27 protein-coding genes and 1 pseudogene (2 of these 28 cut by a window edge) are annotated in these 57671 nt (G+C 66.1%); 15 read left to right on the top strand and 13 right to left on the bottom strand.

What is annotated here, in order from left to right:
* Positions 1-12339: the 5' portion of a non-ribosomal peptide synthase/polyketide synthase gene (locus tag LZC94_21400; GenBank protein WXB19768.1), read on the bottom strand. Its footprint begins 2532 nt before the window's first position; 12339 of the gene's 14871 nt are visible here — the first part of the coding sequence; it begins with the start codon at positions 12337-12339; its stop codon lies beyond the left edge, outside the window.
* A gap of 263 nt (positions 12340-12602) precedes the next feature.
* Here LZC94_21400 and LZC94_21405 point away from each other — a divergent pair, with 263 nt between their 5' ends.
* Genes LZC94_21405 through sbnB form a run of 6 tightly spaced genes read left to right on the top strand, consistent with a single transcriptional unit; the run spans position 12603 to position 25067 of the window.
* Entirely contained in the window at positions 12603-13538 is a 936-nt protein-coding gene (locus LZC94_21405; GenBank protein WXB19769.1) for a chlorinating enzyme, read from the top strand.
* Between the two features lie 13 nt (positions 13539-13551).
* On the top strand, positions 13552-14319 hold the full coding sequence (locus LZC94_21410) for a 2OG-Fe(II) oxygenase (protein ID WXB19770.1): 768 nt from the start codon (positions 13552-13554) through the stop codon (positions 14317-14319).
* Between the two features lie 59 nt (positions 14320-14378).
* The gene (locus tag LZC94_21415; GenBank protein ID WXB19771.1) at positions 14379-15461 is read left to right on the top strand and encodes an alpha-hydroxy-acid oxidizing protein; all 1083 of its coding nucleotides are present in this window, start codon (positions 14379-14381) and stop codon (positions 15459-15461) included.
* Between the two features lie 12 nt (positions 15462-15473).
* Positions 15474-23534, top strand: coding sequence for an amino acid adenylation domain-containing protein (locus tag LZC94_21420; GenBank protein WXB19772.1), 8061 nt, complete (start codon positions 15474-15476; stop codon positions 23532-23534).
* Positions 23531-24037 (top strand): VOC family protein, encoded by a 507-nt coding sequence (locus tag LZC94_21425; protein WXB19773.1) that lies wholly within the window; start codon positions 23531-23533, stop codon positions 24035-24037. The genes LZC94_21420 and LZC94_21425 overlap by 4 nt, the downstream gene beginning before the upstream one ends.
* Before the next feature lie 4 nt (positions 24038-24041).
* Positions 24042-25067 (top strand): 2,3-diaminopropionate biosynthesis protein SbnB, encoded by a 1026-nt coding sequence (sbnB, locus tag LZC94_21430; GenBank protein ID WXB19774.1) that lies wholly within the window; start codon positions 24042-24044, stop codon positions 25065-25067.
* A 134-nt stretch (positions 25068-25201) separates the two neighbouring features.
* Here sbnB and LZC94_21435 read toward each other — a convergent pair.
* Positions 25202-27238 (bottom strand): annotated as a pseudogene (locus LZC94_21435) (catalase).
* Between the two features lie 910 nt (positions 27239-28148).
* On the opposite strand from LZC94_21435, the gene LZC94_21440 reads away from it, so the two are divergent.
* Positions 28149-29351, top strand: a complete 1203-nt coding sequence (locus tag LZC94_21440) for an AI-2E family transporter (GenBank protein WXB19775.1) — start codon at positions 28149-28151, stop codon at positions 29349-29351.
* A gap of 132 nt (positions 29352-29483) precedes the next feature.
* Here the strand turns inward: LZC94_21440 and LZC94_21445 are convergent, their stop codons facing one another.
* The gene (locus tag LZC94_21445) at positions 29484-30092 is read right to left on the bottom strand and encodes a hypothetical protein (protein WXB19776.1); all 609 of its coding nucleotides are present in this window, start codon (positions 30090-30092) and stop codon (positions 29484-29486) included.
* 432 nt (positions 30093-30524) lie between these two features.
* On the opposite strand from LZC94_21445, the gene LZC94_21450 reads away from it, so the two are divergent.
* The 3 genes from LZC94_21450 to LZC94_21460 all read left to right on the top strand — a co-directional run bounded on the left by LZC94_21450 (position 30525) and on the right by LZC94_21460 (position 34816).
* Positions 30525-32609, top strand: coding sequence for a RecQ family ATP-dependent DNA helicase (locus LZC94_21450; GenBank protein WXB19777.1), 2085 nt, complete (start codon positions 30525-30527; stop codon positions 32607-32609).
* Positions 32610-33701: 1092 nt separating this feature from the next.
* The gene (locus LZC94_21455) at positions 33702-34280 is read left to right on the top strand and encodes a chromate transporter (protein ID WXB19778.1); all 579 of its coding nucleotides are present in this window, start codon (positions 33702-33704) and stop codon (positions 34278-34280) included.
* A complete protein-coding gene (locus tag LZC94_21460) occupies positions 34277-34816 on the top strand; it encodes a chromate transporter (protein ID WXB19779.1) in 540 nt (179 codons plus the stop codon). The genes LZC94_21455 and LZC94_21460 overlap by 4 nt, the downstream gene beginning before the upstream one ends.
* An 84-nt stretch (positions 34817-34900) precedes the next feature.
* Here the strand turns inward: LZC94_21460 and LZC94_21465 are convergent, their stop codons facing one another.
* From LZC94_21465 to LZC94_21475, 3 genes are all read right to left on the bottom strand, one after another.
* Positions 34901-35626 (bottom strand): hypothetical protein, encoded by a 726-nt coding sequence (locus tag LZC94_21465; GenBank protein WXB19780.1) that lies wholly within the window; start codon positions 35624-35626, stop codon positions 34901-34903.
* Between the two features lie 491 nt (positions 35627-36117).
* A complete protein-coding gene (locus LZC94_21470; protein WXB19781.1) occupies positions 36118-39378 on the bottom strand; it encodes a type 2 lantipeptide synthetase LanM family protein in 3261 nt (1086 codons plus the stop codon).
* Positions 39379-39465: 87 nt separating this feature from the next.
* On the bottom strand, positions 39466-39750 hold the full coding sequence (locus LZC94_21475) for a hypothetical protein (protein ID WXB19782.1): 285 nt from the start codon (positions 39748-39750) through the stop codon (positions 39466-39468).
* Positions 39751-40272: 522 nt separating this feature from the next.
* Here LZC94_21475 and LZC94_21480 point away from each other — a divergent pair.
* Positions 40273-41064 (top strand): nucleotidyltransferase domain-containing protein, encoded by a 792-nt coding sequence (locus LZC94_21480; GenBank protein ID WXB19783.1) that lies wholly within the window; start codon positions 40273-40275, stop codon positions 41062-41064.
* Positions 41065-41099: 35 nt separating this feature from the next.
* On the opposite strand, the gene LZC94_21485 is transcribed toward LZC94_21480, so the two are convergent.
* Positions 41100-41567: a class I SAM-dependent methyltransferase gene (locus tag LZC94_21485; protein ID WXB19784.1), complete on the bottom strand. Its 468-nt coding sequence runs from the start codon at positions 41565-41567 to the stop codon at positions 41100-41102.
* A 592-nt stretch (positions 41568-42159) separates the two neighbouring features.
* Between LZC94_21485 and LZC94_21490 the strand changes: the two genes are divergently transcribed.
* Entirely contained in the window at positions 42160-42528 is a 369-nt protein-coding gene (locus LZC94_21490; GenBank protein WXB19785.1) for a response regulator, read from the top strand.
* A 217-nt stretch (positions 42529-42745) separates the two neighbouring features.
* Here LZC94_21490 and LZC94_21495 read toward each other — a convergent pair whose 3' ends face one another.
* Positions 42746-43666, bottom strand: a complete 921-nt coding sequence (locus tag LZC94_21495; protein ID WXB19786.1) for an N-acyl homoserine lactonase family protein — start codon at positions 43664-43666, stop codon at positions 42746-42748.
* 270 nt (positions 43667-43936) lie between these two features.
* Between LZC94_21495 and LZC94_21500 the strand changes: the two genes are divergently transcribed.
* On the top strand, positions 43937-44743 hold the full coding sequence (locus LZC94_21500) for an undecaprenyl-diphosphate phosphatase (GenBank protein ID WXB19787.1): 807 nt from the start codon (positions 43937-43939) through the stop codon (positions 44741-44743).
* 94 nt (positions 44744-44837) lie between these two features.
* Here the strand turns inward: LZC94_21500 and LZC94_21505 are convergent, their stop codons facing one another.
* From LZC94_21505 to LZC94_21520, 4 genes are all read right to left on the bottom strand, one after another.
* A complete protein-coding gene (locus LZC94_21505) occupies positions 44838-48728 on the bottom strand; it encodes a hypothetical protein (GenBank protein WXB19788.1) in 3891 nt (1296 codons plus the stop codon).
* Positions 48729-48954: 226 nt separating this feature from the next.
* Entirely contained in the window at positions 48955-50421 is a 1467-nt protein-coding gene (locus LZC94_21510) for an HINT domain-containing protein (GenBank protein WXB19789.1), read from the bottom strand.
* A 370-nt stretch (positions 50422-50791) separates the two neighbouring features.
* Positions 50792-54091: a serine/threonine protein kinase gene (locus LZC94_21515; GenBank protein WXB19790.1), complete on the bottom strand. Its 3300-nt coding sequence runs from the start codon at positions 54089-54091 to the stop codon at positions 50792-50794.
* 628 nt (positions 54092-54719) lie between these two features.
* Positions 54720-55790 (bottom strand): matrixin family metalloprotease, encoded by a 1071-nt coding sequence (locus LZC94_21520; GenBank protein WXB20224.1) that lies wholly within the window; start codon positions 55788-55790, stop codon positions 54720-54722.
* 430 nt (positions 55791-56220) lie between these two features.
* Here LZC94_21520 and LZC94_21525 point away from each other — a divergent pair, with 430 nt between their 5' ends.
* Complete coding sequence (locus tag LZC94_21525) at positions 56221-56781, top strand: EF-hand domain-containing protein (GenBank protein ID WXB19791.1); 561 nt, start codon at positions 56221-56223, stop codon at positions 56779-56781.
* Between the two features lie 132 nt (positions 56782-56913).
* Here the strand turns inward: LZC94_21525 and LZC94_21530 are convergent, their stop codons facing one another.
* Entirely contained in the window at positions 56914-57132 is a 219-nt protein-coding gene (locus tag LZC94_21530; protein WXB19792.1) for a hypothetical protein, read from the bottom strand.
* Between LZC94_21530 and LZC94_21535 the strand changes: the two genes are divergently transcribed.
* Positions 57131-57671: the start of an aminopeptidase gene (locus LZC94_21535; protein ID WXB19793.1), read on the top strand. It continues 2078 nt past the right edge of the window; the window shows 541 of its 2619 coding nt (coding positions 1-541); the start codon lies at positions 57131-57133; its stop codon lies off the right edge, out of view. The genes LZC94_21530 and LZC94_21535 overlap by 2 nt on opposite strands.

Consider the following 57671-nt stretch of genomic DNA (forward strand, 5'->3'; position numbering starts at 1 on the left):
CGATGCTCCGCCGTGGCTCCGAATCGCCGGACGAGGGCGATCCGTCGGTAGCTCCAGCGCCGGCGGGGCGCCGGCCAGTTGCTTTCGCCAATAGGCCATCTGCGTCTCGAGCACGGGGCCCGAGAGCCAGCGCCGCTGCCACGCGGCGTAATCGCCATACTGAATCGGCAAATCCGCGAGCGGCGACCGGGTGCCCCGAACCGCCGCGGGATAGAGCGCGCCGAATTCGCGCACCAGCACGCCCATCGACCAGCCGTCCGATACGATGTGATGCATCGTGAGCAGCAAAACGTGCTCGTCGGGCGCGCATCGCAAGAGCGTCACGCGCAGCAGCGGCCCCGATGCGAGCGCGAACGGCCGCCCTGCCTCTTCGGCGGCGCGTCGCTGGATCTCCGGTTCGCGCGCGCCGGCTTCGAGCGATTCGAGCGAGATGACGGAGAGGGCGACCGTGATCTCGTCCGCGATCGCCTGACGGGGCTCCCCCGCGTGGGCGACGAATCGCGTGCGGAGCACCTCGTGCCGCTGCACGATCTGGTCGAAGGCGCGCCCGACGGCCGCGATGTCGAGGCGTCCGCGCACGCGCAGCGCAAAGGGCATATTGTACGCCACGTTGTCGGGCTCGAGTTGATCGAGGAACCAGAGACGCTCCTGCGCGTACGAGAGTGGCAACGCTTCATCGCGCGACACGACGACGAGCGGCGACTCGGCCATCGGCGCCGCGACCGCCCGCTGCGCCCGTTCGACGTGGTCGCTGAGGGCGGCCACCGTTCGCGCCTCGAACAAAGCCGCCAGCGGCAGCTGAACTTGGAATGCCTTGCGGACGCGCGCCATGACCTGCGTGGCCAAGAGCGAGTGGCCGCCCAAATCGAAGAAGAAGTCGTCGTGCACCCCGACGCGGGTCCGCCCCAAAACCTCCGCGAAGATCCCGGCCACCAGCTCATGGGTCGGGTTCCGCGCGAACGGGGCTTCCTCGACGCTTCGGGCGTGCGCCTGCTCGGGCGGCGGCAGCGCCTTGCGTTCGACCTTGCCGTTGGGGGTCAGCGGCAGCGCGTCGAGCACGACGAACGCCGCCGGCACCATGTACTCGGGCAAGTAGTCGCGCACGTGCTCGCGCAGCCCCTTGGCCGAGAGGGTGTCGTCGCCCACCACATAGGCCACCAGGAGCTTGTCGCCGGGCACGTCCTCGCGCACGACCACGAGCGCCTGCCGAATCGCGGGATGGTCCCGGAGCACGGCGTCGATCTCGCCGAGCTCGATGCGGTAGCCGCGGAGCTTCACTTGCTCGTCGGCCCGCCCCAGGTATTCGAGGTTTCCATCCGGAAGCCACCGGCAACGATCGCCCGTGCGAAACATCCGGGCGCCGGCGTCGCCCGCGAATGGATCCTGAACGAACCTCTCGGCCGTGAGGTCCGGGCGGTGGTGATAGCCGAGAGCGACCCCCACGCCGCCTACGTACAGTTCGCCGGCGACCCCCGCGGGGACCAACTCCCGCCGCGCATCCAGCACATAGGTCCGCACGTTCGAGATCGGACGTCCGATGGGAACGTGATTCCACATTTTGCCCGGCGGCGGAACGAAGCACGTCGCATCCGCGGCCGCCTCCGAACAACCGTAGAGATTGAGGAGCACGCGGTCGGGGAACACCTCGAAGAAACGTTCGCAGAGCTCCGATGCGAGCGCCTCGCCGCTCGACGTCCAGTAGCGCAACACCGGAAGCCGGCGCGCGAGATCCGCCTGGAGCCCCAGCATGGCGCGCAGCAAGGATGGCACCAAGACCAGGCGCGTGACCCGCCTCTCCGCGAGGACGTCCACGAAGAGGCCCGGATCCTTCACGACTTCGTCGGGAACGATGACGAGAGGGACGCCGCGAAGGAGGGGACCGAAGATCTCCCAGATGGCGTCGCCGAACGCGAGGTTCGTCTTTTGCGCGCACACCTCTCCCGGCTCGAAGGGATACGTTCGCCACATCCAAGCAAACCGGTTGACCGCCCCGCGATGCGTGCCGAGAGCCCCTTTGGGCCTCCCCGTCGATCCCGACGTGTAAAGCACGTACGCGACGTCGGACGGACTCGCTGTGTGGACCGGATTGTCCATGCCGTCGGAGCCTCCGTCCGGCTCGTCGATCCGCACGATCGGCACGCCGTGCTCTGCGAGCTCGTCCGCGCTCCTCCCATGGGAGACGAGCAGTGTGGCGCCCGAGTCCTGGAGCATGAAGGCCAATCGATCCCTCGGGTAGGACGGGTCGAGCGGCACGTACGCTCCCCCGGCTTTGAGGATGCCGAGGAGCCCGACCACCATTTCGATCGACCGCTGCACACAAATGGCGACGCGCGAGCCGGGACGGACGCCGTGTGCGCGCAGACGACGCGCGAGCCGGTTCGCTTGCTGATTCAGCTCGCGGTACGTCCGCTGCTCCCCGTGGAAGAGCAGCGCAACCGCGTCGGGCGACGTTTCGGCTTGCGCCTCGAACAGCTCGTGAATGCATCGCGACGGAAACTCCGCGCGCGTACCGTTCCAGGTGACGAGCAGCTGCTCGCGCTCGGCGGCCGTCAGCAGCGGCAGCTCCGCGACGCGCAGGTCGGGATCGGCGACGATGCCTCTCAGCAACGTCTCGTAATGCGACATCAGGCGCGCGACCGTCTCCGCATCGAACAGGTCGGTGCTGTAATCGACATTGCCTTCGATGCCATGCTCGGTTTCGCTCAAATACAAAGAAAGATCGAGCTTGGCCGTCGTTCTATCGGTCGGAATCGTATCCACGCGAAGACCCGGCAAGGTCAACTCCGGCATGGGTACGTTTTGAAGCGCCAGCTCGACTTGGACGATCGGTGAGCGGGCCAAATGCCGCTCGGGCGACAACACCTCCACCAGCTTCTCGAACGGCACGTCCTGGTGCGCGTAGCCGTCGAGGGTCACCTGGCGCACGCGCGCCAGGTGCTGCCGAAAGCTGGTCTCCGGTGAGACCTCGGCCCTCAGGGGCAACATATTGACGAAGAAGCCGATCAGCCCCTCCACCTCGGTGCGCGTGCGATTCGCGATGGGCGATCCCACGACGATATCGGTTTGCCCCGTCACGCGCGACAGGAGGATCTGGAACGCCGCCAGCAAGGTCATGAACAGTGTCGCGTTCTCGCGCCGGCCGAGCGAAACGAGCGCCGCGGCCAGATCGGCGGGCAAGGTCACCGGGTGCGACGCACCACGATAACTTTGCACGGTCGGGCGTGGTCGGTCCGCCGGCAGCTCGAGGACGGGCGGGGCGCCGGTGAGCTGCTCTTTCCAATAGGCCAATTGGCCGTCGAGCACCGCGCCCGACAACCATCGGCGCTGCCACGCGGCATAATCGACGTATTGAATCGGGAGCGCGGGGAGCGGGGACGCCTGGCCGGAGGCGAAGGCGCCGTAGAGCGCACCGAGCTCGCGCACCAGTACGCCCAACGACCATCCATCCGAGATGATATGGTGCGTGGTGAACAGCAAGACGTGATCGTCTTCGGCGCGCCGCAGCAAGGTCGTACGAAGAAGTGGTCCTCGGGTCAGATCGAACGGGCGATGCGCCTCTTCGCGGGTAAGCCGTGCGACCTCCGCGTCTCGGTCGTCTCCCGCGATGGGGATGGTCTCGATCGGGATCGTGATCGCGTCGGCGATCTCCTGCCTGGGCTCCCCGTCGTGCGAAACGAACCGCGTCCGCAAGGTCTCGTGACGCCGCACGATCGCGGCGAGGCTGCGCTCCAGCAAGGCCCGATCGAGCCGGCCGCGGAGACGCAAGGCTCCGGCGATGTTGTAGAATGGACTGTTCGGCTCGAGCTGATTGAGGAACCACAGCCTCTGCTGGGCAAAGGACAGATGCAGCTCTCGGTCGCGGGGGACGGTGGCGATTTGCAGCTCCGACGCCCCCTCGGGGCGCCTCTCTTCCTCGATCCGCTTGCTCAGCGCGGCGAGGGTTGGCACCTCGAACAGCGTCACCAACGGGAACTTGACATTGAAAATCGCTTGAAGTCGCGAGTGCACTTGCGTGGCCAAGAGCGAGTGCCCGCCCAAATCGAAGAAGTCCTCGTGTTTTCCAATCGTATCGAGATCGAGGAGCTCCGACCAAATCCCTGCCACGACCTCCTCGACCGGCGTGCGCGCCTCGGGGTCCACCTGCACGGCGGCCGGCGCTTTCGGCGCGGGCAGCGCGCGGCGATCCAGCTTGCCGCTCGAGGTCCGAGGGAGCTCGCCCAGGACGACGAACGCGGAGGGGATCATGTAGTCCGGCAGCTTTTCGCCGAGGGCACGACGGACGTCCTCCAGCGTTTCGCCCGCGTCGCCCGCGTCGCTCGCGTCACTCGCGTGGTGATGCGCGGCCATGGGAGCGGGCGTGCTTTTGAGCACGATATAGCCGACGAGGCGTTTGCTGCCCCGTTCGTCCTCGAGGGCCACCACCGCGGCGTCACCTACGATCGGTTGCGCGCGCAAGACGCTCTCGATCTCCCCGAGCTCGATACGCTGGCCGCGGATCTTGACCTGATGGCCCTTTCGGCCCAGGTATTCCAAGGTGCCGTCACGTCGCCAGCGGCATATGTCGCCCGTTTTGTACATGCGCTCGCCGGGGGCGAAACCGAATGGAACGGGCACGAACAGCTCGGCGGTGAGATCGGGTCGCTCGAGGTATCCGCGCGCGAGCTGCGCGCCACCCAAATACAATTCTCCCGCCACGCCCACCGGGGCCGGCGTCAGCCACTCGTCCAGCACGTACAATTGCGCGTTCCACGGTGGCTCCGCGACGGGGACCACGGGCTCGCCCTCGGCTCGCGGGGAGCGCCAAGCGGTGGCCGCCGCCTCGGTTGGACCGTACAGATTCACGAGCTCGGCGTCCCACGTATCGTGAAAACGGCGGGTCAACGCGTACGGGAGCGCCTCGCCTGCGCTGATGATGCGTTTCACGCTCGTGCATCGATCGCGCCCCATTTCGGCGAGGAAGACCTCCAGAACCGAGGGCACGAAGTGCACGAGTGTCACCCGCTCGCGCTCGATGACGTCCATCACGTAGACGAGGTCCTTGTGACCCTCGGGCCTGGCAACCACCAGCTTCGCGCCGACCATCAACGCGTAGAAGAACTCCCAAAGGGAAACGTCGAAGCTATAGGGGGTCTTTTGGAGCACGACATCCGACGCGTCGAGTGGAAGGAATTCCTGCGTCCAGAGGAGCCGGTTGAGCAATCCCTCGTGCGTGTTCACCACGCCTTTGGGCGTCCCCGTGCTGCCCGACGTATACAGGATATACGCCGCCGATAGCGCATGCGGCCTCGGTGGCGGGAAGGTCGCCTTCGGTGCCTCGCCCCACGCGCCGGCTTCGTCCAGAAGCCACACGGCGTGGTCGGGGCCCGCGGCCAGCTGCACCTTCTCCTTCAAAGCTCGCTGCGTGAGGACCACCGTCGGCCGCGCGTCTTGGATCATCCATCGAAGTCGGTCGATCGGATGACTCGGCTCCAACGCGACATAGGCGCCGCCGGCCTTCAAGATCCCGAGCAGGCCCACGACCATCTCCAGCGAGCGCTCCACGCAGATCGCCACGTGCGCGTCCGGCCCAACGCCGCGCGCGCGAAGGTGGGCGGCCAGGTGCTCGGCGCGACGATTGAGCTCATCGTAGGTGAGCCGCTCATTTTCGAAGACGACGGCGACGGCCTCCGGCCTCCTCGCCGCTTGCTCCGCGATCCGCTCGTGCATGAGCGGGCGCGCCGGGTACGCGGTGCGGGTCTCGTTCCACCCGCGCAGGAGCTGCTCGCGCTCTCGAGGGCTCGACACCGGCAGTTCCCAAATGCGCTGCTCCGCGTTCGCCACGATGCCGTGCAGCAAGTTTCGATAGTGCTCCACCAGCCGCTCGATCGTCACGCGATCGAACAAGCTGGTGTCGTAGACGAGGTTGCCTCGGATCCCATCGTCCGTCTCCGTCAACATCATGTTCAAATCGAACTTGGCGATGGCGTTGTCCGTCTCGATGACCGAGAGGGAGACGTTCTCCAGCTTCAATTCGCCCATCGGCACGTTTTGGAGCGCGAGCATGACCTGGTACACGGGCGGCCGGCTCGGATCCCTCTGGGGCGACAGCTCCTCCACCAGCTTCTCGAACGGGATGTCTTGGTGCGCATAGGCCCCCAACGTGATCTCGCGCACGCGCTCGAGCAGCTGCGTGAAGCGCAGATCGGCGGTCACGTGCGTCCGCAGGGCCAAGGAGTTGATGAACAGGCCAACGACCCCCTCCCATTCGCGGCGCGTTCGATTCGCGATCGGCGAGCCAACCACGATGTCGTTCTGCCCCGTGTAGCGGAAAAGCAAAGCTTGGAACGCCGCGAGCAACGTCATGTACAAGGTCGCGTGTTCCCTGCGGCTCACGCGGAGCAAGTCCCCCGCGAGCTCCTTCGAGAGGACGACGGGAACGACCGCTCCACGGAAGCTCTGGAGCGCGGGGCGCGGCCGATCCAGGGGCAGGTCGAGGAAGGGGGCTACCCCCTGGAGTCGATGCTTCCAGTAATCGAGCTGCCTCCCCAGCACATCGCCCGTGAGCCACGTGCGCTGCCAGGACGCATAATCCGCATACTGGAGGCGGAGCGCCTCGAGAGGTGACGCGTGGCCATGGCAGAAGGCGTCATACAGCACACCCAACTCGCGAACCAAGATCCCCATCGACCACCCATCGGTGACCAGGTGATGCATGGTCCAGAGCAACACCCCATCGTCCGGGGCGAATTGCAAGAGCGTCACCCGGATGAGGGGAGCTCCGCCGGTCAGGTCGAAGGGCCGCTTCGCCTCCTCGATGACCCGGGCGGCAATTTCGGTATCGCGGTCGTCCGTTCGAAGCTCGATCACCTCGAGAGGGACGTCGAGCTCTCGGGCGATCTCTTGACGCACCCCTTGGGCGGCATCCTCCGTGAACCGAGTCCGTAGCGATTCATGCCTCCGGACCAACTCGCCGAGCGCGCGTGCGAACGGTCCGGTCTGGAGCCGCCCGTTCACCCGCAATGCAAACGGCATGTTGTACATCGCCGTATTCGGATTGAGCTGCTCCAAAAACCACATCCTGTGCTGCGCAAACGACGGTGGGAGCGCGCCTCCTCGCTCCACGCGCCGCGGGGGCAACGGCGAGCTCCCCTCGCCTTCCTCGCGCGCCTGGTCCACGCGCTTCGCCAGCGCGTGCACGGTGGGTGCTTCGAAGAGCGCCCGGAGGGGTAGCTCGACCCCCAGGCTGCTGCGCACCGCGGCCACCACCTGCGTCGCGAGGAGCGAGTGTCCTCCCAGCGCGAAGAAGTCGTCGTGGGCCCCGACGTTCCCGACCCCGAGCGTCTCCTCGTAAATACCACACAAAAGCTGCTCGGTGACGCCTTGGGGCGCGACGAACGCGTCGTCCGATTTTTCCTCCAGCTCTCGGTTCGAGAGCGCCTTCCGGTCCACCTTTCCATTGGGCGTCAGGGGCAGCGACGGGAGCACCACCCAGGCCGATGGCATCATGAACGCGGGCAACTTCTCGCTCAGATACGGGCGCAGCGCGGCGGCCGAAGTGGCCCCGTCCAGGACGACATAGGCGACGAGCTGCTTCTCCCCTTCCCGCTTCCGCACGGTCCGAACGACCACGGCGGCTTGGCGCACCTGGGGATGCGTGAGGAGGGCGCTCTCGACTTCGCCGAGCTCGATGCGATGTCCCCGAATCTTGACTTGGTCGTCCAATCGACCCAAAAATTCAATCGCCCCATCGGCGCGATAGCGACAGAGATCCCCCGTTCGATAGACGCGAGCCCCCACCGCGCTCGAGAACGGATCGTCGATGAACCGCTCGTGCGTGGCCGCGGGCTGGCCAAAATAGCCGCGGGCCAGGCCGTCGCCGCCGATCAGCAGCTCCCCGGGCACGCCGATGGGGACCGGTTCGAGATGCCGATCCACGATGTACACCCGGGTGTTGGCGATCGGACGGCCAATGAGGACCGCTCCCTGGGCGCGCAGCGGGTGCATGGTGGACCAGATCGTCGTCTCGGTCGGTCCGTACATGTTCCATACGCGCCCGCCGCATGCCGTCAGACGCTGCGCGAGGTCGTCCGAGAGCGCCTCGCCGCCGACCAGGATCGTGAGCGCGGAGGAGCCCTGCCAGCCCGCGTCGAAGAGCATCCTGAAGGTCGAAGGGGTCGCCTGAATCACCGTCGCCCGGCGCTCCTCGAGCTGGCGACGAAGCATCGCGCCGTCGCCGGCGGTCTCGCGGGCCGCGATCTCCACGGAGGCCCCGTGGGCGAGCGGGAGCCAAAGCTCGAGACCTGCGATGTCGAACGAGAGGCTCGTCACGGCGAGCAGTCGATCGGACGCACCAAACCCCGTGGAGCGCGCCACGGACGTCAGGACGTTCACGAGGCTACCGTGCTCGATGGCCACCCCCTTGGGCTTTCCGGTCGAACCCGACGTATAGATGACGTACGCGAGGTGCCATGGCCCGGCCGTCGGGGGCGGATTGTCGTGCGGGGCGCCATCCATCTCCGCGAGGTCGATCCGAAGCACGCGGCCGCGATCGAGCGCGAGCGCTTCGTCCAATGAGCCGTCGGTCACGATCACCGACGGGGCGGCATCCTCGAGCATGAACGCGAGCCGGTCCTTGGGGTACGTGGGGTCGAGCGGCACGTAGGCGCCGCCCGCCTTCAGAATACCCAGGAGACCGACGAGCATATCCATCGAGCGCTCGACGCAAATTCCGACGCGCACGTCGGGGCCGACCCCGCGCGAACGCAATCGATGCGCGAGGCGGTTCGCGCGACGATTCAGCGCGGCGTACGAGAGCTCGCTCCCGTCGAAGACCGCAGCGAGCGCGTCGGGCGTCTTCTCCGCCTGCTCTTCGAACAGCCGATGGACGCATCGGTGCCCGAGGTATGGCGCGGCCGTCTGGTTCCAGAGCGTCACCAGCTCGTGGCGCTGCGTGGAGGGCAGCACCGGCAATTGGCTGACCCGGCGCTCGGGCGCCGCCAAGATACTTTGCAGGAGAACACGGAGTTGTTCTTCCAGCCTCTGAATGCGCAGCCCATCGAAGATATCGGTGCGGTAGCGCAGCGAGCCGACGAGCTCCTCGTCGGTGTCGACCAGGGTGAGGGCGAGATCGAGCTGCGCGGAGCGCACGGGAAGCGCGATCGATTCGATCTCCAGGTCACCGAGCTGCACGCGGCTCCCGCTCCGACCCGCGATGAACCCGGCGAGCTCTCTCTGGCGCGGCTTCTCGAGCTGGAAGGTCACGTCGAAGAAGGGCAAACGGCTGGGGTGCCGCGGCGGCGCGAGCTTCTCGACCAAGAGCGAGAATGGATAGTCCTGGTGCTCCATGCCACCGCGGACGGAGCGGTGCATGCGCGCGAGCGTCTCGACGAAGGTGGGATCGTCGTCGAAGCGCCCTCGAACGACGAAGGGATTGATCAAGGAGCCGACGGATCGCGAAAAGCTCGCGTGCCGGCGCCCGGCGGCCGGTGAACCCACGAGGATATCCGCCTGCCCGCTCAGCCGATGCAACAGGACTTCGAACGCGCTCAGGACGAGCGTGTACAAGGTCACCCCCGAGGCGCGCGCAAACGCCTTGAGCCTTTGCGTGAGCTCGCGATCGACGACGATGTCGCGCGCGGCGCCCGCGTGGCTCTGCACCATCGGACGAGGTCGATCGACGGGGAGATCGAGCCATGGAAGCTCCCCACCCAGCTCGTCGCTCCAGTAGGCCAGCGCGCCCGCGCCTTCCACGTCCGTCGCCCGATCGCGCTGCCATCGCGCGTGGCTCGCCCCCGGCACGGGCGGCAGGTCCGCGCCGATGCCCGCGCGCATCGCCGTGTAGAGCGCGCCGAGCTCCTCGGCCAGGATCTGGAGCGACCATAGATCGACGGCGATGTGATGGGCCGTGACGACCAGGACGAAATCATTCGATGCCAAACGAAATAACCGCGCGCGGAAGACGGGCCCATTCGCCAGATCGAAGGGGCGATGAATCTCCTCTGCGACAGCGTCCGCGAGCTCGCCCGCGGAGCGCGCGTTCGTCTCCGTGACGGCAAAGGCATTTGCCGCGGGCTCGCCGGCGCGGCGGCGCAGCTCACCCTCGATCGCGACATACGTGCTGCGCAACCCCGGGTGGCGCTCGAGCAGACGTCGAAACGCGCCCTCCATGGCGGCCGTGTCCAACGATGCCCCGATGGTGCCCGCGAACGCGACGTGATAGGCGGAGCTCTCGGGCGCGGATTGATGGAGCAGCCACATCGCGCGTTGCCCGTACGACGGATCCTCGAGCTCGCCCGGGGCGACGTCCGGCGGCGGGGGCGCCGCAAGCTCCCCCGTGGCGTTGGCGATCCGAGCGGCCAATTCACCGATGGTCTGTCCATCGAACCAGAGCTCGAGGGGCAGCTGGACCCCCATATCGCGCTCGAGCCGATGCTGAAGGTCCACCACCGACAAAGAATCGAGCCCGATCTCCGACAGCCGTCGATCGCGCGCGATCGACGAAATGTCGCTTCGCAGCGCGGAGGCGATGCCCATGGATAGATACGATTCGATCGCCGCGGCCGAAGGAGCTTCCCAGCGCCCGAGCACCGGTAGTTGCTCGTTCCACAGCGCCTCGCGTGTGGCCCGGCGCTGCACCTTGCCGCTGGAGGTCTTTGGCAGCGCGTTGGCCCGGATCAAGGCGATGCGGCCAACGGCCACGCCGTGCTCTCGCCCGACGGCGTCGCGGATCGCGCGCAGGAGCTCGTCGAGCGCCTGCCGCCGCCGCTCGCCTCGGTCGGCCGGAACCGCGCGGGGCTCCACCTCCGCCACCAGCGCCAAGGCTTCCCCTTCGTCATGCTCGACCGCGAACGCGGCGACGCCGCCGGGGCGAAGGCTCGGGTGGCATCGCTCGACGGTCTCCTCGATATCCTGCGGGTAGATATTTTGACCGCGAAGGATCACGAGATCCTTGCGTCGACCCACCACATGGATCTCGCCTTCGTACACGAACCCGAGATCCCCGGTGCGCAGAAAGCGCGCTTCGTCGCTCGATTCAGCCAGCTGCGCGTCGAAGGGCTGCGCGTCCGATGACGTGCTTCGATATCCATCGGCGACATTGGGCCCGGCGATCCAAATTTCACCGACGGAGGCCGCACCGCACTCCTTGCGCGACTCCGGGTCGACGATCACCACCCGCTGATTCGCGAGCGGCCGGCCCGCGCTCACCAGCTTACGCGCGCGCGGCGCGTCGCTGAGCGCCACCCGGTTCGACGCCAGCGCCTTCTCGTCGAAGGCCCGAACGCGCGCCGAGGTCCCGAGGCTGCCGGTGGATACGGCGAGCACGGCCTCTGCGAGGCCGTAGCTGGGCTGCAGCGCGCGCGAATCGAGGCCATAGGGGCCGAACGTCTCCGCAAAGCGCCCGAGGGAATCCGGGCGAACCGGCTCCGCCCCGACGATCGCGAGCTTCAGCGCGCGCAAGTCGAGCCCTTCGAGCCGGCCTCGTGCCGCGTGACGCACGCAGAGGTCGAGCGCAAAGTTCGGGCACGCCGTGTAGTCGGCGTTGTAGTGCGCCAGCAACTGGAGCCAACGAAGCGGCCTTCGCAAGAAGGAGAGCGGCGACATGAGCACGGTGTGGCTCCCCAGGAAGGGGCCCATCAGGATCCCGCCGATCAAGCCCATGTCGTGATGAAAGGGCAGCCACATCACCGTGGTGTGCTGCGCCCCGGGCGGGCCCGAGTCGTGCAAATCATGCAAGTCATGCAAATCGTGCAAATCATGCAAGTCATGCAAGTCGTGCAAAATGGGCCGGTACGAGCTCCACATCATCTCCAGGTTCGCGAGCACGTGGTGATGCCGGAGCACGACCCCCTTCGGCGACGACGTCGACCCGGACGTGAATTGGAGCAGCGCGACCGCCGACGCATCGAAGCTCTCCGGTAAAGAAAGGGCGTGGTCGTGTTGCTCGGCGAGAACGTCGCTCGTCAACCACCGCCGCGCGCGCAGCCCCGCGTCCTCGAGCAGCCATGCATTCGCTGCAAGGACGGCGCTCGTGGTCGAGACGAGGACCGGATCGGACGCCTCCAGAATGGATTTCAGGCGAGGCAGCGAGCGCGCTCGTCGCGACGCCTCGGGCGGATACGCCGGCACGGCGATGGCTCCTGCATACAGGCACCCATAGAGCGCGACGATGAAATCGATACCGGGCGTGTAGAGCAACAGAACCCGTTGGCCGGATGCGCCCTCGGCTCGGAGCGCCGCTCCGAAGGCCCGGGCTCGGCGATCGAGCTCGGCATAGGTCAGGCTCACGGCGTCTCCGTCGCCGTCGTGGACGAAAGTGAACGCCTTCGCCTCGGGCCGTTCCTCTGCCCGTCGTCGAACCATGTCCGCGAGATTCTCGAACCGTGCAACCATCGTATGCGCCTCTCGGGTGGGGTGATGCCGCCTCGGGAAACACCGCGTGTTTCGAGCCGCGAGCGTGAAGCACCTCCGTCATTATGGGAGGCGTCCGCCGCATGTTGCGGTTAATCCGCGTTAAATGGCCACGGACGACTTCAGGGCAGGTCGACCGCCGCCGCGACCGTTGCTACGGTGGGTCACCGGCAAGCGGATCGCCGAGGAGTCTCTCCCCTGGAGGAGGCAAACGGATGTTGTCGCGTGAAGATAGAGAATTTTTCGTTACCAATGGTTTTTTGGGCCCCTTCCGAGTCTACGAACCGGCAGAAGTCAAGGAGATGTGGAGACAGGTCCGGCTCCAGGTCCACGACAAGTCTAGGGCCTGTTATCCCACTACCGACATCAATTACGACCGGCATATGGATATATCCATCCTGAGCCGCCACATATCGCACCCTGCCCTGGTGGAGCGGCTTCAAGGCCTCATAGGCCCTGATGTTTTCTGCTGGAGGTCGGAGTTTTTTCCCAAGTATCCCGGCGATGCGGGGACCGAGTGGCACCAAGTGGAGACTTACGCTTATGGCTCCGGGATCCCTTCCCTGGTCCCCACCGTACGACGCGAAAAGACCCCGACCGAGCTCACCATTTGGACGGCGTTCACCGATGTTCCCCGGGAGAGCGGGCCGCTCAAATTCATGCCGGGCTCGCACCGAAAATGGCTCTTCGACGAGAAGCGAAAGCTCGAGAGGTTCGACGGATTGAGCTCCAACGGCGGATTCTTCGGCTATCACTTCGACGAGCTCAAGCTCGACCCGAACCTGGAGCTCGATGAGTCGCAGGCCGCCGTCATGGAGATGGAAGCCGGTCAAGCCGTCATCTTCACCGCGCGCTGCATGCACGGATCGCTCCCCAATACGTCGCGGCGGGCGATGCGCCTCGGTATCGCCACGCGCTATGTGCCCACGGACGTAAAAATTTTCCCCGATCAAACCCGCTTCTCCGAGCATGGGAACGAGTTCGATCTCCGCGATTGGGGCGCCGTGCTCGTCGCGGGCCGAGACGACTACGAATACAACCGGGTCCGCACCCACAACGCGCGCGAAGAGCCGTTCATCACGCAACCGCGCGTCGAAAATGTGGTGACCGCCAGGATCTGCGCGGGCGGTGACCAGTGGGCCGCGGGGTGAGAGGAGCCTTCCGATGCGACAAGTAGTCGAGAATCAGCAATTCGCGATTTACGATGACTTTCTGCCACCCGAAGAGCAGAAAGTATTCTGGGAGTACCTGGAGAACGCCGACTTCCGGCAGGTCCACGTGCCGACTGTGAAGGGCGCCTATCGAATCGAGGACGGGGACATTTTACTTGGACCTCAGCTCATCTGGCCGTTGGTTCCGGTCGAGGCGTATCTCCCGAATTGGAAACAGCTCAAGATGCCGCCGGGGTATCACATCTGCCCGACGGATACGCCCGCCGACGACCTGCTCGCTCGGATCCGCGCGGTCGCTGGAGAGCACCCGAGCTTGATCGGCGCCGAGATGGAGCAATGGATCGGGATCATCGGGCAGCCGCAGATCAACCCCGCCGGGTCGGGCATATCGTGGCACCGCGATCGACGAACCTATGCGGGGGCGTTCGTCTATTATGCGCATCCGGAGTGGAACTCCCAGTGGGGCGGAGAGCTCTTGATCGCCGAGCCCGGGACGGCGGACGGCTTCCATGACGTGCCGAGGGCGCACACGTTCGACAATAGCCTGGAGTCGAAATCACTCCTGCACACGGGAATGGGAACGTATATCGCGCCCAAGCCGAACCGGCTCGTCCTTCTGGCGGGAAAAGATCCTCACAGCGTAGCCAAAGTCACCCAATCGGCTGGACATCGCGTGCGGGTCGGCTTTGCAGGCTTCTTCATCCATCCAACGTACGTCGGCGACCTGCTCAAACGTTTTCAACGGCACAACGACTTGTAATCGACGCCTCGCGACGACCTTTCGAATCGGCAGCATCGGTGCCCCGATGCGTTGAGCCCATGCACGCAATTTTGAATCTCCACGAGTATGAAGCGGCCGCGCGCGCATGCCTCGGCGCAGGCGCTTGGGACTATTTCCAAGGCGGCAGCGAGGACGAGCTCACGCTCGCGGAGAATCGTGCCGCCTTCGGACGCATGAAGCTTCGGCCGCGTGTGCTCGTGGACGTGACCGCGTGTGACACGAGCACCCGCGTGCTGGACGTGCCCGTTGCTTCGCCGATCCTGGTCGCGCCCATGGGATTTCAGCGCCTCGCGCACGCAGACGGCGAGCTCGCCACGACCCGCGCGGCGAGCGGTGCGGGCACGGTCATGGTCGCGAGCACCATGGCCAGCGTGCGCCTCGAAGATCTCGCGGCCGTGCCAGGGTCAACTCTTTGGTTTCAGCTCTATCTCTTTCGTGATCGGGCGATCACGATGGATCTGGTGCGCCGCGCGGAGGCCGCAGGATGCCGCGCGCTCGTCATCACGGTCGACGCACCTCGGTTGGGGCGCCGCGAGCGCGATCTGCGTCGCGGCTTCGCGCTGCCGGACGATTTGCGCGCGGCGAATCTTCCGCCATCCTCGGCCGGGCGGCTCCATGAGGCCGGCGCGAGCGGATCGGCCATCGCGCGGCACGCGCAAAGCAACTTCGATGCGGGAGCGACGTGGGAGACCGTCGCGTGGATCCGATCCATCTCCACCCTTCCCGTGGTGGTGAAGGGCATCCTGACCGCCGAGGACGCGAAGCTCGCGCGGGCCAGCGGTGTGGCCGCGATCGTCGTCTCCAACCACGGAGGGCGGCAGCTCGACGGCGTGCTCGCGGCCATCGAAGCGCTCCCGGAGGTGGTCGAAGCCGTCGCGGGCGGCTGCGAAGTGTACCTCGACGGGGGTGTTCGCCGCGGCACCGATGTTCTCAAGGCGCTCGCGCTCGGGGCGCGCGCCGTGCTCGTCGGCCGTCCGTTGTTGTGGGGGCTCGCGGTCGACGGCGAGGCCGGCGTTCGCCGGGTCCTCGAGCTCCTGCGCGACGAGCTGGCCCTCGCCATGGCCCTCTCGGGAAGGCCGCAGGTGGCGCGGGTGGATCGCTCGCTCGTCAAGTTTCCGTAGAGGGTCGGAGTCATGAGCGCCAGAAGCTGGGGCGACGAAGATGGAAGGGCGGCGAGCCGTCGCCCGGCAACGAGTGCAGGGAGAGAGATGGGCGCGTTCGAATTGATGGGGCAGTTGGCGTCACTCGGCGTGAACCTTTGGGTCGACGGGGGCGCGTTGAAGTTCCGTGCTCCTGCGGGCGTGCTCTCGGCCTCGCTCAAGGAGCAACTGCGCCTCCATAAACAGGTCATCGTCGAGGCATTGGGGCAAGCTGCGACGGGCGACCTGGGCTCCTCGCCCATCCCACGCGCGGCGCGCGGCGACGGAGGGCTGCCCTTATCGTTTGCACAACAGCGTCTGTGGTTCCTGCACGCGCTGGAGCCGCTCAGCCCAGTCTACAACGTGCCCGCCGTCCTCCGCGTGATCGGGCAGCTGGACGTCCGCGCATTGGAGCGAAGTCTCTCGGCCATCGTCGCGCGCCACGAGGTGCTCCGGACGCGGTTCGTCGAGGTCGCGGGCGAGCCGCGGCAACGGGCGTTCGAAGGAACGGCGGTGCCCTTGGCGCGGGTGGAGCTCGAGGCCGAGGATGAAGAGGGCAAACGCGCCGAAACCGCGCGGCGCGCGAGGGAGGAGGCGGAGCGGCCGTTCGATCTCGCGAACGAGCCTCCCCTTCGAGCGACCATCCTGCGCCACTCCGAGCGCGAGCACGTCTTGCTCTTCACGATGCACCATATCGCGTCGGACGGATGGTCGATGGGGGTGCTGGTACGCGAGCTGGCCGCGCTGTACGAAGCGTACCGCCACGAGCGGCCGGATCCGTTGCCGGCCCTGCCGCTTCAATATGCCGATTACGCCGTATGGCAACGCCAATGGCTTTCGGGCGATGTCCTCGAGAGGCAGTTGGGCTATTGGCGAAAGCAGCTCGAAGGCGCGCCTCCATTTTTGGAGTTGCCAACGGATCGGCCACGACCCGCGGTGCGGAGCGCGCGCGGCGCCGTGCAGCCGATCGCGTGGTCCAAATCGCTGGCGTCGGAGCTCGCGGCCATGAGCCGGCGCGAGAACGTGACCTTGTTTACGACGCTGCTGGCGGCGTTCCAGGTCCTCTTGTCGCGGTACACGGGGCAGACGGACATCGTCGTCGGGTCCCCCATCGCCAATCGGATGCGCCCCGAGCTCGAAGGGCTGATGGGTCTCTTCGTCAACATGCTGGCGTTGCGAACCGAGGTGTCCCCGAGGAGCACGTTCCGCGAGTTGCTGGCGCGGGTAAAGGACGTGACATTGGGCGCGTATGCCCATCAGGACTTGCCGTTCCAGAGGCTGGTCGAAGAGATCGCGCCGGAGCGCGGTCGGGCCCACGCCCCCATCTTTCAAGTGGTCTTCGCGTGGCAGAACGCGCCGGCCTCCGCGCTCGCGTTGCCGGAGCTCGTGTTGAAGCCGGAGCCCGTGGAGACGGCGACCGCGCGCTTCGATTTATCGCTTACGCTCGGAGAGACGGACGAAGGGATCGAAGGCTCGGTCGAGTACAGCTCGGATTTGTTCGACGCGTCGACCATCGCGCGACTCATGACGCACTACGAGACGTTGCTGCGCAGCATCCTCGCGCGCCCCGATCAGAGCGTCACGGCATTGCCGCTCCTGACGGCCCCCGAACGCGAGCAGATGATCCGCACGTACGACGGCCCGCGCCCCGGGCGCCCGGCCGAACCGTGCATCCACCAGCTGTTCGAGGCGCAGGTCGCGCGAACGCCGGAGGCCGTGGCGGTGATCTTCGGCAAGGAGCAGCTCACGTATCGCGCGTTGAACCAGCGGGCCAATCGGCTCGCGCGCCGGCTGCGGAGCATGGGGGTCGGCCCCGACGTGCGCGTCGGTATCTGCGTCGAACGATCCATCGATATGGTCGTGGGCCTCTTGGGAATCCTCAAGGCGGGCGGGGCCTACGCGCCGCTCGATCCGACCTATCCACGCGAGCGCCTGGCGTTCATGCTCGAAGACATGGAAGCCGCGGCCGTGGTCACCCAGGCGCACCTGGTGAGCACGGCGCTGCAGTCCGTATCCCAATCCGGGAAAATAAAGAACTTCGTTCATCTCGACGGCGATCCGCCCGAGGTCTGGGGGGATGATGGCGAGAATCCGGCGAATCAGACGCGAGCCGACAACCTCGCGTATGTGATTTACACGTCGGGCTCCACCGGCAAACCCAAGGGGGTCGAAAATCACCATCGCGGTCTGGTCAACTTGCTCACCTGGTTCGTCGGGGAATATGCCCTCGGGCCGGGGGATCGCGTCGCGCAACAAGCCGTCATGGGGTTCGACGCTTGTGGGCTCGAGCTCTGGCCCGCCCTGGTGGCCGGCGCCACGGTCTACATTTTGGACGAAGAGACCCGATTGTCCGTCCCGCTCTTGGCGGAGTGCTTTGCGCGCGAGCGGATCACCGTCGCCCATTTGTCGCCGGTCCTCGCCGAACCGCTGGTGGAATCTTCGCCGCCGGACCTCGCCTTGCGCGCGCTCCTGACCGGCTCCGACAAAGTGCAGCGCCCTCCCCGCCGCTCGCCGCTGTTTCGATTCACGAACCACTACGGGCCGACCGAGACGTCCATTCTGGCGACGTGGGGGCCGATCCTCGCCTCGGAGGGCGCGGAGCCGCCGCCGATCGGGCGCCCGCTCGCGGGGATGTGCGTCTACGTGCTCGATCGCTGCTTCGACTTGGTTCCAATCGGGGTCGTGGGCGAACTGTACATTGGTGGGATTGGCGTCGGGAGAGGCTACGCGGGCCGGCCGGATCTCACGGCCGAGCGCTTCATCCCCGATCCCTTCGCCCGGTCCGGCGCGCGCCTCTATCGGACGGGCGATCTGGCGCGCCGTCGCGCGGACGGCGTGATCGAGTTCGTCGGTCGCAGCGATCAGCAGGTGAAGATCCGTGGCTTCCGGATCGAGGTCGCGGAGGTCGAGCGCTCGCTCCTGGAGCACCCCGCCGTGCGCGAGGCGGCCGTCGTCGTGCGTGAAGGCGGCGCGGGCGGCAAGCGGCTGGTTGCCTATGTCGCGCTCGACCGGGCGAGCGACGTCCCCGTGGCCGCGCTGCGCGCGCACCTGCAGGAGCGGTTGCCGGTGTTCATGGTGCCCGCGCAAATCGCGCGGATCGAGCGAATGCCCATTTCGCCCAACGGGAAAGTCGACCGAAAGGCGCTCCCGGAGCCGGACGCCTCGTCGGCGGCGATGGCCACGTATGTCGCGCCAGCGACCCGCGTCGAGATCGCGCTCGCGGCGATCTGGGCGGAGTTGATCGGCGTCGCGCGCGCCGGCCGTGATGATCATTTTTTTGCGCTCGGCGGGCACTCCTTGCTGGCGACGCAGCTCGTGGCGCGCGTGCGCCTCACGCTCGGCGTCGAGCTCCCGCTGCGTGAGGTGTTCGATGCGCCGGCCCTCGCGGAGATGGCCGAGCGCATCGAGGCGGCGACCTTGGAGCGTACCGGCCGCGCGCCGCTGCCGCCGATCATGCGCCGCCCCGAGGGCGATGCTCCGGAGGCGGCCCTCTCGTTCGGCCAAGAGCGCATGTGGCTGCTCGATCAGCTCGGCGCGGGCGCCGCGTACCACGTCTCGGGTGCCGTGCGGCTCGATGGTGCGCTCCAAGTCGATCGCTTGGCGAACGCGCTCGCCGCCGTCGTGCGCCGTCACGAGGTGCTACGTTCCGTGTTCGAGCACCGAGACGAGCGGGTGCAGGTGCGCGTCCTTCCCTTCGCCGGTATCGAGCTCCCATCGCTGGACCTGCGGGACCTGCCCGCGGACGCGCGCCAAGGCGCCGCGCGCGAGCACATCGCACGCGAGGCGGCGCGGCCGTTCGATCTGACGAAGGGTCCTCTCGTTCGCGCCCGGGTGCTCCGTCTCGACGATCGGGCCTATGTGCTCGTCTTCGCCATGCACCACGCCGTAGCGGATGCGTGGTCGGTGGGGGTGCTCGTGCGCGAGCTCGCGGAGCTCTATCGTTCGCAGCCGCGCGCCGATGGAGCGGCGGGATTGCCCGCCCTGCCCATCCAATATGCCGACTATGCCGCGTGGCAGAGGCGAGCCCTCCAAGGCGGCACGCTCGAGGGCCTGCTCGCGTATTGGACGCGCCGGCTCGACGGCGCTCCGCAGGTCCTCGAGCTGCCCACCGATAAACCGCGCCCGACGGTTCGAAGCTTTCGCGGAGCGCGCCGCGCGCTCGCCATCCCCGGCGCGACGGCGGCGGCGCTGGAGGCATGTTGCCGCCGGGAGGGCGTGACCCTCTTCATGGTATCGCTCGCGGCGTGGGTCACCTTGCTCGCGCGGTATGCTGGCCAGCGCGATATCCTGGTCGGCGTACCGATCGCGGGCCGCTCCCATGTGGAGCTCGAGGCGCTCATCGGATTTTTCGTCAACACGCTCGTGATCCGGGTCGATCTCGCGGGCCGGCCAACGGTGCGCGAGGTCCTCGCCCATACCCGCGCTGCGACCTTGGGCGCGTATGCGCACCAGGATCTGCCCTTCGAGACGCTCGCCACGGCGCTCGCCCCCGTTCGCGATCCGAGCCGCGCACCGCTCGTGCAGGTCATGTTCGCGTTGCAGAACGCGCCGATGGCGCCGCTGCTGCTCGGCGACGACATCGCGCTCGAACCGCTCCCGAGCGAGAGCGCCACGGCGCAATTCGATCTGACCATGAGCGTCGCGGCGAGCCATGGCAAGCTCGTGGCGACATTGGAGTACAGCACGGATCTGTTCGACGAGCCCACCATCGAACGCCACCTGGATCACTACGTGGAGCTGCTCGCGGCGTTCCCCGTATCGCTCGAGCGGCCCGTCGCCGAGCTGCCCCTGCTCGGCGCGCCCGAGCGGGAGCAAACATGGGTCGGATGGAACGATACGGCGCGCGCGGTCGCACCGGAGGCCGTTCACGCGTTCATCCGAGCGCAGGCGACCCGAACGCCGGAGGCCATCGCCGTGGTGGCCGGGGCAGAGCACCTCACGTACGCGGCGCTCGAGCGCCGTGCGAATCAGCTCGCGCACACCTTGCGTGCTCTCGGTGTCGGCCCCGAGTCGCGCGTGGGGGTGTGCCTCCCGCGCTCGATCGACCTGGTCGTCGCGCTGCTCGGCGTCATGAAGGCCGGCGCGGCATATCTCCCGCTCGACCCGGCATATCCGGACGCGCGCTTGGCGTTCATGGTTCGTGACGCGGAGCTCTCGGCGGTCGTCGCGCCCGCGGCGTGGATCGATCGGCTCGGGATGCCGCGAGCGCGGACGGTGTGCCCCGACGCCGACCGCGAGCGCCTCGCCCTCGCTCCCCATCACGATCCCGCGATAGCCGTGACCGGGGCGCACGCGGCCTATGTGATTTACACGTCGGGCTCGACCGGTGTCCCCAAGGGCACGGTCAATACGCACGCCGGATTGACGAATCGCCTGCAGTGGATGCAGCAGCAATACGGTCTGACTCCGCAGGATCGGGTGCTCCAGAAGACGCCATTCACCTTCGATGTTTCGGTGTGGGAATTTTTCTGGCCGCTCATGGTTGGCGCACGCCTGGTGCTCGCGCGACCCGACGGTCACCGCGACAGCCGCTATCTCCTCGAGCTCATCGGTCGCGAGCAGATCACGACCGTCCACTTCGTGCCCACCATGCTGCAGACGTTTCTCGAGGAGCCGGACCATTCGGCTTGCGCGGGATTGGCTCGCGTCTTCTGCAGCGGTGAGGCGCTCCCCGCGGCAGCGGCGTCGCGGTTCTTCGAGCGCTTGCCGAACGCGGCGCTGCACAATTTGTACGGTCCGACCGAGGCGGCCATCGATGTCACCGCGTGGGAGTGCCGCCCCGGCGACGAGCCGATTTCGGTGCCCATCGGCCGTCCCGTTTGGAATACGCAGCTCTATGTGCTCGACCGGGAGCTCATGCCGGTTCCCATCGGGCTGCCCGGTGAGCTTTATCTCGCAGGGATCCAATTGGCGCGCGGGTATCTGGCGCGGCCCGATCTCACGGCCGACAGGTTCATTCCGAATCCATTTGGCGCGGAGCCGGGGGCCCGCATGTACCGTACCGGCGATCGGGTTCGCTACCGGCCCGACGGCGCCGTGGAGTTCCTCGGCCGGCTCGATCAGCAGGTGAAGCTCCGCGGATTTCGCATCGAGCTCGGTGAGATCGAGGCCGTGCTGCTCGAGCACCCGGCGGTATCCAGCGCATTGGTGACCATGGACGCGTCGCCTGACGGGGCGCGCGCGCCGCGGCTGATCGCCTATGTGGTATTGCATGACGCGACGGGAGAGGACGCCGCGCGCTTGGGAGAGTTCGCTGCGACTCGGCTCGCCGATTACATGGTCCCCGCGGCGTTCGTGGTCCTCGATGCCTTTCCGCTCTCGCCGAGCGGCAAGATCGATCGCAAGGCGCTCCCCGTACCGGGCGCGGTGGCGAAGGCCGATGGAACGCCACCGCGTACGGAGACGGAGGCATCTCTACTGGAGATCTTTCGCACCGTCCTGCACGCGCCGCGCGCCGGCATTCACGACTCGTTCTTTGCGCTCGGAGGCGATTCGATCCGCGCCATTCAAGCGGCACAGGCCGCGCAGCGAGACGGACGACTCGCCTTCCGCCCGCGCGATCTGTTCGAGGCGCCGACCGTCGCACGGCTCGCGGCGCGAATCGCCGAAGGCCCGCATCCGACCGACGAAGAAGCGGCGGGGCCGCTCACCCCCGCCGAGGTCGATGCGCGGGTGCATGTCGAGACGGCGGTGTACGGGCAGGAGCGGTTACCGGACGACGTCGAGGACGTCCTTCCGTTGACCGGGGTTCAGGCGATGGTGGTGCGGGCTTACGATTCCGCGCCGCCCGGTAGTGGCGTATTCCACCTGCAGCAGATGTACGAGGTGCGCGCGCGCGATCTTTCGCTCGCGGGTATCGCAGAGGCCATCGAGCTCACGGTGCGGCGCCACCCGATGCTCCGCACCCGTCTCCTCGGGCCCGCAGGCGCGGACGGTGAGGTCGTTCAGATCGTGCATCGCCCAGGGCCCGTCGAGGTGCCCCTGGAGGACCTCACGGCTTTGGATCCGAGCATGCAGCGCGCTCGGCTCGAAGCCGCGCTCGCGCACGATCGCGCGACGCGCTTTGCGCGCGATGGCGCGCGAGGGCGTCTCTTGCGATTCCATCTGTTCGCATTGGCGCCGGATCGCGCGATCGTGTTCGTATCCGCGCACCACGCCGTCCTCGACGGTTGGTCGAACGCCGAGCTCCTCGGCGAGCTCGCCGCGACCTACGCCGCCGTGCGGCAGGGTACGCGACCCATGGTGCCTGCAAAAACCAACGTCTACCGCGAGCTCATCGCGCTCGAGCGCGACGCGCTCCGTCGCGACCGTGTCACGCGCGCGTTCTGGGACGAGTACCTCGTCGATGCGCCGCGCAGCCGGCGCTTCGCCGAGCCTCTGCATGAAGCACCGGCGCATGGCGCGCCGGTTTTGGCGACCATCGATCCGGGGCTCGCGGAGGCCGCCATCACGCGGGCCGCGGCCTGCGGCGTGCAGCTCAAGTCGTTGCTTCTGGCGGCATTTGCGCGGCTCATCGCGGAGCTCGAAGAGCAGCCGAGCGTTACCTTGGCCACATTGGCCAATCGACGGACGGCGCGGCTCTCCGACCCTTGGGGTGCGCTGGGGCTGTTTTGGAACATCGTGCCAATTCGCGTGTCGCCGCACGGCGATGGGGCCACCCCAATCGTGGCGGTCGAGGCGGAGCTCGCAGCCATCGAGCCGCATGCGTGGATGCCGTTTCCGACCATCACCGGGGGCGACGGACATGGGCTTTGCACCGCGCTCTTCAACTATGTGCACTTTCACAATCTGCGCGTGCCGAACGCACGCGAGCTCCAAGTGTCGCATGCGACGCCTGGACATGACCGGTACCATTTGCCGTTGAATTGCCTCGTATCGCGCGAGCCACGCGGCAATGGCTTGCATACCCGATTCGAGTTCGACCCGCGCTTCTTCCGGCCCTCGGAGATCGCCCGGATGGCGCGTCGCTACCAAGAAATCCTCGACGAGCTCGTAGGACATCGAGCTCCATCGCAACCCTCGAAACATCGTCTCGACACAAAGGGAAACACGTGACCGCAATCGATCGAATTACAAGACTCATCGGCCAGCACGCCGTCGGCGTCGATCATATCGCGTTCGCGGTGCCCAACCTGGAGGCCGCCATCGCGTGGTATGTCAACGTGCTGGGTTTTACCGTGGAAGAGAAGCGTGAGACCCGCGGACACCACACCAGCATGCTGTCCGCGGTCCTCCGGGCGGGCCCTCTCACCTTCGTGTTGACGCAGGGCACGACGCCGGCGTCTCAGGTCTCGGAGTACATTGCGCACTACGGCCCGGGGGTGACCCACGTCGCCATCGAGGTGAGGAACCTCCTCGGGGTCGCCGACGATTTGCGCCGCGCCGGGGTCTCGTTTGCGACGGATATCATCCGGAGTCCCGGGCTTCTTCAAATCTTCACCACGCGCGATCCGCAATCCGGGCTCATGCTGGAGCTCGTTCAACGCGATGGCGGCAAGTTCTCCGACGAAAGCGTGGTCCAGCTCTTTCGCCAACTCGAGGCCCAGGGGTTGTACTGACCACATGGAAACATCGAGCCACCCCGCATTGAACCTCGCCATCGTAAAAGGCAAAACCTGCTACGATATCATCCACGGAGACATCCCCGGCTGCATCGACGTCGTGCGGGAGGCCTACCTCGCGCACGGGTCGGGCAACTCGGTGAACCCTCCCAGCTATTTTCTTCGCTTTCCGGAGCGGCCCAACGCCCGAATCATCGCGTTGCCGGCGTTCCTGGGCGAACGTTTCCGCGTCTCCGGCATCAAGTGGATCGCCAGCTATCCGGACAACCTGCAACTTGGCATTCCACGCGCCAGCGCCGTGTTGATCCTCAACGACTACGACACCGGTTATCCGATCGCCGTGCTCGAGAGCTCCATCATCTCCGCCGCGCGCACCGCGGCCTCCGCCGTCCTCGCCGCCGAGACCCTCCGCCAGGACAAAAAGGTCCGCCGCTTCGGTATGGTGGGCAATGGGCTCATCGCGCGATACATCCATCGATTCTTTCGGGGGGCCGGCTGGGAGCTCGACGAAGTGGTTCTCTTCGATACGAACCCGGCCGAATCGAACGCATTCGAAGCGATGCTTCGCGACCAAGGCGAACGAAATGTCCGGTGCGCCGCATCCTTCGAGGAGCTCCTCGGGTCGTGCGACGTCGCCGTCTTCGCCACGGTCGCCGCGACCCCCTACGCCAACGACCCTTCCCTGCTCGCTCACGACCCGTTGCTGCTCAACATCTCCTTGCGCGATCTCGCGCCCGAGCTACTCCTCGCTTCGGAGAACATCGTCGACGACGTCGAGCACGTGCTCAAAGCCAACACGTCGCCCCACCTGACCGAAATGAAGCTCGGGCATCGCGACTTCATCCGCGGGACCCTCGCCGACGTGCTGCAAAAAAACGTGACCGTGCAGCCGAACAAGCCGATCGTCTTCTCGCCGTTCGGCCTCGGGGTGCTCGACCTCGCCGTGGGAAAGTGGATTTTGGACGCATCCGTTGCGAATGGCAGCTCGCCGCCCATGCGCGACTTCTTCTTCGAGGTCACCCGATGAACGACGGCGTCGTTCATCCCGTTCCCTGCTGACGTCCAGAGGTGGCGCGAAAAACGCGGGCGCCGGACGGCAAACAATCGGCCGCCAGCCCGATCCCCTCGACGATCGGGTGTGCCCGCGTTCGAACGACTCGGTCATGCGAGCGTTCGAACGGACGCTTCTCGATCCCACACGCGCGTCTTCGCCGCCGAAATGAACCGAGTCACATCGTCGGCGGCCACGACCCCGGCCGCGTCGGTCGGTACCCCGGCCGCCTTCTGCAAGGCTCGGCCTCCGGAGTCGACGCCGATCGCCTTGAGATGCCCAAAGGCGTCGCGAACGAAGTCGACGGCCGCCGCCTCCTTGGACAGCCGCTTGGCGCCATCCTCGGAGAGGAGGATGGCGACCGCGTCGAATAGGACGGACGGTGTACCGGCGAGCTGACCATCGGCGGAGACGGTCTCCCCGTCGGAGAGCTTCGTCCCGCCCACCTTCGGCGCCACGATCTTCACGCTCGCACCGGCCGCCACGGAAGCTTCTTTGACCGCCGCGAGGGCCTTCGCGTCCGAACCATCCGTGATCAGGATGCCGACGGACCGCCCTTCGAGCGTGTCCTTCATTTTGCCGATGATCTGCAGGGCCGGCGAGGGCGCCATATCCTGAACGGGCCGGCTGGACGCGGGAGCAGGCGGGAGCTCCTCGAGGCCGAGCCCATCGGCCACCCGCTTTGCGAGGGGCTCGTCGATGTGCCGCAGGTGACCCACCATGGCCTCGCGCACGTGCACATGGTCGACCTTCGAGAGCTCGAAAACCAAGGCCGAGGCGATATGCGCCTGCTCGTACGGCGTCTGGCTCCGGTAGAAGAGACGAGCCTGGGTGTAGTGATCGGCGAAGCTCGCGGCGCGCACGCGCCCCCTTTCGCCCTGTTCGATCCGCGGGACGCTGCGGAAGCCGTGGGTCGCCGCTTCGCGTGGCGAATCGGATTGCAAGGAGCTCGGTTCATATGCAACCCGCCCTCTGGGGATCCCCGTCTGCATATGCCCGTCACGTTGATGGTTGGCGAAAGGGCATTTCGGAGCGTTGATCGGGAGATTGTGAAAATTGGGCGATCCTAGCCGCGATAGTTGGGTATCGAGATACGAGAAGAGACGGCCCTGCAGGAGCGGATCGTTCGAAAAGTCCAGACCTGGGACCAAATGCGAAGGACAGAACGCGACCTGCTCGGTTTCGGCGAAGAAATTGTCTGGCCACCGGTCGAGGACCATCCGCCCGACGACCTGGAGGGGGACCATTTCCTCCGGAATGAGCTTGGTCGCGTCCAGATGATCGAACTCGAAGCGCTCGGCTTGCTCCTCCGTGAAGAGCTGAACGGCCAGATCCCACTCGGGGTACTGACCGGCCGCGATGGCCTCGAACATATCGCGCCTGTGGAAGTCGGGGTCGGCCCCTGCGATCTTGACCGCTTCGTCCCAAATGGTCGATTGCAGGCCGAGCTTCGGGCGCCAGTGAAACTTTACGAAGGTCGAGTCCCCGGCGGCATTCACGAGACGGAAGCTATGGACGCCGAAGCCTTCCACCATCCGAAGTGACCGCGGGATGGTGCGGTCCGACATGATCCACATCACCATGTGCATGGCTTCGGGGGTGAGCGAGATGAAATCCCAGAATGTATCGTGCGCTGTGGCCGACTGCGGAAAGCCTCGGTCGGGCTCCATCTTCACGGCGTGAACGAGGTCGGGAAACTTGATGGCGTCCTGAATGAAGAAGACGGGGATGTTGTTGCCGACCAGATCCCAGTTGCCATCCTTCGTATAGAGCTTGACCGCAAAACCCCGGACATCCCGCGGCGTGTCGACCGACCCCGCGCCGCCCGCGACCGTGGAAAACCGCGTAAATACCGGGGTCTTCACGCCGACTTCGGTCAGGACCTTCGCGGTCGTATACTTGGAGAGGGACTGCGTAAGCTCGAAATACCCATGCGCGGCCGCGCCGCGCGCGTGCACGATCCGCTCGGGGATCCGCTCGTGATCGAAGTGGGTGATCTTCTCCCGGAGGATGAAATCCTCGAGCAAGGTCGGCCCGCGCGGGTGCGCCCTCAGCGAGTTTTGGTCGTCGGATACCGCAACGCCCTGATTGGTCGTGAGAGGAGGATGCTCGCCAGAGGCGGTCTGGTGAAGCTCACCGCCTTCGCCCACGTGATTGGCGTCGTCGGTCCCCGCGTCCGCCGCTCGTTTTCCCGAGTCGCCTTGCTTCGTCGCTTTCGTCATCTTCTCGTCTCCTTTTCCCCGCCTGCACGACTCAGCAGCGCACGTGCAGGGCCCGTGCGTGTCCGTTGTCGACCTGCTCGCACCGCAAGAAGCGCACCCGCGAGGCGTATCGCGACGTGTTTGCGATGTACCCCGCGGCACGCTCGATAACGATGACCTTTCGGGTCATCCGCATGTCCCGCGATGCTTTTTGCCTCGATCCATGCGGCTGTGCCAGAATGCACCGCGTGGATGCGCAGGCGGGCCGGGGTGGCGAGCCGGCATGGTGCTCTGAACGCCGCGGGCGATGCGGTGCTCCTCCGCGGCAGATACGGAGTGCACCTTTGCACGGCCGATCGTGCGCCCACGGGGGTCTCACCGCACCGGCGAAACCATGATCACCTATCGACGTATCCCTTCGAAGCCTTGTTCATAGAGCTCCTGCCGTACCTTTCGTACCGGCGTCACGTCGCCGAGCTCTCCGGTCGATGCCGTCCCCATCGCTCCGTGATCCGTGCGTAGATCATTAGCAATGATTCAAAAGGAACCATAAACCGATCAGTACGGGGGGGACGCCGAGCAACCATGCGATTCCGTATTTCATGACGGCAGACCATCCTTTCGATTTCGACCTAGCCAGGGTGTCGAGTATCGGGCGAGCAAATACTGGGCCGTCCCCTTCGTGCAGGGCGAGCGGTTCCCATTGCGCCATGTGGCGGTACTGATGGCCCGGCAATTGCTCGAGGGACCTTCTGGCTACGAAGAACGGGAACGAAATTGAGGATTAACGCCGTGGAGCACGAAGAAGGCGCGCTCGAGCAAGACCTCCTGGATCGACGATGAGGCACGCAAGGCCATGACGGACCCCTCAGGAGGACGCCAACCGGAACGAAGCACTCGGATTGAGCTCCACGTCCCCGTTTCCACGATTGCCCGCCTGCTCGTGACGGCTCTTTTGGTCTGGGCTTTCTTGAAGCTCTGGCCCGAATTGCTCTTTCTTTTTCTGTCGTTGCTTCTGGCTGTCGCTCTCGAGCCCATGGTCGCATGGTGCGAACGCCGTCGTGTTCCCCGAGGCGTAGCTATCCTCACCCTTGCCCTTCTACTCCTTGGGAGCGTCGCCACCGTCGCGGCCTTCGCCATGCCGCCACTCGTCCGACAGTTCTTGTCACTGGTCGAACAGTTTCCTTCTTTCCGGGAGCGCGTGCTCGCCCATCTGCACGCGGATACACCATGGCGTGGAGTCATCGAGCAGCTCTTCGCGCTGCCGTCCGCGCCCGATATTGCGCCACGACTCCATCAAACGCTGATGGTCGGTCAAACGACGCTCGGCGCGATTGCGACCGCGTTCTGCGTCGTCATCACGACGCTCTATCTCCTGCTGGATGGCAAGCGCCTCTATGTGTGGCTCCTCGCGTACGTGCCGCGGGCGCATCGGGCGAGGGTGGCGGAGACGATTCCGGAGGTCTCCCGTGTGGTCACCGCGTATGTGCGCGGGCAGCTCATGACGTCCCTTCTCTTCACGGTCTTCACGGGCGTGGTGCTGCAGATTTGTCATGTTCCGGCCGTCCTTCCCCTCGCCGTCCTCGCGGGGATGTGCGATGTGATTCCGGTTGTCGGGATTATTCTTGCGACCTTGCCCGCGGCGCTCCTCGCGTTGACGGTTTCGCCCATCACGGCGGGCATCGTCGTCGCCACCTATGTGGTGTACCATCAGATCGAGGCGTACATGATCGTGCCGCGCATCTACGGGTCGACCTTGCGACTCTCGACGCTCGCGGTGCTCCTGGCGCTCCTCGTCGGCGGAACTCTCCAAGGAATTCTGGGCGTCGTGCTCATTCTGCCGATCGTGGCGGCGTATCCGGTGGTCGAGCGCATATGGTTGAAGGATCTGCTCGGTCCCGACGTCATTCGCGATCACGAGGCGCTCGCGCGCGCGGCTGAGAGCGGCAACGACGCGGCGATCGAGGCCGTTCTTCAGGGCGTCAAGCATCCGGAGGAAGACATCGTTTCGCCGGAGGCGCCCCGAGAAGAGCGCGGCGGGAAGCCGGGTTCGCCGTGAGACCTCGTGGCTCCGCGACAATTGCCCGTGAGCGCCCCCACGTGCGGGAGGAGGTCCCAAGGGTCGGCCATGCTGGCGGACGTCTCCCGACGAGGTTCCCTGGGGATTGGGACGGAGTAAGAGGCAGAGGGTTCAAAGTGAGCTCCGCGGCGCGGCTTGCTTTTCGTCGCGGATGCGTTGAAGCTCCGACGAGCTTCGAATGACCCGCACCTCCATGGCATAAAACCAATGCTCCTCCGGCTTGGGCGGCGACGTCTGCATGGCCCCCATGACCAGCTGCCCGTCGTGCACCGTGGTGGTCGTCTTGAAACGAAGGCGACTGTCGGGAGTGGGGCCGGCGACGTCCAAGTTTGCCATGATCCGGATGTCCCCCGATTCGAGCAACGTCGGGTAAATCTGAAATAGGTCGTTGTTCGCAGCTTTGGACGAGGAGCTCGCCTCGTCCGCTTCGAGGAGCGTATGGTTCGAGACCATCACCTTGATCCCCGGCTCGCGCGAGAGGCTCGCAAAGGTCGCAGGCGGTGCGGTCTTTCGGTCGAAGTCCTGCTCGGCGCGAAATACCATGATCTGAACGAAGCGTTTCGGCGTCTCACCCGGCGTCGCCGCCGTCGATGCGCCCGCGTCGGCGCGCGCTTCGGGCGGCGTCTCCGCGCTCGCGGGCGCGATGTCGGCGCGGCTGGCGCAAGCGACGGGAAGAGCAAGAAGAGCGAAACGAGTGTACTTCAAAAAGACGCCATTCATCCTCATGCTTCATAGCAGGACGTATGCCACGCACGTAGACGCGTTCGACTCGCCTCATTGCCCGCGACGGCGATTCATCGAACGGAGCTCGATCCGACAAGGTGTCGCGAGCGCCCCAAGGCTCGTACAAATTGGCATTCGATTTGGCGGGCGGGATGACGGGCGACGTCGAGAGCCGTCGAAAGCACCCGGCTGACATGGCCGGTCGAGCACCTGTCCGGGACACCGTCCAAACTGTCTCGGACACCTCGATGGCCCCGCGGTCCCGGAAAGAACCGCGTGGACCTCGGCGGCATACCGCTCGCACTGCTCCGCACGATGAATTCGCTCCCTGCTCATTTGGACGGCTCTCCATCCACCCCTACCGCGAACGCGAACCTGGCGACGACTCTCCACATGCGGGGCGACGTCGGGCATGATGGGGCGTTACCCATGAACGACCGCGCTCTGCGACAAGAGGCCGAAACGCGACTCGTGGCGCTGGCCGGCCCGCGTGCTACCTTGCGCGATGACCAGTGGATCGCGATCGAGGCGCTCGCGGTCCAGCGAAAGCGCGTCTTGCTCGTGCAGCGCACGGGCTGGGGAAAATCGGCCGTGTATTTTCTCGCCACGGCGCTGCTCCGTGGTCTCGGCGCGGGGCCAACGGTCATCGTCTCGCCGCTGCTCGCGCTGATGCGAAACCAGGTCGCGGCCGCCGAACGTGCGGGCATTCGAGCCGTCACCATCAACTCGTCGAACCTCGACGAGTGGGAGGCGATTCACGAGAAGGTGGCCGCGGGCACGGTCGACCTGTTGTTGGTCAGCCCCGAACGCCTCAACAACCCCGACTTTCGGGATCACGTGTTGCCCAAGCTCGCGGTGAGCGCGGGTCTGGTCGTGGTCGACGAGGCCCATTGCATCTCGGATTGGGGCCACGATTTTCGGCCGGATTACAGGCGCCTGCGCACGCTCTTCGCGGACCTCCCCGCACAGACTCCCATTCTGGCAACGACCGCCACGGCCAACGCCCGCGTCACGCGCGATGTGGCCGAGCAGCTCGGGCAAGACACCTTCGTCCTTCGCGGCGCGCTGGAACGCGACAGCCTTCATCTGAGCGTCATCGAGCTTCCCTCGACCGAGCAACGTCTCGCATGGCTGGCACAGACCCTTTGCGAGCTGCCCGGCTCGGGCATCATTTACACCCTCACCGTGGCCAACGCGCTGCAGATTGCGGCGTACTTGCGCGAACAGGGCCATCCGGTCGCCGCCTACCATGGCTCGACGGAACCGGCCGAACGCATCGCCGCCGAGCAAGACCTCCTCGACAACAAACTCAAGGCACTCATCGCCACCTCGGCGCTCGGCATGGGGTTCGACAAGCCCGATCTCGGGTTCGTCATCCACGTGGGCGCACCGCAGTCACCCGTTGCTTACTACCAGCAGGTGGGCCGCGCCGGCCGCGGCGTCGAACGCGCCGAGGTCATTCTGCTGCCGGGCCCGGAGGACAGGCAAATCTGGGCCTACTTCGAGGGCCTCGCCTTTCCGCCCGAGCCGCTCGTTCGCGCCACGCTCGAAGCCTTGAACGACGGCCCCCTCTCGACGATGGCGCTCGAATCGATCATCGACTTGAGCCGAAACCGACTCGAAATGATGCTCAAGGTGCTCGACGTCGATGGCGCCGTGCATCGCGTCCGCGGCGGGTGGCAAGCTACGGGGCAGGCCTGGCACTACGACGCAGAACGCTACGCTCGCGTCGCGAGGGAACGCATGGCCGAGAAAAAGGCGATGCTCGACTACATCGCGACGTCCCAGTGCCGCGAGGTATTCCTTCGCAAACACCTCGACGACGACACGGCCAAAGACTGCGGCCGTTGCGACAACTGCACGGGCCTCGGCCGCACATCCGAAATTGCACCAAAGGCCATGGAGGCCGCGCACGAACGCTTACGCAGGCCGGGGGTCGAGATCGAGGCGCGAAAACAATGGCCCTCGGGGCTCAAGGAGCTGGGGCTTTCCGGCAAGATCAAGGCCGACATCGCGCACGAGGAAGGCCGGGCCGTCGGTCGTTTGACCGACATGGGTTGGGGCCATCATTTGCGCACGATGCTGGCCGGCGATCGCGACGATGCCTCGATCACCGATGACGTCTTCGCCGCGGTGGTCGACGTGCTCGCCGCATGGAAATGGACCGCGCGGCCCACCTTCGTCGTGAGCCTACCGTCTCTGCGCTGGCCATTGCTCATCGAGAGCCTCGCCCGGCGCATCTCGCAGGTGGGTCGAATCCCATACCTTGGGCAGCTCCGCTACCAATCCGGCTCGCCGGGAACACAGTTCAACAGCGCAAAGCGCGTTCAAGCCGTGAGTCGGACCCTCGTCGTGCCAAACGCGCTGGCGTCCAGCGTAGCCCAATCGACGGGGCCCATCCTCCTCATCGACGACCGCGTCGACAGCGGTTGGACCATGACGATCGCCGCAGCACGTCTCCGCCAGGCGGGCGCCCCCGCCGTGCTGCCGTTGGTTCTTGCTACGACGATGTAGTCTGGTGCTACCTTCCTCCGGATCCGTCCATGGATCCCGCGACGAAGAACGGTCCCCCGTAGGCATCGGGACCATGACCTCGAAGTCCGTCATCGTGTGCGTACACGTCATGCGTGCGACGCGATCGATCCCTCCCGCGCGTGCGACCCCTGTGCCGATTTTCGCAGATCGAGGCGGCCCATCTCCATGGCCACGGCCTCGTTTGGGCGCCGTTCGATGGCCCTTCCCCAAGGTTCCCATCCGAATGAACGCGGTCGTTCGTGCCTGGGTTGAACATGGCAGGGCGCGGGTAGGTATGCAGTGAGCGCAATGCGTTTTGCGGATATTCTCGCGCCTCACTCGAATCGATTACGAATTCAGTACAATTCGACGTCCTGCCACGGCTCTACGAAATAAGGCCCGATGCCGGGACGCGCCAGCGCTCGTTCGGAGATTGAAAGTTGCGAAGCGGACATCGGCATGGCACTCGTTTATTGATGTAGAGCGGCGCCACCGAACCGCCCCACCGCGATGGGGTGCACCGCGTCGTCGGCGGTCGAGCGGTGCTTCCATGAGCCAAACTGGATCGAGGGATCACCATCTCCAGGCGGGCGCCCGGTGAAATTTCCGCCGTGCGCTGCCAGAAAAACGCGCCGCCGGTGTGGTCCGGGTCGTGCATACACACTGCGACACACGACGGAGAATGCACCGCGGAGGCAAGGCCATGAGGTTCGCCAAAAGAAGGGCGCGCAGGATTTCCGTAACCCTGGTTCGAGCGGGAGCTTAGGAGGGACGCCCGTGTTGCACGCGACCGCTGGCCAACGCATTGGCGAAACCGACCACCACCACGACGGCACGGACGATCGATCCGAGCTCGAACGCTCCGACGTGTGGCGCATTCCTCCACGCCTTCCACAGCGACTCGGACCGGGGCGTTGTCATGTGTGCGGATCGTACGAGAAGCACGTGCGCCGCCACACGCAGGATGCTCGTACCCCATCCGCGGACCGCGGCGGGAGCGAGGGCCGGTGCACCGAGATCCATCGGCGCAGCCCAACTGAGCTGCGAAAGACCGAGCCCTGATCGCCTGCGCCCGAGGGTACGCTCCGCGCGATGCCGATGCGACCGCGATCCGAATCGCCGCACGCCCCACGCCTCTCGAGCGTCGCCAGCGTCTTCACGCGGTATGCGAACCTCACGTTCGGCGGGGGTAGCGCGACCATTGCCATCTTGCGCGATCAGCTCGTCGCGCGGCGCCGCTGGATCTCGGAGTTTCAGTTTCAGCTGGCCTATGCGCTGTCGCGCCTCACGCCCGGCACCAACCTGCTGGCCTTTTGCACGGCGGTCGGATGGTTCTCGCGCCGGTGGGTGGGTGCGCTCGTGGCGTTGGCCGCGGCGTCGCTCCCATGCTCCATCCTCGCGGTCCTCGCAACACGCTTTTACGAGGTGTGGCAATCGAACTCCATTTTTCATTCTGCCCTTCGCGGAGCGTTTGCAGCGGCAATAGCCGTCATGCTGAACACCGCGTGGGTCCTGGCTGCGCCGCATGTGAAGGCGGCTCCGGCGAAGGCGCTGGTCATCATCCCCACCGCCGTCGTGCTGGTCACCCTCGCCCCCGTATCGCCTTTTCAAGTCCTCCTTCTTGCGGCCGTTGGCGGATTGCTCTGGCCGGCGCGAGGTGATGCGGAATGAAGTTTCTGACGCTCTACTTCGTTCTCCTAAAGGCCACCGCAACGACGTTCGCCGGCCTCGCGTCGTTGCCCGTAGTTCGCGACGAGCTCGTCGTGCAACGTCACGTCCTCACCGATCATCAGCTCAACGCCGCCATCGTGATCACCCGCAGCACGCCGGGGCCGGTCGGCTTGTATGTCGTGAGCGTCGGTTATTTCGCCGATGGGATCGTCGGGGCCATCGCGGGCTGGCTCGCCATGGCAACGCCCGCGCTCGGGATCATCTTCCTCCTCCGATTCATCGGCCCACGCGCCGAGCATCCACGGATCCGAGGGATGCTTCGCGCGGTGGTCCTCGCCAGCGCGGGCCTCCTCGTGGCCTCGGCCGTCCCCCTCGCGCGGGATGGGGTGGCGGGGCCCATCACCTTCGTCATCGCGTTCGCAGGGCTCGTCGCGCTCTTGTCCAAGAAGGTCGACACGCTCTGGGTGATCGGCGCGGGCGCGGCCATCAGCTTGGTGAGCGCACTTCTGGGGGTGCGTGAGACGAGCGGCCTCTGAGGGGCGGGCGATCCCGCGCGGCCGCGTTCGTACCACCGCGGGTGAGCGACCCAGCCGTGGTACGAGCGCGCCTCGGTGACAGCATTATTTGCAGCTATCGTCGACGCCGGTGTTCCACTGGCAGCCGTTGGAGCATTTCTTGATGACCGTGGTGGAGACACTATCGGAGCCGCAGCGGTAGAGCGTATCGGCGTCGCCGTCGATGACGTTACCGCCGCAGTACGCGCTGCCGGCCACGCAACGGCAGCTGTCGTCGCGACCCGAGTTTACGCTGCAACCGTGCGCGCAGCTGCGGATGACGGTGGCCGTCTTTCCGTCCGCGTTGCAGCGGTAAAGCGTATTGGGATCGCCGGTGACTTTGTCACCACCGCAATAGCTGCCGCCCGCCACGCAGCTTCCGCCGCCGCCTCCCCCTCCGCCCTGCACCCTTCGCACGGCGTCGATTTCGGCTTGGGTGATGGGGCAAATGGTGTCGATGGCATTGTTGGCCAGACCGTTTCGCTTTTGATAGAAGGAATTGATCTGGTTCTTCAGCGATTGCTTCAGCACCGGCGTGCCGGCGTATACGGCGTGGATATGCGCGGAGAACGTCGGCGGGACGCGTGACCATGCCGCGAATCCCTCCATGCGAAGGCGATGGACGCGCGTGCACGGGCTGGACGTCGAGGTCACGTCGGTGGCCGCCGAATACTTGGTCCCCGGCTCGGGGCAATGCGTACCGACGGACGCTTCGGCGTCGCCGTAGGTTTGGGTGAGCTGCGAATCGGTGACCCCCGCGCGTTTGATGGCCGAATAGGCGGCAGGGTACATGTATGACGGCGAACGGGAATGTCCGCAGGTATATGGCTGCGCACAATAACAAGCCGCCGCCTCCAATTTTCCCGTCATCACGCTGTCGGTCTCGCCGAGTTCTTCCTCTCCGTCCGCCAATCCCCCTTCCGTGCTCGATTCGTTGGCCGCCGAGGAACATCCAGCGGCAACAGGAAACGAGAGCATCATCGCGATGGCAAGGTTCCAGATCGTCCTCATGGTTTGTGCGCCCTCTCTCTCACGTTGTCGACCCAAGTGGGTGTGGAAGATGCAAATCGGCCAAAAGCAGCTTCCGATCCACGCAGCGATCGATCTCAATTCCGCAAATTTGCGGTGCACGCGTATTTCCCACTGGATCGCGCGCAGCCCGAAATCGAACGGGCTCCGATCCAGCGAAATTCATTTTCCTTGTAAACGCATGTGGAGACACCTCCCGACACATCCGATTCCTTTTTTGGATAAGCACGCATCGGCTGACCTCGAGCGACGCATCACGAGGAAAAGCGCTCCAGCAGCAAAACCGATGGGCTTCGGGCCGCGCCCTCCGATTCGATCCAGGTCGCGGCGCGGAGCAAGGCGAGGCCGATGCCGGAGAGGCCGTTCATGAGCCCGGGGCTCGGGATGCCCAACGGTTCGCATGCTCGCCAGCCGTCGCGTGCCGCACGTTTCAGCACCGCGCGGTAGCACTGGGCGATTTTCGTCGGGGCCAGGCTCTCGCAGGAGGGTTCGCGGCTGGCGAGGCAGAGCAGCTCGAGGTTGCCGAGGTCCCCGTGGCAGAGGCCATCGTGGCCCGCACCGTACAGATCCCGAGACGCGAATCCGCCGTGCACGATGGTGGCGCGAATGCCCCGTCGAAGGTCGCGCTGCACCTTCGCATCCGGCCACGCGCGCAACATCGCGAGGCGGCTCGCCGCGATACCCGGTGCTCCGTGGCACCAACCGGTCATAAAGGTTTGCTCGGATTCGCGCGCGTCGCGCCAGGTGCCGGCGTCTCGATCGAAGAGGCGCGCCTCGAACGAGAGCGCGGACGCGAGCGCCCGGGGAACGCGAGGATCCGGCGAGAGGGCATTCCAACGTGAGAGGGCCATGGCCATGCCGGCCGCCCCGTGACCCATGCCGGCGAGCGGTCTCGATCCCGACGGGCTGCACCAGCCGCCGGCATGGCGGCCCCGGATCGCCTGGGTCTCGAGGAGGCGGCGCGCGGCCATGGCCGCTGCCGCGCGCACGTCGACGAGGTCGTCGATGGAGAGCAACCCGAGGAGCGCGCCGGCCGTTCCGGCGATGACATCGAGGTGCGGATCGGTCGCGCAGCGCTTTCCCAGCCAGGATGCGAGGCCGCGCAAACATGGAATCCATCGCGTGTCGCCCGTGAGATGCGTCAGGTTGCCGAGGACGTAGAGCGCCCCACCGAGGCCGGTGAACGCGCCGATCGGCAGCTCGGTGTGCTCGGGATCGATGGCGGCGAACGCGTCGGGATCGTCCGCGAGCGGACGGAGCCCCTCGGCCATCTGATCGCCGATGCGGATCGCGATTCGCAGCGCGGCGCCGTCGGATGTCTCGCGACCGAGCACCGCGAGAAAGAGCGCGATGCCGCCCAGACCGTCGTAAAGCTCGGAGCCGAGCGCGCCGGAGCTCCACACGCCATGGCCGAAGTTCTTGGCACCTTGCCAGCCCACGCCGCCCTCGCCCTCGATCCGTTTGCCCTTCACCATGGCGCCGATCCGCTTGGCCTCTGCGCGAAGCTCGCCCGCGGTGACCGCGCGCGACATTCGAATCGGCGCGGGCTCCGGCTGGTCCACCTTCGGCGGATCGAAGCAGGCCAAGGTCAGCTCGATCGAATCGATCTGGTGCGCCAGATCGAGCTCGGAGAGCCCTTGGAGGCGCTCGCGGACGCAGTCGAGCGGGATCGCGGGCAGAAAGTCGCGAACGCGGTCGCCGCGGCTGAGGATGAGATCGCGGGATTCGGGTCGAAAGGTGAAGAGCGGAATGTTGCCCGTCTCGAGCTGGCGGATCTCGTCCTCGATGACGGGCGCCATACCAGGTCGGTGACCATGGGCGAAGAGGCGGTCCAGGCACACGGATCGATCCATCGCGTCGCGCAGGAAGTCCGGGTGAAAGCTGTCCGCGAGCACGCGCTCGTAATACATCGAAGGGCGTACGAGCAGCCTCAGCTCGATCCCGCGCAACCCATCGATCCATGCGCCTTCGCCGAGCAGCTCGTCGCGTCCATCGAGGAGCGCACGGTACGAGGCGGCGAAACCGTCTACGACGTCGCGGATGAACGCGGCGGGCGATATGTCCGAGGGCAAGTTGTGCGCGGCCTCGATATGGCCGCGCTGCGGGCGAATCCGGTATTCTCCGTTTTCGACCACGGGCATGGCGCAGGTCACCGGATCGCGCTGTCCGGCCGCGCCGGCGAGGGCCGAAAGATCCGTTCGGCGCCATTTGGATTGTTCGTCGCGGAACATCACCGGAACGGGGAGAAGGCCAACCCGATGGACACCGCGGGCCAAAAAGGCGCCCACGGGCTCGGGCCCGGGCTCCGGAGAGACGCCGCTCACGTCGGGATCGAGGAGGTGGCACAAGGTTTCGCAATCGATGGCGACGGGGTGAGCGCCGTGGGCGATCAAGTTCTCGCGATGAAAATCGATACCCCACGAGGCATGGAGCAAGGCCAGCAGGGCGCCCGCACGCCAATAGAACGCGGGCAGCTGCTCCGGATCGGTGCAGGGCTCGTGGGCGAGAAACTCGGTCCAGCCGTAATCGCCCCGGTCGACGATCCGCAGGGCGCGCAGCTCGTACGCGGGCCTTCGGCGATTGAACCACGTCAGGAGTCGATGGAGCGCGTCCTCGGCGCCGAGGGAGCGCGGTTTGTAGACGACCTTGGCGTTCTCGAACACAGCGATGGCCACGCTCTGCCCATCGCGGTGCACGTCCCCCTGCCCCATCGACAGCTCCAGGAGCCGGCCGGGCTCCTTCGGCAAGAGCCCCGAGGCGATGAGCAAGTGCCAATCGGCGATCAAGCGCTGCGCGACTTCCACGCTTCGGTCGACCCACTGATTCAATAGCGTCACGACATATCGAACGAGCACCGGATATTCGGCCCAGATGGGCGCTCGCACCTTCGGATCGAAGGCCCGAGCCGCGAACTCCACGAGGCGCTCCTCGGCGGTCTTCGATCGGAGCAACCCATCGAGTTGGGCGACCTTCATCTCCAACAGGATCGTCTTGTTCAGCGCCTCCCAGAGGCGCGCGCCGGGCGGCGCCTCCGCCAGCGACGCGAGGGGCGCGAGCTCCTCGGGGACCCCCGCTCCGGACAGGAGCTGCGCGAGCCTGCTGGACAGCTCACGCGTCGCATGGTCGATGAGCGGGCTCACGAGCGAGAGGAGATCCATGTCGCTGCCCGGCCCATCGCCCTCGCGAGCTCCCGCGTGCTCCGCGAGCGCGATCGACGCCCTATGGAACCACGCGGGCGCGGGGCCGAGCCGGGCGGCGAGCGCGCCGGGATCTTCGCCGAACAGCGCGACGAACCGAGGTTCGGAGAGGCCGAGCGACGCGAAGCGCGCCGCGGCGCGCTCGGGGTGCGCTTTCACCCATCCGAGCTCACGCCAAAACGCATAGCGGCTCGCTGCGACGTCCGCCCTTTGCGCGGTGGGGGCGCCCGCCTCGAGCCGCTCCATCGGTGTTGCCGCCAATGGCCAGGGGATCGCGGCTTCATCCGTCGGTTCGAGCTGTTCTCGAAGATCGTTCACGGTCCGACTCCATCGTGCAAGAAACGAAGGTGCGGGTGGCCGCGGCTCGCCGTCGCGCACGGCGAGCCAGGGTCCCATTCGGGTGCATCAGAACCAGCCCTTGACCCTCTTCCAGGCCTTCTTTGCGCCATTCCATGCCTTTTTGTGGCAGCCCGACGCCGCGCTGCCCAGCGCCGCACCCGCACCTCGTCCAGCAGCCGCGCAGAACCGGATGCTGGCCATGATCGCCGCCGTCGCCGGCGTGCCGCCGCCGTTGACCGCGTTCAATTCGCTATCTCCCAAATCGATGTTGCCGGCGGGGTGCTCCGCGGAGTCGAGGCCCTGCTCGCGTCGGTAATTCGCATCCTTCAACGCCTTGATGTTCTTCTTCATGGGAGTCTCCTTTTCGTTGGGCGGATATGGCATCCGCGTTCGGGAGGAGCTCATTGCAGCCGCCGTACCGAGTGCCCCGTGGTGCGTAAAACCCAATCGCGATTTCATGGACCGAGGATGGCCATCCACGAATCCCTTTTATTCACGCCATGGTCCGAGACGTGCAATATCGATGGGAAATACGCGTTCTCTCGTCGATGAACGGCCACCCCATGGCCGCGCGAGGTGGAGACTCGCGAAGACACCTGGAGCCTCCGGTCGACGGTCGACGGTCGACGGTCGACGATCGGCAATCGGCGGTCGACGGTCGACGGTCGGCAATCGGCGGTCGACGGTCGGCGGTCGGCGGCCGACCGCGTCGCGGGCGCAGGTCCTCGAAATCGCGGCGAGGCCCTGACATCGGCTCCGTCGGGGAACGTCCTCCCGCACGAGCCGCTGGCACCATGCAGTGGCCCCATTCTGGGCCTACCCGTGGTGCCATGGTGTAGCCATAGTTTGGTCGAAGGAACCACGGCGAACATCATGCTCCCCATTCATCGCGAAACGACCGACCGCATCGTTGCCGAGCTCTCGAGGGATCCCCGCATCGCGGGCGTGGCCGCCGGTGGTTCGTGGCTCACGGGAATGGATGAGTACTCGGACGTCGATCTCGTCATCGCCGTCTACCCCGAGAGCGAGGCGGACGTGAGCCGTGACCGGCTTGCGCTCGCCGAGCGGTGCGGGCCTCTCCTCACGGCGTTCACGGGGGAGCACGTCGGCGAGCCGCGGTTGCTCATTTGCCTCTACGGCCCGCCGTTGCTGCACGTCGATTTGAAGTTCGCGGCGCTCTCGGATCTGGCCGCGAACCGGGTCGAGGATCCCGCGATCCTCTGGCAGCGCGACGACGATGTTTCACGCGCCATGGGCGGCGCCCGCGCCCAGTATCCGCAGCCGGATTTGCAATGGATCGAGGACCGCTTCTGGATCTGGGTCCACTATGGCGCGCTGAAGATCGGGCGCGGCGAATTGTTCGAGGCCATCGATTTCATCGGTTATCTGCGCCAGCAGGTGCTCGGGCCGCTCCTGCTCGTGCGTGCGGGCAAGCGGCCAACCGGGGTGCGGCGCATCGAGCAGGCCTCACCCGAGGCGGCGGCGGCGCTCGAGAGAACGCTGTGCCGTCACGAGCGTGCTTCCTGCGGCGAAGCGCTGCGCGCCGTGATCGAGTTGTACCGCGAGCTGCGCCGCGGGCACGGCATCACCTTGCGCGACCGTGCGGAGCTGGCGGCGGTCGGGTACCTCGACGCGATCCTCGCGCGTCCCGCGGCCGCGCCGTGATCCCATCGCGGGGCCCCGCGGCGCGCCTTCGCAGGTCACGCCCCGCGCGGCCGCGCCCGGAGGCAGGCCAGCCGCCCGGCCATCTTCGTCCGAACGGCAAATCCGGCCGCCTCCAGCGATCGCGATGCCCGCTCGGCCGCACCTGCGCCCTGGGCCGAGGGGAACTCCCAGCATAGAAAGAGCTCTCCCCCCGGTGCGAGCCACGACCGAAGGAGCTCGAGCTCTTTGTCGGGCGCTCGCGTCCAAAACAGATTGACGTTCACCGCGAGCACCTTGTCGAACGTCGCCCGCGCAAAATCCGCCTCCGCCAAGGTCACGGCTCGAAATTCGGCCCTCCCGGCCGCGACGGCCGCCGCGTTCAACGCGATGGCGGCCGCGATCGCCGTCGCCGATCGATCCATCGCGGTGATCTTCCCCTCCGTGAGGATCTCGCAGAGCAGCGCGACCGCGTGACCTCGCCCGCATCCGATCTCCAAAACGCGATCGTGCGATCGGCAGCCCATCCTCGAAATCGCCCAATGCAGCCGCTCGGGTATCGCCATGCTCTCCGGACAGCATCGTATCCGGCATACCGACCGCCGTAAGCGACCAAGCGTCCGTCGTCTCGGTATGGGATCGCGCGGAACGAAGAGGAACGAAAGGCCCTTCACCGTGACGCGCCGAAATGCGGAGACTCCTTCTACGTAGATGGCACTCGGACGACGATCCTCGGCCGCCGGCACGACGTCGGAGCTCGGGGCGCCGGAGCACCTCGCGCGGCGCGGGGCGTTCCTACGCTCGCGTCTTCCTCGCCACCGCGCGGGCGTTTTCCCCGCGAATTCGCGCCTTAGCCGTGGCACCCGTGCCCAGATTGGCCATTTTTGACCCACGACGTGCGGTCGAACGGTCCGTGGATCGGGGAAAATGGCGCTTATTTGCGGACCGTTCGAGTGGCGTCGGTCCTGCAAGGGACATCCGAACAACCATTCAACGAACGGGGGGCAATTGGACACTCGATTCCTGAGCGCACCCGCGCTCCAAAACCCTGACGCGTTTGATTCATCGCTGGATGCGAAGCCGCCCGAGCAGCCTTCGCAACCGCTTCGTGGAGTGCACGTGCTCGTCGTAGACGACGATGCGGAGAACCGAGCGGCGCTTCGAGAGCTGCTCGAAGACAGCGGCTCGCGGATCAGCACCGCGGCCAACGTGCCCGACGCGCTGGCGAAGTTCGAGCACGACGTGCCCGACGTCCTGCTTTCGGACATCGGGATGCCGGGCGAAGACGGCTTCGATCTGATCCGGCGGGTGCGCGCTCGCCCAAAGGCAAAAGGCGGCGCGGTGCCCGCCGCCGCGCTCACCGGGCACGCGCGGCTCGAAGACCGCCGGAACGCGCTGCGCGCCGGCTTCATGGAGCACGTCCCAAAGCCGGTCGACCCGGAAGAGCTGATCGCGCTCCTATCGTCGCTCGCACGCTCGGCCGCGTGACCCCTTTCATCGAGACGCTCGATGCGTGCGCGCGCGAATCGTCGAGACGCTCGATGCGTGCGCGCGCGGCTCGTCGAGGCGCTCGCCGGGGTGATCGATGCGGGTGCGCGCGCGCGGATCATCGAGGTGCTCGCCCCGGGTGCTCGATGCGATGGATACGAACGCCCGGCTACCGAGCCCGCTCGGGCGGGGGCCATTCTACGGGCCGCGAACGAGGCTATTCATAGTAGCCGGGGGCGTGGCGGATCGTCTGGTTTTGCTCGTAGTCGTGCTGGATCCAGAGCGTGGCGTGATGGGCGGTAAGGAACTGCTCTGCCTTCTCGATCGACGCGAGGCTCTCCTTCTTGTCGAAGTTGAACGCGGGGATGCCGTGGTTTTTCCAGTTCTCCGTGAAGTGCACCATGTCGCCCGAGAGGAGAACGTTGCCCGTCTTGGGGAGCTTGACGAACAACGTTTGATGCCCCGGCGTGTGACCGATGGCGCGCCGGATCAGCACGGAGCCGTCGCCGAACACGTCGAAGTCGCCTTCGAGCTTCTTGACGGGGTTGTCCTTGAGGGTCGGATAGTTGGTCGGGTCGAAACCGAACTTCGCGGGCTCCGGGCCGAAGGCGGCCTCGTACTCTTCCTTCTGCATCAGGAGCGTGGCCTTTGGAAAGAGGTTGGCGTTCCCGTTGTGATCGGCGTGCATATGCGAGATGCCGATGAAGTCGATCGAGCCGGGATCGATGCCGATCTCTTTGTATTGCGCGACCAGCGTCTTGTGGACATGCTGCACCGCGAAGGGCTTGCCATTTCGGACGAACGTCTTGCCCTCGGGCAGCTTGGCCAGATCGTCTCGCAGGCCCGCGTCCCACGCGAGGGTGCCCTTGGGATGAACGACGAGGTAGCAGGAGGCGGCGAACTTTTTCTTTTCGCCTTTGCCCGTCCCCGTCTCCGGGTGGAAAAAAGAGATATCGAGAATGTCGATCTCACCGCAATCGAACGCGTAGAGGCGCAGGCCTCGTTCCATCTTGGAAGCAGGGGCCGGTGCGTGCGCAACCGTGGACTCGGGCTGCTGGACGACGGGCTTTTCGCCCGCGCAAGACACCAGCGCGGACAACACGAGGAGGGTGCAGCCATGGCGGAGTGTGGGGCTCATGGAGACGGTACGATGCGCTCGGCATCCATTTTGGCAAGGGCAAACGACGACGGCCCAACGCGGACCACGGTACCGTACCGGTGATGCGGGCGGGCGAGCCGATGTCGCCCCGGCTACTTCTCCGCCGAGACGCGGCTCGGCGTCGTCGTGCGCAAGCTGCGGGGCCGAGTGCGACCGGGCGGCCGATTCGCGCGATCGCGGCCCGAGGAATCGACGCAGCCCGTCAAAACATCACGCCGGCCGGCGGGCCGTGCTAACCAGCTGACGCTCATGAACCCCCTCGTCGCCATCCTTCTTGGCTTCGTCGAAGGCTTGACCGAGTTTCTCCCCGTCTCCTCGACGGGCCATCTGATCCTTGCCGGCCTGCTGCTCGGCGCCGGAGACGCGAGCTCGTTCGAGATTGTCATCCAGCTCGGGGCCATCCTGGCGGTGGTGGTGCACTACCGCAGCCTCCTCACCGCACGGATGCGCGGCCTCGCCACGGGAGATCCCGAGGCGCGGGCGCTGCTCGTTGCGCTCGTGGTCGCCTTCGTGCCAACGGCGGTCGTTGGCCTGGTCGCGCGAAAAGCGATCAAGGCTCACCTGTTCGGGCCGGTGCCGGTCGCGGCCGCGCTCGTGGTCGGCGGCATCGTCATGATCGCGGTCGAGCGGGTGCGCGCGGCCAAACGGATCGAAGGGGCGCATGGACTCCGGCATGTCACGCTCACGAAGGCGCTCGCCATCGGCCTCGCCCAGTGCTTCTCGATGTGGCCAGGGATGTCGCGCTCGATGTGCACCATTGTCGCGGGGCAGCTCACCGGCTTGTCCACGGCGACCGCCGCGGAGTTCTCGTTTCTCCTCAGCCTACCTACCTTGGGCGCGGCAACCCTGTACGAAGCGTTCAAGGGGCGCCGCGAGCTCGCCGCTCTGGGCAGCGTGAATGTCGCGCTCGGGCTCATCACTTCGTTCGTGGTCGCCTGGGCGGTCATCGCGGCGTTCCTGCGCTATTTGCAGCGGCGCGGCCTCGAGCCGTTCGGCTATTACCGCATCGTGCTGGGCGCGGTCCTGGCCGTGATGATCGTGCGCGGCGTGCTGTAACGTCGGACAGCGGGGCGCAAGGACGTCGAACGCGGCCGCGCACCCAGCGCCGCGACGCAGCGCTGGGATGCGGATCGTGGACGCGCTTTGCCCGTCAGTTGCCGAGCTCCTCGAAGTTGGTCGAGGTGTTCGAGAGCGGGATGCGCACGTCGTAGGTTCTCATGCCGATGGCCACGCTCTTCTGCTGCGGCGGCGAGTTGAAGTAGATGTAGCTCGGCGGAAGATTCGACGAATGGGCGGTCCCCGGCAGCCCGGTCGTTCCCATGAGACGAATCCCTTGCCCGCCGTCCACGATGACCGGGATCGCGGCCGGCTTTAGGCCATTGATCTGATCGGGGGTCTGGTCGGCTTGATCGAGCTCTCCCTTGAAGAGTTGAAACGTCGTCTTCGGGTTGACCACGACCAAAGAGCTCTTCCAGAGGTCGGAGGGCTTTTCGTTGTCGGTATAGAGCCCTTGCACCGTGGCACCCGCGTCGATGAAGATGGCGCCGTACACGCCGCCCCGCGTATCGACCAGGACGTTCTGGAAGTACTGATCGAGACCGCCCACGACCACCAGCGGAATCTGCCCGACCCCCGCGCCGAGGTTGTTGTAGACGTTGCGATGGCCGTTCACGATGAGGAAGCCCAGACGCACCCCGGCCCCGGTATAAACGTCATCGAAGGTCGAGTCCGAGCTATCTCCGAGGAGCAGCATCCCAAACCCCGAATTTTTGAGCCCCAACGACGCGTAGTGCCCGCCCACGGCGTTCATGGCAAACAGCCCCGATCGATCGTAAATCAAAAGATCGTGCACGGTGACATTCGAGAGCTTGCCCTCGGCGGTGCCGTTCGGCTCCGCCGTGCGCCGCACGGGAAACCACACGTTTTTCCAAGATGACGTATAGCCTCGGGTGGCAAACGCGGTGTTCGTTCCGTTGGAGACCTGCGTCACGAAATCGACCAGGGCCAAGGTGTCGGCGTCCCCCGAAAACTTGGACGCAGGCGTTTTGTATGCGGTCGACGTCGGCGTCGTCGGATATCGGTCTTTGTTCGAGAGACGGACCACGTCGATCACGCCGGTCATGGCGGGATCGCGAACGGCGCGGTCGAAGCCCATCGTTCGGGGGCCCACCGTCACGTCCTCGTGAAGCCCCTGGGCCACGGGCCCGGACGCCTTGACGCAGGCGAGGAGCCCCGGATGCGGATTGATTCCAATCGCGCAGGGATCGGTCGGATCGCTCGGGCCGGCCGTGACGTTCTTACCCGTGGAACGTTGGCTCGCAGCGCCATCCATCGAGGAGCTTCCGCTGTCCGAGAGGCGGCTCGCAAAGAGCCGGATGGCCGACCCACTGTAGGTCAACGCCACGTGATACGGGGTGTCGAGCGGGATCGTCCCCCCCTCCAGCGAATACGACTTACCGCCGACCGTCATCGACGCCACCAGGCGTTGGCCATTCATGCCGAGCGAAAAGGCCGACGTGCACCCCGGGAGCACGCCCCCGCTGCCGAAGCACCCGTGGCTCTGCACGATGCCGCCGTACCCGTTCGACCCCGCGGTCACGTCGATGACCGCTTCCGCCGTGAACGAGCCGAGGCCGTCGAGCTCTCCGGACGGATGATCGTCTCGCAGATTGAGCCAGTACGAGCTGCCGTTGGTTTTCATCGCCTGGCCGGAGCCGAAGAGCGATGGCACGAGATCGAGGCCGGTCATGCCGGGCGGCTCGAGGACCAGGGACGGCCCGGCGCCAAAGCCCGCGAAGAGCCTACTCCTGTCGCGCTGCGCGCCCTCGATGCGCAAGCCGTTGCAGTGGACGAGCAGCGGCTTGCTGACGACCCAAAATTTCATGGTGATGGGGAAAAAGACGGTGCTCGGCGTGCCGTTGTTCTGGGCAACGCAAGCTGCGTCGATCGCGCTCTGAATGGCCGCGTACGCATCATCGGACGAGTCGAGCTTCGCCCCGTAGCTGGTCACGTCGAAGATGCGGTTCTTGGCCACGACACCTCGCACCGGATCGGATCCGGGTGCCATGGCGGCGACCACGTTCGGATCGGGCACCACCGAGGGATCCGTGGGACGCACGATGGTCGTCGCCGTCTCGTTCGACCAGGGCACGCTCGAGTCCTTGGTGGCGCCGAGGATGACCACCGGTTTTGGATGCATGCCCCCCTGCGACGTGACCGCGTGGACGATCTCGGTCGCCGACGCCGTCCCCGTGAACGACGTGCCTTGAATGACCGCCCCGGGGTTCTCCATCTCCGGTACCTTTGGGTCTACGAACCGGTGAAGGAAGATGGGAGGGGCCGGCGCATTCGGGTTTTGCGCGCTGCCGATTTGGCCGCGCTGCAGTTGGAACGTGCCCCACGGCTCGGCTGCTGCGATGGCGCCCCGCCACACGGGGCTCGTTCCGCTCGCGCGGATGGTCACGCCGTTCAACACCGGGCTCGTACGGTACAGGTACATCCCGTACACGGTCTTTGCGTTGTCGGCGGTGACCGTCACATTCGAGGTCACGGTTTGCGCGCCCGATGCGATCGCGAATGGGAACGCTTGTCCGGAGACCTGGATATCGTGAAACTCGCTGCCGTTTGCGCTGTACGAGATGAGACCGTACCGTCCGCGCTCCGGTGCGGCGGTGGCCTGGAGGTCGTTGAAGTGCGATCCCCAATTGTTGCCGAGGGCGCCGAAACCGTAATCGCACCCGCGGCACGTCATTTTCCAGAACTGGGACGTGGCCATGTTGTACGTGACGAGGCCCATTCCGCCTGCGATGGTGAAATCGTGGAGGCGAACATTTTGAACGAGGCGCAACGGCGCCGTGCTCCGGCCCCGTATGGGAAGCCAAAAATCCTTTCCGAGCGAGCGCGCCAGGACGAGGCTCGGCGGGTTCCCGAGCGCGGGCTGGCCCGGCGGCGCCGGAGGGGGAGCGGGCAGCGGTTCGAAATCGATCAACGCCAATGTGTGGGCGTCGTTCTCGGAGTGCGGCGTCTCGGAGAGCTTGAACGTGCTCGTGTACCTGGCCTTGTCGGAAATGCGCACCGAATCGATATGGCCATCGATTGGGGATAGAAACGACCATCGATCGAGCCCGAACCAACCGGGTCCCACGCTCACCGTTTCGTCGGGCTGCTGACGGACCGGGCCGGTGATGGACATGCAAAATACCTTCTCGCCATCGAGAAAGAGCCTCGCCATCGATCCATCGTAGGTGAGCGCGATGTGGTGCTCCTGGTCGAGCGAGATGGCTCCGTGGTCGGGCTGCGCGTCGGCGCACTCGTTCGTCGCGTACGCGGTTTTGCCGATGGCAATCACCTTGTTGCCGGCCGTGAGCACGCCCCTCACATAGGGCGGGGTCGTGGCGCTGGCGGCCTGGACACCGAGGGCGAAGGCCTCACCGCCCGGGATGGGGGGCGTGGAACCGTAGCTCATCACGACGTTCCGGTAACCTTCGACGCTCGCGCTCAACCTGATGAACGCTTCCACAGTGAGCTGCGATTTGCCCTCGAGCTCCACGGCCGGCAGATCGCGCAGGTCCAGGTGCCAATCGGGTCCTTGCGCCTTTGCGGCGTTGCCGCTTCCGTCCAATCCCGGCGCGGAGGGGATCTCGTCGCCGGTAGGAGGGTTGACCACGAGCGCGGGCCCCTGGAACGCCGGCGCGATCTCCACGCCGGCTCGGCACGCGCCGAACATTTCGAAGCCCGTACAGGTCGCCACCAACGGGCGGCTCGTCGTGTACTGCCCTCGCGGCAGATACACGGCGGGCGGTGCCTCCGAGGTTCCCGTCACCAACGCGCACGCGCGGTTGATCGCGGCCTGAATGCCCGGATAGGCGTCGCTTCCATCGGGCTTTGCGCCAAAGTTGGCCACGTTGAGCACGCCGCCGATGCCGTCGGGCGCGACCTGGTTGCACGAGGGAAGCTCGGCCAGAGACACCGCCGCGCGCGGATCGGCGCCCGCAGCCAACGAGGATCCTTGCCCGATGGTTCGCGGGTCGGTTTCGACCACTGGCGGCTCGTCGCCGGAGAGGGCGCACCCGAACATAGGAGCGAAACAAAAGCTGCCTGGAACGAACCAAAAGGCGGTTCGCCATTGCCTGAGAACCATACGGGATACCTCGTTTTCGCGGTGACCCCGGACCGTCCGCGGTCACAAACGGGCATTCGGCCGTCGCTTCAACGAGGTTGCTTCGAATTTCACGATCGTGGCGTGATCCGGAATCTGCACCACGCCCTCAATTGCATCCATTGCTAGACGGGTTCGACGGCCCCGGCGCGCCGTTGTTGTTGCCGCCGCCGCCACCGCCACCGCCGGCCGCCGCGGCGGCGATTTGATCGGCCTGCGCGTTGATTTGCGTGGAGGACGGCACATTCTGTCGGACACCGACATTCGCCAGGCCGAAGGTTTGATCCATCAAGCTCTCGCAAACACCGGTGTTGCAGAACGGCCGGCTCACCCCGGCAACCACGCCTTGGGCGTTGTTCATGTTTCCATAGGTGGCCAGGCCGGTCTCGGCGTGGAAATTTTCGCGCATGTACCCCCACCCGTTCTGGGCGAGGTAATCGCGCATCGCCGGGGGCGGCTGGTTTCCGAGCGGGAGACGGCCGCTCTGGTCGTTCTGCAGGATTTGATCGGACGTCCTGCCGGCTCCTCCCCAGCTGTCGCCGCTCACATTGACGATCACGCTCGTCTGGCCGTTGGGCAGACGGTAAACGCCGACGGCGACGGTCGTCCCCTGGTGCGACTGGTTGCTGCTTCCATAGAAGCGATCGTGCAGATACGACGCGAGCGACTCGGCTTGCTGGGGCGTCCACGTGGCCGGGTCGGCCGGGAGGTTGGGCGGCGGAAGGTGCGCCAAGTTCGGATTGACATTGTGGACCCACGCGCCGGCCAAACCGGCGAAGTACGTGTGCGTCCCCTCGACTTCGAGGTTGTAGACCAGCTCCTCCCCCGCACGCGGGGTCACGGCGACGACGCGGATTTCGGCGCCGCGCGGATCGAGGAGGATGTCGCCGGGCGCGAGCGAGTCGGCGCGCGTCCACCCGGCCGCGAGGGTCCAGTACGGGTGGCCGGCGGTGCTCCGCACGTCGGTCCCGCCCTCATCGCCTCGCGCCATGTGCACGTCGACGAGGCCCGTGGCCGGGCGGACGAAGGTCCGAACGACGGCGCGCGCGGAGAACTCGCCGGTCTCTTCGTCCCGCGAGAGCACGCGATCGCCGGCCACGAGCTGCTCGATGGGACGCGCCCCTTCCGGGGTCGCGACGAGCGTCCCCGCGACGAAGCATTGGCCCGATCCCGGACGGCAGCTCGTCGTGTCGCACACCCAACCGTCACCTGCGGCCCCACCGCCGCCACCTCCCGCTCCGCCGCCCGCACTGCCGCCTCCCCCTGCTCCGCCACCACCTCCAGAGCCAGGGAAATTGCCGCCGGTGCTGGACGATCCGCCGCTGCCGCCCGCACCACCATTGCCAGGGTTCGACGTCGGATTTCTCCCCAAGAGCGTGGCCGTGGCCTTGTCGGCGGCGATGCCACCGTGCTGCCCGAGGAGTCGATAGGCTCCGCCCGCGGCGAGCAAGATAGCGAGGAGAACGAGCGCGTACTCGACGCTGGAAACGCCTCGCACGTCGCGAACGAGACCGGCCACGCGTGCACGCTTCTGCCCGCGCGCGATCGAATCGGCACAAATGGAATGAGTTTTCATCTCGTCCACCCTTTGGCTGACGTTCGTATGGACGATTCCCCGCCAAGCGACAAATAGAATTCGTTCTTGGTGTCGATATCGTCTCCCGTCGTCAATGGTACACCCGTGCGCGTCCTCGTGTTTTTCCCGCGATATTCTGACGCGAAGGACGGCGACGAGCTCGCCTGCGGTTGTGCGACCCACACGATAGTTTAAATTGCTTGCGGGCGCACGGCTTTGCTTCAGCCCGTCCGCGATTTCTTCGAGCAACTCCCCACATCGCAAGCTCTGCTTAAGAATCGTTCCGCCGAGCGCTGATGAAGTTGCATAATCGCAACGAGGTGGGCGCGCACGCGATTACCCATCTTCCGACGACCGCAGACGCAACGTTTCACCCCGACGAGCGCGGCACGTTCCGTGGCCCCGCATCGGCTTCCAAACGGCGGCGGTGGCGCATGAGGCCGAACGTTTGTGCGAGCCGGCGGAGGGCCGCCAAGAACTCTTTGGAGAACGTGGCGATGCCTCCAATGGCGGCAGGGATTGCGGCGAGATAGGCCAAGGCGGTCTTGAGCGACACACCCGCCTTGATCCAAGGGCTGCTTCGGATCGCGAACGAGAGGAGGTCCGTATGCCCGTCGGTGAGCGCAAAGGTCGCGGCTTGCGCGCCCTCGGTCGGCTCGGCGAGGTGGATCGAAATGCGCCGCGCGCGCGATTGTGCGTCGCACGCCACGGCCTCGCTCGGACCGAGCTGCTTGTCGAAGGTGGAAGCCGTGTCGACCGCACGCAGTCGTATGTTCGTTCCGTGCATCTCGCATTGGCAGCGAATGGTGACCTCGTACTCGGCCCCCGGAATCCCGTACTGGTCGTGGAACGCCTCGTAGATGCAGCCATCCCTGGAGGTGGTCGGGTGTCGCGATACGTGATGCAGAACGACCAATCCCATCCAGATGGCGAGGAGCGTTCCGGTCAGGGTGAGCCCAAGGAGCAACCCTCGGATATTGCGCTGCGAATTTTCGAGGTCGGCGGGGACCGCGTTGAGGCGTAGCCAGCGCTCGAGCAGGGCGCCGCGCACGCGATGACGGCCCCGGTCGTAGGAGACCAAGCCCAGACGCGCGAGCCAGCGCATCGCTTCGGCGGTCTGCTCCCGCGGGACGTCGACGGCCAGCCCTCGGTGCAGCGCGCGCACGGAGCGCGGCCTCTGCGCGGCCACATGATCGAGCACCGCGCGCTCGCTGCTCGAGAGCCAGGAGAGCGCATTGCGGAAGAGCTCGATCGAGCCCGCGAGCTGCGCGGCCGCGGTGCGGACGTCTTCGGGCGCGACGATGGTGGGCTCGAAGAATCTCTCGTTGCTGCTGCGAAGCTGCTTCGATTCGAAGACCTTGCTCCCGATGGCGCGCGCAATATCGATGTATCCCGCCGACCACTCGTAGACCGCTTTGGTCGCGCCCTCCTCGAACCGCAGGTTGGCCATCAAGCCGGTATCGGCCACGTAGCGTGCGCAGGTGTCCTCGCCGAAGGGATCCATGACGATCGAGCGCACGTGGGTGGCGAGCGGGTTCTCCCAATCGGAGAGCCGCCTCTCTTTCAGGAGAGAGGTGCGCACGCCCGTGACCAGCACTCCAATGCGATCCTGCTCGCACAAAGCGGCGAGGGTGGTCCAGAACGCGCGCGCCTTGCTGCACTCGACCCGCGCGTCGGATGCGGGAGCGCAGAGCGGTTCCAAGAGGCAGTCCACGTCCTCCAGCACCAGCACCACCTCGCCCGGTTTCGTGCTCTCGGGCACCGCGGCGAAGAGCGTTTCACGGAGCTTTGGCTGTCCCTCGACGTTCCGTAGTCCGCCCACCCCTTTGGACGCCGATCCGAAGCTCTTGCGCAGCACGGCGCAGATCTCGGCCACCAGCCCGTCCACCGTGCGATCGGCCGCGCTCGCGCAGCGCACGCGATGGAACTTCGCCAGGCTGTCATACTCGGCCATGTTGACGAGGGACGACTTGCCGCTGCCGGGCAGCCCGGAAATGGCCACGATCGGACCGGGCTCGTGCAAGGCCGCGACCAGCTCGTTGCGCTGCACCCACATGCCGACGAACTTGAGCGCATCGCGCTTGGGCCCGACGTCGTCGAAGGGGTCGAGCGGCCGATGGAGCTCGGTCAATCGCTCGAAGAAGAGACGGACCATTTCAGGGTCGCCCCCTCGGCGATGCGCCGCCCGCAGCTCGGCGACGAAGAGCGGCAGCACCCACGCATTGAAGGCCTGCCGATAGTCGAGAATTTTGCGCCGCACCCCCGATCCGAGCGCAGGCGCAGACGTGACCACCAAGACGATCTTGCGCGCCGCCGCCCCGAGCGATTTCAGGATGCGCTCGAGCTCCTTGCTGGAGTCGGCGAAGACGGCGGTGCCGAGCTCGTTGCTGCGCTCCGGCATCAGCAGGCAAAAGAATGAATGCTCTCCAAGCTCGCGGAGCGGGCCATGCAGCGCGAACAGGTTGGCATCCGCCTGGGGATCCACGTCGAGAAAGAGGTCCTGAAGGAGCGCGAGGACGATGTGCGCATCGTTCTCATCGAACGACGATTTGGTGCGGTCCAGCGCTTCGCGCCATATTCCACGATCGTGCAGGGTCGCCCCGGACCGCGCCCATGTGCCTTGCTCGGGCGCGCGCGGTTCGCTCTCCGCGACAGGGCTCCGAAGGTCATGCAAGGTCGCGCCACCGACGATGTCCACGGGGGCCGCGCGACCGGGCTGGATGAGCGTGATGTGCTGCGCCGGGGTCGGGCTGGGCGCACGCAAGCGCAGGCGCCGCTCGGCCTCCTCGATTCGATTGAGGCCGATATGCAACGCTTCCATGCTCGGGACGCGGACGCCGCGATCCCGGGCCGCTGCGGCGGCGATGAGCGCGTCCAACTCCAGCGAAATGGCTGGATTGAACGCGCGCACGGACGGAAACGGCGACTGCAAGATGGATGTCAGGATTTCCAAATCCCCTTTTCCTGGAGCTGAAAACGGGGGCTGGCCCGCCGCCATCTCGAACATCACGCAACCGAGCGAATACACGTCCGTCCGCGCATCGACGCGCGCCGAGTCCTCGAGTTGCTCCGGGGACATGTAGCTCACGGTTCCAAGCAGCGCGCCGGACTGGGTCACGTGCCCCGACTGGTTGGCGATTTTGGCGATGCCGAAGTCCAGGACCTTGACCTGCAGCCCCATGCGCGCACTCAACTGGGGAACGAGAAAGATGTTATCGGGCTTGAGGTCCCGGTGAACCACCCCCTGCACGTGTGCGGCATGCAGGGCGCTCGCCACCTGCCGCGCAATCTCGATGACGACCCCCTCCTGGAGAGGCCCTTGGCGCGCGAGGTGCGCGCGCAGATCGCGTCCCTCGAGGTACTCCATGACAATGTAGAGAGCTCCGCCCGGCAAGGCCCCGACGTCGAAGACTTGAACGATCCCCGGGTGTTGAATCGCAGCGCTGGCCCGCGCTTCATTGAGCAGACGGGCGGTCGCATCGGGATCGCTCGCGAGCTCGGTGCGCAGGACCTTGACCGCGAATTTGCCGCCAATCGACACATGCTCGGCGAGGTAAACCGCCGCCATGCCGCCATGACCGATCCGCTCGAGCGCGCGGTAATTTCCGAACACCTCACCCGAAACGTCGGCCCCTTCGGCGCGCGGATCGTCGGGCTTGAGATAGCGCATCACACCAATTGTAATCCGGCCGAGCTCCTGCCCACCACTCCGACGCGGTGGTATATTCAACATCTTCGGCTCGTGCTCGATCCCCCACGCTGCTGCTCAGCCGCATCGACCCTCGAACCATCTTGGGACTGCGCGATGCGATCCTTTCGGTAAGCCGCGTACGGAAAGGCGACACCATGTTCATGCTCGATCGAGACACACGGGGAGTGTGCGTGCGCGACATTGGACCTTTCTTCGCATCAGCTTTCTCACCATGGAATCCGCAAGCTCACGCAGCGACGTTTTCTTTCGAACGCCCCTGAGAACCCCGGCCAGCCCCCGCGCACCTCGGAGCGCATGGATCGGCATCTCCGCGAGGGTCTCGAGGAGCAGATAACAACGTTCGCCATCCCCCCGCCTCTTGCGGACGGCCCTTCGTTGGAGCTCGGCGGCGATCGCGACCACCGTGTCCGGCGAGCCGATGGCCATGAGCACCGCGTTGGCCGGATGCCGCGTGTCCCGATACGCTCCCAGAGCGTGCCGAATGGCGATGAGCATCGCGGGCGCGGCAGCGTGCCCGATGGCCTCGAGGGCGTGCAGGATCCGGTACTTGGTTGTTTCGTCTTCGAACCGGCTCCGATATACCGATTCACCGTGATCGCTTCTTGGGTGAAGCGTCGGATTTGGGGCCGGCAATTTTCATCAAGGCTTCGCATTCGGCGCGGGTGCCGGACCATGCACCGCCGGCGGCGAGTGCCAATTTGCAGCGCAGATCTTGCACGGAGTACACGTCTGGGCGCGAGCCGAAGAGGGGGCGCCCGGTGTCGTACGCCGCGGTGATGTCGCCGTTCTCGTACGCGCGCAGCGCCTGGAGGTAGAGAGAGCGGTCGTTCTCGGGGAGCGCGGCGATGTCGTTCGGCAATGGTTTTTCGGCTGGTGCGGTGGTCGGCTGCGGCGAGGGCTCGAGGACATTGCGGAGACGCGCGCGGGTGGCGTTGCGCTCGCTCGGGATCCAGGTGGTCTCCGGTGCGCCGTCCAGGATGGTGAGTTGAGCCCGTGCGCGGGAGCGCAGGTCCATGTCGTTACGGTGGGAGAGGGTCGCGCGCATCAAGGATGTGGACGGATCGCCGTACGCGTCCATGTGGGAATCGTACTGCGGGGACATCAAGCTTCGAGGGTCGCGGGTGTGGATGGCGCCGAGGGTGTGGCCGATTTCATGGAGAAGGACGGCCACGGCGCGATGCCGCTTTCGTGCGCGCACGAGCTCCGCGCGCTCATCGGCCTGCAGTGCTTCGAAATTTTGCTCGGCTGCTGCGAGCTCACCGAGCTCCCCCGCCGCCCGAAGAATCACGTGTTTGCCATCGATTTCGGCCACTCCAATGTCGTGGAACGAGGACGACAAGCGCGGGAGCGCGCCCACCAAGCCAATGACCCAATCGACATCGGCGCCCGCATCGGCGCTCCTCAGGGACGCCAATGTCGATGGGAGATCGTCTTCGCTCGCCAAACCCCAGCTGCGGCATTCGTCGAGTTGAAGCCGTGCGCCGATGGCCGGCCCGAGGACCCGATTGGCGTCGTCGAGAAGGTCGCTCAATCGACGCTTCCAGTCGATGGTCTGCGCTGCGTAGGTCGTTGTCGCATATGCCCTTATTCGGTAGGTGCGTACCGGTTCTCGGGTGGCTCCGCCTTCGGCTCGATCGGCCGATGGGGCGTGGGGCATGGCCGGCGTTGCGGCGGCTGCGTTGTGCTGTTGCACGCGTTTGGCCTCTCCCCACCGCGAGTCGAAGATGGGGACGATGCCTGCTCCGGCGCCTTCGCCGGAGGCGCAGCCTTGAAGAAGGCATACCGTCGAGAATGCAAACGCAAAAAGAGGGCGCATCGGTGCATTCCACGAGTCCCCCCGAGGGCGGCCCGTGACCTTTCGCAGCTTCATCGGTTCGCTTGCCCCGCCGGTTGCTCGAAATCGATGGCGGCTCGCGCCGAGCCTTTGCCTGGGCCCGCGCGCGATGTTGACCCGTCATGTTGAAATCGAGACATCGACGACGCAGACCACATGCCCGTGACGAACGACACCTCGGTGAAGGTGAAGGCGAGCACACGATCGGAAAACTTGTTCCCGCCGCGCGAGCGCGCCATGATGCGGAGGAACGATGGGGATCTCGGCATTTCTCGAGCGCAAGCTCGCCAAGCGATTCGAGACGTTCGATACGAACGGTGATGGCGCCATCGAGCGGGTCGATTTCGAGTTGTCGGTCGAGAGGATGGGGCGCGCGTTCGGTCTAGACGCGGACGACGCACGTCTGCAGCGGTTGCGCGCGCTGAGCCTCGGGCTTTGGGAGCATCTCGCCTCCGCGGCCGATCGAGATGGCGATGGCCGGATCGACTTGGCGGAGTACGAAGAGGCATTCGTCACGGGGCTGCTCGAGACACCGGAGTCTTTCGACCAAGGCTATGTACCGTTTCTCGAGGCCATCTTCGCCATCGCCGATACCGACGGAGACGGCCGCCTCGACGTCGCCGAGCACATTCGCTGGACAGGATCGCTGATGAACCTCCCCGAGGCGGACGCCCGCGACATTCATCGTCGCCTCGATCGGGATGGCGATGGCTACATCGCATCGCGCGATTTGCTCGACGCCATCCGCGAGTTCTATTTCGACGAGCATCCCGAGTCGGCGGGGAGTTGGCTTTTGGGCAAATTGAAGGGTTGAACGGTCGCGCGGGTGCTCCCAATGAGCGCTCGATGCGACCCTAGGCCGTAGGGCCCGAAGCGCGCTCGGACGCCATGGTGAGCGGCGCCGTGCGCGCAGGCTGGGGAAGCTCGGGCGCGCCGGTGCGCGGGATCATGCTCCCGGCTCCTTCTCGAAGACGACCGTGCCGCGAACGCCGTGGTTCGAGGCGCCGAAGAGGTTGTCCGGATCGAGCGCGTTTTTCACGGCGCGCTGGTCGATGCGTAGCACGATTTTACAAAATCGTGCCACCGGCACGCCATGCCCGCTGCAGGGCCGCGGAGATTCGTCCACTAAAACGACGAACATGTCTGCTAAAATATCGCCCCCCATGGCGCGTTCCCACTTTTCCAAGCATCGTGCGCGAAGGCTCGGCCTTTCCTTTCTCTCCTTGCTGGCCATCGCATGCTCCAGCACGGACGAACCGCCGCCCGCGATCGACCGCGCCGCCGAGGCGCTGGAGGCGGAGGCGACCGACTACGACGTCGCGCGGTACGATCTCCGAGGAGAGCTCGACTGGACCCGCAGCCGGCTCGTGGCCACCGTGGGCGTCACCTTGCAGCCTCGCGGGCTCGCGACCATCGTCCTCGATAGCGCGGTCGCCGCGATCAAGGCGGTGCGGGGCGCCGGCGGCGCGCAGCTCCCTTTCACGGTCGATACCGAGCGCCAGAAGCTGCGCGTCGATTTGCCCAGCGAGGCGCGGGCGCGAGACTCCATCCGGCTCGAGATCGACTACGAGGCCGAGGGCGTCGTCTCGTCCGACTATGTGCAGTATGCACGCTTCTTTATGGTGCCCGCGCTGAAGGGCGATCCGGCGCCAGTGCGCGCGGCGTTTACGTTCTCCGAGCGCTACGGGGCGCACTTCTGGATGC

This window comes from Sorangiineae bacterium MSr11954, assembly GCA_037157815.1.
Taxonomy (GTDB): Bacteria; Myxococcota_A; Polyangia; order Polyangiales; family Polyangiaceae; genus Pendulispora; species Pendulispora albinea.

What these genes read in the sequence shown, in the direction of transcription:
- LZC94_21405 (WXB19769.1), top strand. Translation starts at nt 12,603, where the DNA reads ATGTTGTCGCGTGAAGATAGAGAATTTTTCGTTACCAATGGTTTTTTG.
- LZC94_21410 (WXB19770.1), top strand. Translation starts at nt 13,552, where the DNA reads ATGCGACAAGTAGTCGAGAATCAGCAATTCGCGATTTACGATGACTTT.
- LZC94_21415 (WXB19771.1), top strand. Translation starts at nt 14,379, where the DNA reads ATGCACGCAATTTTGAATCTCCACGAGTATGAAGCGGCCGCGCGCGCA.
- LZC94_21420 (WXB19772.1), top strand. Translation starts at nt 15,474, where the DNA reads ATGAGCGCCAGAAGCTGGGGCGACGAAGATGGAAGGGCGGCGAGCCGT.
- sbnB (WXB19774.1), top strand. Translation starts at nt 24,042, where the DNA reads ATGGAAACATCGAGCCACCCCGCATTGAACCTCGCCATCGTAAAAGGC.
- LZC94_21440 (WXB19775.1), top strand. Translation starts at nt 28,149, where the DNA reads ATGACGGACCCCTCAGGAGGACGCCAACCGGAACGAAGCACTCGGATT.
- LZC94_21445 (WXB19776.1), bottom strand. Translation starts at nt 30,092, where the DNA reads ATGAATGGCGTCTTTTTGAAGTACACTCGTTTCGCTCTTCTTGCTCTT.
- LZC94_21450 (WXB19777.1), top strand. Translation starts at nt 30,525, where the DNA reads ATGAACGACCGCGCTCTGCGACAAGAGGCCGAAACGCGACTCGTGGCG.
- LZC94_21455 (WXB19778.1), top strand. Translation starts at nt 33,702, where the DNA reads ATGCCGATGCGACCGCGATCCGAATCGCCGCACGCCCCACGCCTCTCG.
- LZC94_21460 (WXB19779.1), top strand. Translation starts at nt 34,277, where the DNA reads ATGAAGTTTCTGACGCTCTACTTCGTTCTCCTAAAGGCCACCGCAACG.
- LZC94_21465 (WXB19780.1), bottom strand. Translation starts at nt 35,626, where the DNA reads ATGTACCCTGCCGCCTATTCGGCCATCAAACGCGCGGGGGTCACCGAT.
- LZC94_21475 (WXB19782.1), bottom strand. Translation starts at nt 39,750, where the DNA reads ATGAAGAAGAACATCAAGGCGTTGAAGGATGCGAATTACCGACGCGAG.
- LZC94_21480 (WXB19783.1), top strand. Translation starts at nt 40,273, where the DNA reads ATGCTCCCCATTCATCGCGAAACGACCGACCGCATCGTTGCCGAGCTC.
- LZC94_21485 (WXB19784.1), bottom strand. Translation starts at nt 41,567, where the DNA reads ATGGGCTGCCGATCGCACGATCGCGTTTTGGAGATCGGATGCGGGCGA.
- LZC94_21495 (WXB19786.1), bottom strand. Translation starts at nt 43,666, where the DNA reads ATGAGCCCCACACTCCGCCATGGCTGCACCCTCCTCGTGTTGTCCGCG.
- LZC94_21500 (WXB19787.1), top strand. Translation starts at nt 43,937, where the DNA reads ATGAACCCCCTCGTCGCCATCCTTCTTGGCTTCGTCGAAGGCTTGACC.
- LZC94_21510 (WXB19789.1), bottom strand. Translation starts at nt 50,421, where the DNA reads ATGAAAACTCATTCCATTTGTGCCGATTCGATCGCGCGCGGGCAGAAG.
- LZC94_21515 (WXB19790.1), bottom strand. Translation starts at nt 54,091, where the DNA reads ATGCGCTATCTCAAGCCCGACGATCCGCGCGCCGAAGGGGCCGACGTT.
- LZC94_21520 (WXB20224.1), bottom strand. Translation starts at nt 55,790, where the DNA reads ATGCCCCACGCCCCATCGGCCGATCGAGCCGAAGGCGGAGCCACCCGA.
- LZC94_21525 (WXB19791.1), top strand. Translation starts at nt 56,221, where the DNA reads ATGGGGATCTCGGCATTTCTCGAGCGCAAGCTCGCCAAGCGATTCGAG.
- LZC94_21530 (WXB19792.1), bottom strand. Translation starts at nt 57,132, where the DNA reads ATGGGGGGCGATATTTTAGCAGACATGTTCGTCGTTTTAGTGGACGAA.